The organism is Pedobacter sp. T50_32 (assembly GCF_057652195.1).
Map to the genome: position 1 here is coordinate 230,687 of NZ_JBYFBY010000004.1, position 57,671 is coordinate 288,357.

47 protein-coding genes (2 of these 47 running past the window's edge) are annotated in these 57,671 nt (G+C 37.3%); 32 read left to right on the forward strand and 15 right to left on the reverse strand.

All coding sequences use genetic code 11. The features are described 5' to 3' along the window. Positions 1 to 15: the 3' portion of a 16S rRNA (guanine(527)-N(7))-methyltransferase RsmG gene (gene rsmG / locus AC23ME_RS14625; protein ID WP_487728518.1), read on the forward strand. 615 nt of this gene lie to the left of the window's left edge; the window shows 15 of its 630 coding nt (coding positions 616–630); its start codon lies beyond the left edge, outside the window; it ends in the stop codon at positions 13 to 15. A gap of 9 nt (positions 16 to 24) precedes the next feature. Here rsmG and AC23ME_RS14630 read toward each other — a convergent pair whose 3' ends face one another. Then, a complete protein-coding gene (locus AC23ME_RS14630; protein ID WP_487728519.1) occupies positions 25 to 2,013 on the reverse strand; it encodes a M56 family metallopeptidase in 1,989 nt (662 codons plus the stop codon). Continuing rightward, positions 2,013 to 2,381, reverse strand: a complete 369-nt coding sequence (locus AC23ME_RS14635; protein WP_487728520.1) for a BlaI/MecI/CopY family transcriptional regulator — start codon at positions 2,379 to 2,381, stop codon at positions 2,013 to 2,015. The genes AC23ME_RS14630 and AC23ME_RS14635 overlap by 1 nt, the downstream gene beginning before the upstream one ends. Positions 2,382 to 2,488: 107 nt before the next feature. On the opposite strand from AC23ME_RS14635, the gene dprA reads away from it, so the two are divergent. Together dprA and AC23ME_RS14645 are read left to right on the forward strand one after the other, a co-directional pair. After that, positions 2,489 to 3,583, forward strand: a complete 1,095-nt coding sequence (dprA, locus tag AC23ME_RS14640; RefSeq protein ID WP_487728521.1) for a DNA-processing protein DprA — start codon at positions 2,489 to 2,491, stop codon at positions 3,581 to 3,583. Between the two features lie 216 nt (positions 3,584 to 3,799). Continuing rightward, positions 3,800 to 5,161, forward strand: coding sequence for a pyridoxal-phosphate dependent enzyme (locus tag AC23ME_RS14645; RefSeq protein ID WP_487728522.1), 1,362 nt, complete (start codon positions 3,800 to 3,802; stop codon positions 5,159 to 5,161). 49 nt (positions 5,162 to 5,210) lie between these two features. Here the strand turns inward: AC23ME_RS14645 and AC23ME_RS14650 are convergent, their stop codons facing one another. Continuing rightward, entirely contained in the window at positions 5,211 to 5,918 is a 708-nt protein-coding gene (locus AC23ME_RS14650; RefSeq protein ID WP_487728523.1) for a hypothetical protein, read from the reverse strand. A 178-nt stretch (positions 5,919 to 6,096) separates the two neighbouring features. Between AC23ME_RS14650 and AC23ME_RS14655 the strand changes: the two genes are divergently transcribed. The 6 genes from AC23ME_RS14655 (at position 6,097) to AC23ME_RS14680 (ending at position 13,615) form a co-directional block, all read left to right on the forward strand. Continuing rightward, entirely contained in the window at positions 6,097 to 7,725 is a 1,629-nt protein-coding gene (locus AC23ME_RS14655; protein WP_487728524.1) for an acyl-CoA carboxylase subunit beta, read from the forward strand. Between the two features lie 4 nt (positions 7,726 to 7,729). Beyond that, on the forward strand, positions 7,730 to 8,341 hold the full coding sequence (locus tag AC23ME_RS14660) for a toxin-antitoxin system YwqK family antitoxin (RefSeq protein WP_487728525.1): 612 nt from the start codon (positions 7,730 to 7,732) through the stop codon (positions 8,339 to 8,341). A gap of 1 nt (position 8,342) precedes the next feature. Continuing rightward, positions 8,343 to 9,536, forward strand: a complete 1,194-nt coding sequence (locus AC23ME_RS14665) for a dipeptidase (RefSeq protein ID WP_487728526.1) — start codon at positions 8,343 to 8,345, stop codon at positions 9,534 to 9,536. Positions 9,537 to 9,751: 215 nt separating this feature from the next. Next, a complete protein-coding gene (gene trxB / locus AC23ME_RS14670) occupies positions 9,752 to 10,708 on the forward strand; it encodes a thioredoxin-disulfide reductase (RefSeq protein ID WP_487728527.1) in 957 nt (318 codons plus the stop codon). 173 nt (positions 10,709 to 10,881) lie between these two features. Next, a complete protein-coding gene (locus AC23ME_RS14675) occupies positions 10,882 to 12,798 on the forward strand; it encodes a beta-N-acetylhexosaminidase (protein WP_487728528.1) in 1,917 nt (638 codons plus the stop codon). A gap of 211 nt (positions 12,799 to 13,009) precedes the next feature. Continuing rightward, positions 13,010 to 13,615 (forward strand): hypothetical protein, encoded by a 606-nt coding sequence (locus AC23ME_RS14680; protein WP_487728529.1) that lies wholly within the window; start codon positions 13,010 to 13,012, stop codon positions 13,613 to 13,615. Positions 13,616 to 13,647: 32 nt separating this feature from the next. On the opposite strand, the gene AC23ME_RS14685 is transcribed toward AC23ME_RS14680, so the two are convergent. From AC23ME_RS14685 to AC23ME_RS14700, 4 genes are read right to left on the reverse strand one after another with little or no spacing between them, the layout of a single operon-like run. After that, the gene (locus AC23ME_RS14685; protein ID WP_487728530.1) at positions 13,648 to 14,031 is read right to left on the reverse strand and encodes a hypothetical protein; all 384 of its coding nucleotides are present in this window, start codon (positions 14,029 to 14,031) and stop codon (positions 13,648 to 13,650) included. Positions 14,032 to 14,089: 58 nt separating this feature from the next. Beyond that, positions 14,090 to 14,626 (reverse strand): DUF922 domain-containing protein, encoded by a 537-nt coding sequence (locus tag AC23ME_RS14690; RefSeq protein WP_487728531.1) that lies wholly within the window; start codon positions 14,624 to 14,626, stop codon positions 14,090 to 14,092. Positions 14,627 to 14,660: 34 nt separating this feature from the next. Then, the gene (locus AC23ME_RS14695) at positions 14,661 to 15,260 is read right to left on the reverse strand and encodes a hypothetical protein (protein ID WP_487728532.1); all 600 of its coding nucleotides are present in this window, start codon (positions 15,258 to 15,260) and stop codon (positions 14,661 to 14,663) included. Then, positions 15,247 to 15,744: an RNA polymerase sigma factor gene (locus tag AC23ME_RS14700; RefSeq protein ID WP_308848192.1), complete on the reverse strand. Its 498-nt coding sequence runs from the start codon at positions 15,742 to 15,744 to the stop codon at positions 15,247 to 15,249. Before AC23ME_RS14700 ends, AC23ME_RS14695 begins: the two co-directional genes overlap by 14 nt. 224 nt (positions 15,745 to 15,968) lie before the next feature. On the opposite strand from AC23ME_RS14700, the gene AC23ME_RS14705 reads away from it, so the two are divergent. The 21 genes from AC23ME_RS14705 to AC23ME_RS14805 all read left to right on the forward strand — a co-directional run bounded on the left by AC23ME_RS14705 (position 15,969) and on the right by AC23ME_RS14805 (position 46,052). Then, positions 15,969 to 17,390: a dicarboxylate/amino acid:cation symporter gene (locus tag AC23ME_RS14705; protein WP_487728533.1), complete on the forward strand. Its 1,422-nt coding sequence runs from the start codon at positions 15,969 to 15,971 to the stop codon at positions 17,388 to 17,390. A gap of 6 nt (positions 17,391 to 17,396) precedes the next feature. Continuing rightward, complete coding sequence (locus tag AC23ME_RS14710; protein ID WP_487728534.1) at positions 17,397 to 17,900, forward strand: hypothetical protein; 504 nt, start codon at positions 17,397 to 17,399, stop codon at positions 17,898 to 17,900. Then, on the forward strand, positions 17,900 to 18,403 hold the full coding sequence (locus tag AC23ME_RS14715) for a hypothetical protein (protein ID WP_487728535.1): 504 nt from the start codon (positions 17,900 to 17,902) through the stop codon (positions 18,401 to 18,403). The genes AC23ME_RS14710 and AC23ME_RS14715 overlap by 1 nt, the downstream gene beginning before the upstream one ends. A gap of 420 nt (positions 18,404 to 18,823) precedes the next feature. Next, positions 18,824 to 19,702 (forward strand): heparin lyase I family protein, encoded by an 879-nt coding sequence (locus tag AC23ME_RS14720; RefSeq protein WP_487728536.1) that lies wholly within the window; start codon positions 18,824 to 18,826, stop codon positions 19,700 to 19,702. A 16-nt stretch (positions 19,703 to 19,718) separates the two neighbouring features. Continuing rightward, positions 19,719 to 20,546 carry a hypothetical protein gene (locus AC23ME_RS14725; protein WP_487728537.1) on the forward strand — a complete coding sequence of 276 codons (828 nt, stop codon included), beginning with the start codon at positions 19,719 to 19,721 and terminating at the stop codon, positions 20,544 to 20,546. Positions 20,547 to 20,611: 65 nt separating this feature from the next. Then, positions 20,612 to 23,275, forward strand: a complete 2,664-nt coding sequence (locus AC23ME_RS14730; protein ID WP_487728538.1) for a beta strand repeat-containing protein — start codon at positions 20,612 to 20,614, stop codon at positions 23,273 to 23,275. A 33-nt stretch (positions 23,276 to 23,308) separates the two neighbouring features. Beyond that, complete coding sequence (locus AC23ME_RS14735) at positions 23,309 to 25,258, forward strand: sialate O-acetylesterase (RefSeq protein WP_487728539.1); 1,950 nt, start codon at positions 23,309 to 23,311, stop codon at positions 25,256 to 25,258. Positions 25,259 to 25,351: 93 nt separating this feature from the next. Further along, positions 25,352 to 26,095: a FadR/GntR family transcriptional regulator gene (locus AC23ME_RS14740; protein ID WP_487728540.1), complete on the forward strand. Its 744-nt coding sequence runs from the start codon at positions 25,352 to 25,354 to the stop codon at positions 26,093 to 26,095. 53 nt (positions 26,096 to 26,148) lie between these two features. Beyond that, complete coding sequence (locus tag AC23ME_RS14745) at positions 26,149 to 28,281, forward strand: heparinase II/III domain-containing protein (protein ID WP_487728541.1); 2,133 nt, start codon at positions 26,149 to 26,151, stop codon at positions 28,279 to 28,281. Positions 28,282 to 28,336: 55 nt separating this feature from the next. Next, a complete protein-coding gene (locus AC23ME_RS14750) occupies positions 28,337 to 28,672 on the forward strand; it encodes a cupin domain-containing protein (protein ID WP_487728542.1) in 336 nt (111 codons plus the stop codon). Positions 28,673 to 28,816: 144 nt separating this feature from the next. Then, complete coding sequence (locus AC23ME_RS14755) at positions 28,817 to 29,686, forward strand: alpha/beta hydrolase fold domain-containing protein (RefSeq protein ID WP_487728543.1); 870 nt, start codon at positions 28,817 to 28,819, stop codon at positions 29,684 to 29,686. Between the two features lie 14 nt (positions 29,687 to 29,700). Beyond that, the gene (locus AC23ME_RS14760) at positions 29,701 to 30,723 is read left to right on the forward strand and encodes a right-handed parallel beta-helix repeat-containing protein (RefSeq protein WP_487728544.1); all 1,023 of its coding nucleotides are present in this window, start codon (positions 29,701 to 29,703) and stop codon (positions 30,721 to 30,723) included. Continuing rightward, on the forward strand, positions 30,720 to 32,000 hold the full coding sequence (locus AC23ME_RS14765) for an MFS transporter (RefSeq protein ID WP_487728545.1): 1,281 nt from the start codon (positions 30,720 to 30,722) through the stop codon (positions 31,998 to 32,000). The genes AC23ME_RS14760 and AC23ME_RS14765 overlap by 4 nt, the downstream gene beginning before the upstream one ends. Positions 32,001 to 32,204: 204 nt before the next feature. After that, on the forward strand, positions 32,205 to 32,957 hold the full coding sequence (locus AC23ME_RS14770; protein ID WP_487728546.1) for an SDR family NAD(P)-dependent oxidoreductase: 753 nt from the start codon (positions 32,205 to 32,207) through the stop codon (positions 32,955 to 32,957). Positions 32,958 to 33,367: 410 nt separating this feature from the next. Further along, positions 33,368 to 36,574 (forward strand): SusC/RagA family TonB-linked outer membrane protein, encoded by a 3,207-nt coding sequence (locus AC23ME_RS14775; protein WP_487728547.1) that lies wholly within the window; start codon positions 33,368 to 33,370, stop codon positions 36,572 to 36,574. Positions 36,575 to 36,586: 12 nt separating this feature from the next. Beyond that, positions 36,587 to 38,197, forward strand: coding sequence for a RagB/SusD family nutrient uptake outer membrane protein (locus tag AC23ME_RS14780; protein WP_487728548.1), 1,611 nt, complete (start codon positions 36,587 to 36,589; stop codon positions 38,195 to 38,197). Positions 38,198 to 38,209: 12 nt separating this feature from the next. Beyond that, a complete protein-coding gene (locus AC23ME_RS14785) occupies positions 38,210 to 39,781 on the forward strand; it encodes a hypothetical protein (RefSeq protein WP_487728549.1) in 1,572 nt (523 codons plus the stop codon). A gap of 234 nt (positions 39,782 to 40,015) precedes the next feature. Next, positions 40,016 to 42,343, forward strand: a complete 2,328-nt coding sequence (locus AC23ME_RS14790; protein ID WP_487728550.1) for a chondroitinase-B domain-containing protein — start codon at positions 40,016 to 40,018, stop codon at positions 42,341 to 42,343. 91 nt (positions 42,344 to 42,434) lie between these two features. Next, positions 42,435 to 43,808 carry a polysaccharide lyase 6 family protein gene (locus AC23ME_RS14795; RefSeq protein ID WP_487728551.1) on the forward strand — a complete coding sequence of 458 codons (1,374 nt, stop codon included), beginning with the start codon at positions 42,435 to 42,437 and terminating at the stop codon, positions 43,806 to 43,808. Positions 43,809 to 44,181: 373 nt separating this feature from the next. Continuing rightward, positions 44,182 to 44,547, forward strand: coding sequence for a BlaI/MecI/CopY family transcriptional regulator (locus AC23ME_RS14800; protein WP_097131181.1), 366 nt, complete (start codon positions 44,182 to 44,184; stop codon positions 44,545 to 44,547). A gap of 2 nt (positions 44,548 to 44,549) precedes the next feature. Then, on the forward strand, positions 44,550 to 46,052 hold the full coding sequence (locus AC23ME_RS14805) for a M56 family metallopeptidase (RefSeq protein ID WP_487728552.1): 1,503 nt from the start codon (positions 44,550 to 44,552) through the stop codon (positions 46,050 to 46,052). A gap of 14 nt (positions 46,053 to 46,066) precedes the next feature. On the opposite strand, the gene nudK is transcribed toward AC23ME_RS14805, so the two are convergent. The 4 genes from nudK to AC23ME_RS14825 form a co-directional block, all read right to left on the reverse strand. Then, on the reverse strand, positions 46,067 to 46,645 hold the full coding sequence (gene nudK / locus AC23ME_RS14810) for a GDP-mannose pyrophosphatase NudK (RefSeq protein WP_487728553.1): 579 nt from the start codon (positions 46,643 to 46,645) through the stop codon (positions 46,067 to 46,069). Between the two features lie 129 nt (positions 46,646 to 46,774). Next, entirely contained in the window at positions 46,775 to 49,420 is a 2,646-nt protein-coding gene (locus AC23ME_RS14815) for a carboxypeptidase-like regulatory domain-containing protein (RefSeq protein WP_487728554.1), read from the reverse strand. A 96-nt stretch (positions 49,421 to 49,516) separates the two neighbouring features. After that, complete coding sequence (locus AC23ME_RS14820) at positions 49,517 to 50,461, reverse strand: GLPGLI family protein (protein ID WP_487728555.1); 945 nt, start codon at positions 50,459 to 50,461, stop codon at positions 49,517 to 49,519. Positions 50,462 to 50,540: 79 nt separating this feature from the next. Continuing rightward, positions 50,541 to 51,443 (reverse strand): GLPGLI family protein, encoded by a 903-nt coding sequence (locus AC23ME_RS14825; RefSeq protein WP_487728556.1) that lies wholly within the window; start codon positions 51,441 to 51,443, stop codon positions 50,541 to 50,543. Positions 51,444 to 51,979: 536 nt separating this feature from the next. Between AC23ME_RS14825 and rplU the strand changes: the two genes are divergently transcribed. Continuing rightward, on the forward strand, positions 51,980 to 52,291 hold the full coding sequence (rplU, locus tag AC23ME_RS14830) for a 50S ribosomal protein L21 (RefSeq protein WP_308848217.1): 312 nt from the start codon (positions 51,980 to 51,982) through the stop codon (positions 52,289 to 52,291). 58 nt (positions 52,292 to 52,349) lie between these two features. Further along, positions 52,350 to 52,781, forward strand: a complete 432-nt coding sequence (rpmA, locus tag AC23ME_RS14835; RefSeq protein ID WP_487728557.1) for a 50S ribosomal protein L27 — start codon at positions 52,350 to 52,352, stop codon at positions 52,779 to 52,781. Positions 52,782 to 52,935: 154 nt separating this feature from the next. Here rpmA and AC23ME_RS14840 read toward each other — a convergent pair whose 3' ends face one another. The 4 genes in view from AC23ME_RS14840 to rnr are tightly spaced (at most 60 nt apart) and all read right to left on the reverse strand, a layout consistent with a single transcriptional unit that may run on beyond the window. After that, positions 52,936 to 53,898 carry a polyprenyl synthetase family protein gene (locus AC23ME_RS14840; RefSeq protein ID WP_487728558.1) on the reverse strand — a complete coding sequence of 321 codons (963 nt, stop codon included), beginning with the start codon at positions 53,896 to 53,898 and terminating at the stop codon, positions 52,936 to 52,938. 6 nt (positions 53,899 to 53,904) lie between these two features. Next, positions 53,905 to 55,047: a carboxypeptidase-like regulatory domain-containing protein gene (locus AC23ME_RS14845; protein WP_487728559.1), complete on the reverse strand. Its 1,143-nt coding sequence runs from the start codon at positions 55,045 to 55,047 to the stop codon at positions 53,905 to 53,907. Between the two features lie 18 nt (positions 55,048 to 55,065). Continuing rightward, entirely contained in the window at positions 55,066 to 56,241 is a 1,176-nt protein-coding gene (locus tag AC23ME_RS14850; protein WP_487728560.1) for a carboxypeptidase-like regulatory domain-containing protein, read from the reverse strand. A 60-nt stretch (positions 56,242 to 56,301) separates the two neighbouring features. Beyond that, a protein-coding gene (gene rnr / locus AC23ME_RS14855; protein ID WP_487728561.1) for a ribonuclease R crosses the window boundary here: on the reverse strand, positions 56,302 to 57,671 show its 3' portion. The gene runs 766 nt beyond the window's last position; only the last 1,370 of its 2,136 coding nucleotides appear in the window; its start codon lies beyond the right edge, outside the window — the gene reads right to left on this strand; it ends in the stop codon at positions 56,302 to 56,304.

The window sequence follows — 57,671 nt, forward strand, 5'->3', positions numbered from 1 at the left end:
TACGTGCCGCAATAGTTAGTTAAATTAACACTTATCGTCTTTGTTTTCTTCTACTTTTGGTTTGTAAAGTGTCCAAGCCTTGCTAAAAACGTTGTCTGTTTTTTCCAATGTAGGCTTCGCTGTGGTGGCTTCGGGTTTATCTTTAATACCGTTCACCTTTTTTATCGCTCCCGTTTTGTTTTGCGTTGATGTAGGAGCTAATCTAAGAGTTCTAGTTTTTTTTGTGGGTGCTATTTTTAACTCTTCTACTTTGTCGAGTTTAATATCCAATCTAGACCTGTTTCCTTCCTTTATTTCTACGCCCTCAAAATGTTTTGTTGGAACAATTTCAATTTCTTGAGGCTTTTTCTCTTTACTAAGAGATAATTCAGCTATTTCGATTTCTTCAGCTAGTTTCGCTTTATCGGTTTTATTTACTTTTTCGTCGGGTTTAACAATTGGCGGAGCTAATTTAACCTGGTCTTTCTTAATTATTGGTGGGTTTGGAGATAAATTTGGTAAACCATTACGTTTAGCGTCCTTCTTTACAATTGGAGGTGGAAACGTAAAAACCGCTTTTTCACCATAAATTTCTATAGCCCCATTTTTTCCTTCTTCACTACCGTACTTTTTTATAGCATCTTTACGATTTAGAAAAATAATTTTATCAGCTTCTGCAGTGCCATGATATTTATTTTTATCAGCAATGATTTTCCCGTTTACAACAATTAAGCGCTCCTCTAGGGAAATATAATTGCCGTCTTTATCATGTTTATATTTAGGGTAATAGGTGGTTGGAAATTTAATCTGGTCTTTCTTAACTTTTGGTGGACTTGCGGGTGCGGCTACCGGCATCATTGGCGGTGGAGGAGTACCCACAAGATTTTTACCAGTGATTACTACCGCTCCATCTTTTCCAATTTTACTACCATATTTTTTAGTCGCTTCAGTACTATTGAGATATTTAATTTCATCAGCTTCTGCAACACCGTAGTATTTATTTTTGTCTGCTACTACTTTTCCATTAACGATAATTGCTCGCTTCTCTAATGAAATGAAGTTGTTTTTTTCGTCGTACCTATGCTCTGGATAATACACAGGTTTTTCTTGTTTGTTTTTAGGTACTTTTTGCTGTGCGAGTTTTTGTTTGCCAATTTCTAAATAACCGTAACTCTTACTAAAACCAAGTGTAGATGCACAAAGCAAACCTACTCCAAGCGGAACTGCCAGCAAATATTTGAGCCTAGCCCAATTTGCTGTTTTTTCTTTGTTTAACATGTTAATTCTACTTTTTAATATTGATTGATTGAATAATTGATTGACAAGTGAGGATGAATAGGCAGCCATCGAGTTTTCGATTAAAAACATCGCATATTCATGTTTAGAGATATTTGCGGTAGTGGTTTTCTCGTCGGCGATATATTCATGCAAAAGCGTTAAATCTTTTTTCATCAAATAAACCACCGGATTAAACCAACAGCAGATTTTTAAGAGTTCCAACAATATAATATCCCAGCTGTGTTTCTGTTTAATATGGATGATTTCGTGCTTCAAAACAGCCTTATTTTTCGCCATTTCTGGGTGTATAAATAAAATGTTGAAGAACGAAAAAGCGGTATGTTCAGCGCTTAGCTCAACTAAAGTGTAATTGTTCAGTTTTCTTTTGTTGCTGCGTAAATAAATCTTAACAATTTTCGAAATCGAAATGAGGAATTTCAAGCTTAAAAATAAAGCTAGCGCCAAATAGCCGTAAAGAATATAGTCTTGGGTAGTTAAAGCTGGTGTTTTTGCAACCGTTACAATTTCTAAAGGTTCCAATGGGATTTCGTAAGATGTCAAGTCTTCCTCTAGCGGTATTGGCGCTTTCAAAAAACCTAATTGCATTAAAGGTATTGTAAATGCCGCTGCAACACTCAATATCAAAAAATATCGATTACTATTATAAAAAGTACTGCGTTGCAACAACAACTTGTACATTACGTAGAAGGCGGCCAAATACAGGTTCGCTTCCAAAAGATAATAGAGCCAATTCATCACTTTTTATTTTTAAGTTGTTCTGCAATTGCAATAATTTCATCTAACTGAGCCATATCCATCTTCTTTTCGTTCACAAGAAATGATACCAGGCTTTCGTAGCTATTTTCGAAATAGTTGTTCATCACCTTGTCAAAAGCAAAATGCTTGTATTGTTCTTCGCTAATAATAGGGAAGTAAATGTGCGTATTACCAATAGCTTTGTGGTCCAAAAAGCCTTTTCCTTCTAAAACCCTAATCACGGTAGAAACGGTATTGTAAGCTGGCTTTGGCGGTTCCATTTTGTCAATCACGTCTTTCACAATCGCTTCTTTCAATTCCCAAAGTATCAGCATTACCTGCTCTTCTGCTTTTGTTAATTCTCTCATAATGAATTATATTGTTGTTACATAAAGTTAAAACTATAAAGCTAGTTTACAAACTATTTTTATAGTTTTAATTATAAATATCTGTTTTTCAGATTTTTAATTTACCTATGAGCCTGAAACATCAAATTGCCTTAACCCTCATTAATGGGGTAGGAACTTTAATTGCCAAAAAATTACTGCATCATTTCGGTAGTGCCGAGCGGGTGTTTAGTGCCAACCTTAAAGAATTGCTACAACTTGATGGAATAGGGAAGAAAACTGCCGAAGCTATTTTAAATACTGATGCGGTAGTCTTAGCAGAGCAGGAATTACAATTTATCGAGAAGCATCAAATACAAGTGTTGTTTCACGACGATGAAAACTATCCGAAGCGGCTAAAAAACTGTTACGATGCTCCGCTGCTGCTCTATTATAAAGGAACGATAAACCTAAACCAGCAGCGAGTAATCAGCATTGTTGGTACAAGAAACGCCACTGCCTACGGTAAAATGCTCTGCAAACAGCTTACTGAAGTTTTAAAACCTTACAACGTGCTTGTTGTGAGTGGACTTGCGCATGGCATAGACGCAGCAGCTCATAAGGAATGTGTATTGGCCGATGTGCCTACTATTGGTGTTTTAGGGCATGGCTTGGATAGGATTTATCCAGCCGCTCATCGTGAACTGGCGGCCAAGATGCTCAAAAATGGAGGTTTGCTCACTGAATTTCTTCCAGGTTCAAATCCAGACCGAGAGAATTTTCCTAAGCGCAACCGTATTATTGCTGGAATGTCTGATGTGACAATTGTAGTCGAAGCTTCTATTAAAGGCGGCGCACTCATTACCGCCGAAATTGCCAATTCTTACAACAGAGATGTGTACGCTTTTCCCGGAAGAGTGAACGATGAATTTTCTGAGGGCTGCAATTTTCTCATCAAAACAAATAGGGCAGGTTTAATCAATCATCCGCAAGATTTAATCTATTATTTAGGTTGGAATGATGAGAAATCGGCGAAGAAACAGCCTGTGCAAGTACAGCTTCCATTAGATTTAAACAAAGATGAAAGAACAGTTTGCGAAACGATTTTGTCTTCTCCTCTAGCTATCGATGACCTTTTTGTAGCCACAAACATTGCTCAAAGTAAATTGGCAATTATCCTCTTAACTTTAGAAATGAAGGGGATTATTGTGGCTTTGCCGGGCAAATTGTACAAGTTGGCGTAATAGCCACAAATGCACAGATTTTTACTATATATTTAATAATTAAGAATTTCTAAAATATCTGTGGCAAATAAATACACTATGCCAAATTTATAGCATATTTAGTATATCATTTTTGTAGTTTATGAAACTAAATTTTGTTAGATGTCTTTTTCTGAAATTTAATTCCAAATAAATATTAATCACAAAATACTTGTTGCTGTTCGCTATTTTTGTAACATGTGGTATAACAATATATTAGAAACCATCGGTAATACGCCTTTGGTAAAATTGAACAACATTGTAAAAGATATTCCGGCAACAGTTTTGGCTAAAATAGAAACGACCAATCCAGGTAACTCTATTAAAGACCGTATGGCTATCAAAATGATAGAAGATGCCGAAAAAAGTGGCAAATTAAAACCAGGTGGTACTATTATCGAAGGAACATCGGGCAATACCGGTATGGGTTTGGCCATGGCTGCTATCATCAAAGGTTACAAATGTATTTTCACCACAACCGATAAACAATCTAAGGAGAAAGTAGATGCTTTACGTGCTTTTGGTGCCGAGGTAATTGTTTGTCCAACCAACGTAGAACCAGAAGACCCACGTTCATACTATTCAGTTTCTTCACGTTTAGAGCGTGAAGTGCCAAATTCTTGGAAACCTAATCAGTACGATAATTTAGCGAACTCTCAAGCACACTACGAGCAAACTGGTCCCGAAATTTGGGAACAAACCGAAGGCAAGATTACGCATTTAGTTGTTGGCGTAGGTACAGGTGGTACTATTTCTGGTACAGGCAAATATTTGAAAGAGAAAAATCCGAACATTAAAGTTTGGGGTATAGATACATACGGTTCTGTTTTCAAGAAATATAAGGAAACAGGAATTTTCGATAAAAACGAGATTTATCCATACATCACCGAAGGTATTGGTGAAGATTTCTTGCCTGCAAACGTAAATTTCGATGTAATTGATTTATTTGAGAAGGTAACCGATAAAGATGCTGCATTAATGACCAGGGAAATTTGCCGCCAAGAAGGAATTTTTGTGGGTAACTCTGCAGGTTCTGCGGTTGCAGGTTTAAAACAGTTGAAAGATAAACTAAAGCCAGAAGATGTAGTTGTCATTATCTTCCACGACCACGGAAGTCGTTACATGGGTAAAATGTACAATGAAGATTGGTTGCGTGAACGTGGTTTTTTAAAAGATGAAAAATTAACTGCCCGTTCCATTATTGGTAAGAAAGAAAATGCAGAAATCGTAACTATCGATTGCGAGAAAACCGTTTCTGAAGCTTTTAACACCATGAGTACGTTGAATATCTCTCAAATTCCGGTTACTCAAAAAGGAATGTTGGTAGGTAAATTAGAAGAAAGCGATATTTTGAGTGCTTTGTTAGAAAATCCTAGCGTGAAATCTGCCAAAGTAGAAACCATTATGGGTGCAACTTTCCCTTTTGTAGATTTAAATACTTCTATAGATAGATTATCATCCCTAATTAATAAGGATAATAGTGCTGTTTTAGTGGAATTAGAAGATGGCAAGTTTGATATTATCACCCAGTATGATATCATTAATGCGATAAAGGGGTAAATTGCAAATAGACTTACGAAGTTTTCGAAACTTCGTAAGTTTTTAATTTCTACAAGTAATTATCCTTAGTAACCTCCCAAGTCCAAGGTTTTTTAAAATCGTTTAAAGTACGTGGCTGGCTAAAAACCAAAATATCTTCATCGGTGCTGTTGATGATGTTGCGGTTAAATATACTGCCCACTACCGTTTTAATAGTTCTATCTATGAAATCGTACTGTTTATCTACCATTTCACCACTGTCTTTGTGATAGTAAACGTTATTGGCGGTAACCAAATTCCATTTTTTTTGTTGGTATGCAAATTCATAATTTAACTTCCAACGCCACTCATTACCACCTTCAAAAGAAAGCGCCAATTTATTGCTATCAATACGTATTCCTTTTAACGGATCACCCATTTTACCACCTTCCTCAGATCGTAAAACAAACTCATTATTTTGTGCCGCCAAACGATATTTATTACCTGCTTTAAAGTAAATAGCTAAAATTCTAGGTTTCTGTGTTTCTCGAATTAGCTCTATTTCATAGTTTCCATAGGCTCTATCTTCGTTGACGGCTGTATGGTATTCCAATATGATTGCAAGGTCTTGCACTTTATCATTATTCAAATCTCCCAAGGCAGTATCGATAATCTTCCAGTTTTTTAGCGTAAGGTCGGTGAGTTTATCGCCCTGCGCCACCAGCTTAGGAAAATTGAATTTTTGCGCAAAACTAAAGTTCGCTATCGAAAGTAACAGAAAAAATATCAGCCATCTCATGCCATAACAACGCTTAAAATACTATTTTAGCATAATTGCACTCAACGCAAATAATATGTCATTCTGAATTTATTTCAGAATCTGTTTTTTAGTTGTTTCTAATAAGCCGACCCTGAAATAAATTTAGGGTGACGATGATAAAAATGAAGTGCTAAAGACCAAAATATAATCAACCTATATGGATTTGACATTTAATAAAAACGAAGATTATAATAAACAGCAAGTTTACGATCTGAAGATGAAACTGAAGAAAGTATACTTGGGTGGTGGCGATAAAAGTGCGGCCAAGCAAAAAGAAAAGGGTAAACTGCTAGCAAGAGAAAGAGTTGCTTATTTGCTAGATAAAGATAGACCAATAATTGAAGTTGGCGCTTTTGCTGCCGAAGGAATGTATGAGGCGGAAGGTGGTTGTCCAAGTGCAGGTGTGGTGGTTAAAATTGGCTACGTTTCGGGAAGACAATGTGTAGTAGTAGCTAACGATGCTACGGTAAAAGCTGGTGCTTGGTTTCCAATGACAGCGAAGAAAAACCTGAGAGCGCAAGAAATTGCCATGGAAAATCGTTTGCCAATCATTTATTTGGTAGATAGTGCTGGCGTTTATCTACCAATGCAAGATGAAATTTTCCCCGACAAAGAACACTTCGGACGTATTTTTAGAAATAATGCGATTATGTCATCGGAAGGAATTGTACAGATTTCTGCAATTATGGGTTCTTGCGTTGCTGGCGGTGCCTATTTGCCAATTATGAGTGACGAAGCAATGATTGTAGATGGGATTGGTTCGGTATTTTTAGCGGGTTCTTATCTGGTAAAATCGGCTATAGGAGAAGATATTGATAACGAAACTTTGGGTGGCGCAACAACGCACTGCGAAATTTCTGGCGTTACCGATTACAAACATCCTAATGATCAGGCTTGCTTAGACAGTATCCGAAACATTATGAGCATGCTAGGAGCACCGCAAAATGCAGGTTTTGACAGGATTAAATCGGCTTTGCCAAAACTAAACGAAGAAGATATTTACGGAATTTTGCCCGATAACCGCGAAAAACCTTTCGATATGAAGGAGATTATTTTGAGGTTGGTAGATAATTCTGAATTTGAAGAATATAAAGAATTGTATGGTCAGAGTTTAATTTGCGGATTGGCTCGTATCGATGGTTGGGCGGTTGGAATTGTGGCAAACCAACGCAAAGTAGTAAAATCGAAAAAAGGGGAAATGCAGTTTGGTGGTGTAATCTATTCCGACAGTGCCGATAAAGCCAGCCGTTTTATTATGAACTGCAACCAAAAGAAAATCCCTTTGGTGTTTTTACAAGATGTAACTGGTTTTATGGTAGGCAGCAGGTCAGAGCAAGGCGGAATTATCAAGGATGGTGCTAAGATGGTAAATGCAGTTTCCAACTCGGTAGTTCCTAAATTTACGATTGTGGTAGGCAATTCTTACGGTGCTGGCAACTACGCCATGTGCGGCAAGGCTTACGACCCGAGGTTGATTTACGCTTGGCCAAGTGCTAAAATTGCGGTAATGGGTGGTGCGCAAGCCGCAAAAGTATTGTTACAAATACAAGAGAGTGCACTTAAAGGTAAAGGCGAAACGTTAGCAGAAAATAAACGCGATGAACTGCTGAAAGAAGTTACTGATAAATACAATGGGCAAACTACGCCGTATTATGCGGCATCGCGTTTATGGGTCGACGGTGTGATTGATCCTTTGGAAACGAGGAAAGTGATTTCTATGGGGATTGAAGCTGCCAATCAATCGCCTATTCAAAAACCTTTTAATGTTGGAATTATTCAAACCTAATGATATGCAGAAATTTAATATACTAATATTCTTGTTTTTCTTTACTGTTGTCAATGTTTTTGCACAGGCAAAGCCGATTTATTTTAGTGGCAATAGGGTAACTACAGATAAAGATAGAGCTACTTCGTACGGTGTTTATGGCAAACTAAGTGGTGAAGATTTGTGGGTGTTGAAGAGATACGACTTAGATGACAACCTGATGTTTTCGGGCGCATATAAAGATGAACAATTGACAACGCCTCACGGTAAGTTCATTTTTTATAGTAGTATCTATGATTATAACTATCTGAATTTTACCAATTTTAAAAATCCAACAACAGACAGGTACATTACGCAAAAAGGTGAATATATAGATGGTTTGGAAGAAGGCAAGTGGGTAGATTATTTTCCCGATGGTGTGATTATGGGTTATCGCGAATATAAAAATGGAAAGTTAGATGGCGAAACTGCACTTTTTAACCATAAAGGGAGGCGATTATTTTTAGGCCAATACAAAGCTGGATTAAAAACTGGCACTTGGTACGATTTGAAGAAAAAGGTAAAGGATGTTTTTGAGAATGATAAATTAATAAGTACTACGAAATTAAAAAGATCAGAAATTTCACAGATCGAATAATATGAACACATCGTTTTCAGTAAGTCAAAAACTTAAGACCAAAGCACTGCTACTATCAGCTTTTATCGTCTGTTTCGCAAGTGCAAGTTTTGCGCAAAAATTAGCTAAAATACATCAAAAAGCTATAATGATTGATACTCATGGTGATATCTTGTACAATCAAATTCAATCAGGGATAGATATTGGCCAACTGCAAAGCACGGGTAACTTTGATTTGGTTAGAGCCAAACAAGGAGGACTTGATGCGCAAGTTTTTTCAATTTGGTGCGATGAAAAAGGTGGTTTCGATTTAGCTAACCGTCAAATAGATTCCTTATATGCTTTAATTAAAAGATATCCCGAAAAAATCTCTTTGGTGAACAACGCACAACAATTAGAAGCTGTGGTTAAGCAACAAAAATTAGCTGCTTTAATTGGGGTAGAAGGTGGACACATGATAGAAAATGATCTTGGTAAGCTGGAAGCTCTAGCCAAGAAAGGGATGATCTATCTTACGCTAACTTGGAATAACAGCACACCTTGGGCAAGTTCTGCAGCGCAAGAAACCAAAGGTGAAATTGCTATGCCGGGTTTAAATGATTTTGGAAAATCGGTGGTGAAAAGACTAAATGAGTTGGGTGTTATGGTCGATTTATCTCACGTTGGCGAACAAACTTTTTTTGATGCGATTAACTTATCTACAAAACCGGTTCTAGTATCACACAGTTGTGTTTATGGCATTAATCCGGTACCAAGAAATTTAAAAGATGAGCAAATTAAGGCTGTTGGTAAAAATGGTGGAGTAATTTCTATCAATTTCTACAGTGGTTTTTTAGATCCTACTTATTCTGCAAAGCAACAAAACTTCCTCATCAAACATAAACCAGAACTGAAAACGCTGAGCGATAAATACGGCAGGTCCAAAGCTATAGATACGTTAATTTCGATGTACAAAGATGAGGCAGATGCTAATAGACCTAGAGTTGAAAGGGTAATCGATCATATCGACTATGTGGTTAAGTTAATAGGCGTAGATCATGTCGGCATTGGTGCCGATTTTGATGGAGCCGAGTCGTTCCCACAGGGTATGGATAGCGTAGCTGATTTTCCTAAAATAACCGAAGCACTTGTAAAGCGAGGTTACAGTGAAACTGATATCCAAAAGATTTTAGGTGGTAATTTTATACGGGTATTGAAAGCGAATAAGGGAGACTAAATTGGTTAACTGTTTAAATCGGTTAACCGGTTAATTGTTCGATTGGTTGTTTTACTAAAATGTTCAATACTCAACTTTGTAGTAAAAACGATTAACCGATTTAAACAATTCATCAGTTAACCATCGACTTCCAATTATCTCCACAATTTCATCTTTCTCCACAACTATTGCGCTTTAGCGCTTAAAACTTAAATTTGCATCACAAATTACAAACAATGTCGCAACAAGAAGAACTAGAGCACGTAGAGTGTCTTATTATAGGATCAGGTCCAGCAGGGTATACTGCAGCTATTTACGCAGCCAGAGCCGATTTAAAACCAGTAATGTACACTGGTATGGAAATGGGTGGTCAGCTAACCCAAACTACAGATGTAGATAACTTTCCAGGTTATCCAAACGGCGTTATGGGACCAGAAATGATGGAAGATTTTAAAAATCAGGCAGAGCGTTTTGGTACTCAAATTCGTTTCGGTTATGTAAGCTCTGTAGATTTCTCTTCATTGCCTCACAAAGTTACTGTAGATGAAAGTAAAACCATTTTGGCAGATACAGTAATTATCGCTACTGGTGCTAAAGCCAAGTGGTTGGGTTTACCAAGCGAGCAGCAATACAATGGTTTCGGTGTATCTGCTTGTGCAGTTTGCGATGGTTTTTTCTTTAAAGGGCAAACCGTAGCAATTGTAGGTGCGGGAGATACAGCTGCTGAAGAAGCTACCTATTTAGCCAAGCTTTGTAAAAAAGTTTATATGTTGGTGCGTAGAGACGAGTTCCGTGCTTCGAAAGCGATGGTACACCGTGTACTAAACACAGAAAATATTGAAGTGCTTTACGATACACAGACTACAGAAATCATCGGTAACGGTAAAAATGTTACTGGTGTGAACGTATTTAACCATAAAACAGAAGAAGCAAAAACTTTAGATATAGAAGGGTTTTTCGTTGCAATCGGTCACAAACCAAATACCGATATCTTTAAAGGATGGTTAGATATGGATGATACTGGTTATCTGCAAACCATTCCAGGTACTTCGAAAACAAATATAGAAGGTGTATTTGCTTGTGGCGATGTTCAAGATAGCATCTACAGACAAGCTGTTACTGCAGCTGGTTCTGGCTGTATGGCTGCACTTGATGCCGAAAGATACTTAGCCGCAAAAGCTGATACAAAATAGACTTTTTCAATAATTGATATTTTGAAACCTTTCTAATTTAGTTTAGAAAGGTTTTTTTATGTTTTGAATTATTTTCTTTTAACTAAAGGTTTAAATTTTTATCTTGTAATCCGTTAGGTGATATTACACCTTTAGCTCTTATAAAATCCAAACCATAAATTAAACCAAAAAGAATGAAAAAGTTATTTCTAACAGCTGTTGCAGCATTTTTACTATCAAGTTCTAATGCGCAGACTGATGTTAATTTGGGTATCATACCTGCTCCAGTATCTATTCAAAAAGGAAGTGGAACTTTCGTTTTTGATAAAACAGTAGTAATCCTAAGTACCAATGCTAAAAATGCCAAAATTGCAGAGACGTTGAAGTCTTTTGCTACCACTAAAGGATTAAATCTACGTGCAGTGCAAACACTTGCTGCTGGACAAAAGGCGATAGAAATCACCAGTGTTGGGGCAGATCAGCTGCCTAGCGAAGGCTATCAAATTAAAGTAAGTGCCAATAAAATTAAGTTGATAGGAAAAGATGCAGGCTTGTTTTACGCATTGCAGTCGTTAATGCAGTTAACTCCAGATAAATCTACAGATGGTAAAATTCATATTCCAAACGTCGAAATTAGCGATTATCCACGTTTCAGCTACCGTGGTTTGCACTTAGATGTAGGTCGTCATTTCTTCCCAATGTCATTCCTTAAAAAATACATTGATGTAATGGCAGCCTATAAGTTGAATAACTTCCACTGGCATTTAACAGAAGATCAAGGTTGGAGATTAGAAATCAAGAAATATCCGAAACTTACAGAGGTAGGCGCTAGCAGAAATGGAACCATTATTGGTAATTTCCCTGGAAGTGGTGGCACCGATAACGAGGTTTACAAAGGTTATTACACGCAGGCAGAAGCGAAGGAAATTGTAGCTTATGCTGCGGCAAGGTATATCAACGTTATTCCAGAAATCGAATTGCCTGGTCATGGTTCTGCAGCAATTGCGGCGTATCCAGAGTTAAGCTGCTTTCCTGATAGAGATACGCCAATTGGTGCAAATGCGCCTTGGTCTGGTTCTAGAACAGGTAAGCAAGTGCAGCAAACTTGGGGTGTTTTTGATGATATTTTTGTGCCATCAGAAAATACTTTCAAGTTTTTAGAGAATGTATTGGATGAAGTGATTGCTATTTTTCCTTCAAAATATATCCACATTGGTGGTGATGAAGCTCCTAAGAAATATTGGAAAGAATCGGAGTTTTGCCAGCAGTTAATTAAGGAAAAGGGTTTGAAAGATGAGCATGAGCTACAAAGCTATTTCATCCAAAGGATAGAAAAATACTTAAATGGCAAAGGGCGCTCTATTATAGGATGGGATGAGATTTTAGAAGGTGGTTTAGCGCCAAATGCTACTGTAATGAGTTGGAGAGGAGAGAAAGGCGGAATTGAAGCGGCGCAACAAAACCACGATGTGCTGATGACGCCTAGTACCAATGGTTTGTACTTCGACCATAAACAATCTGTTGCAGAAGATGAGCCTTTAACGATTGGTAGAAAAGGAAAGGGGTTTGCGCATTACAGCAAAGTTTATAATTATGATCCAGTTCCTGCCGTATTAACCGAAGATCAAAAGAAATACATCAAAGGTGTGCAGGCAAATCTGTGGACAGAATACATCGAAACGCCAGCGAAAGCCGAATATATGTTGTTTCCAAGGGTATATGCTTTGGCAGAAATTGCTTGGACCCCTCTAAACAGAAAAGACATTAAGAACTTCAGTGAAGAACGTTTATCGCTACACTTAGCTAAGTTAGACAAAACCAATACTAATTATTGGGTGCCCCCAGCAGTTGGTCAGCCAGATAAAGCTGTTACTGGTGAAAACCACGTGGTAGAGTTGAAATCTCCAATAGCAGGTGCGAAAATCTACTACACATTAGATGGTTACCGTCCATCAGAGAACGCGGCTGAGTATAACGCTCCTTTAAAAATTAATGTGCCACAAGGACAACAAAAGGTATTGAAAACAATTGTAATTACGCCTAGTGGTAAAAGAAGTATAGTTGCCGAAACAGTATTCAGTAATGGTGCTGCAGAAGTGAAAGTTAAGTAACTTATAAACGTCATTTCGACCGAACGCAGTGAGACGAGAAATCTTTAAGCTAAAAATTTAAAGATCTCTCGACTACGCTCTAAATGACTCTCGACCAGAATTATTACCAAGATTAATCTTTGTATTCTTAGAGCCTTTGTGGTTAATAACGATATTTTATGTTGCAAAAAATCCGTAAAACACATAAATTGGCTTTTTAATTTCACAACAAATGGTTTTGAAAGATTTAATAAAATCTGCATTCGCAATTGTAGCGGTATCTATAATGATGGTAGCTTGTACTAACAATGATAAACCTGCCGCCGTAGAACAAAAAGTGGTAGAAACAAAAGCTCCAAATCCTTTTCCGTTTTATAAGAGTATCGAGATAAAACCTGGTTACTATTTTGAAGTAGTAAGTTGGGGAAAGGGTGTAGATAGCGTAGGCGGTTTTTTAATTTTGATGTCTGATTCTACCAAACAAAACTATAAATCAATCTCTGTTGAAAGACAGGGTGTCATTACTGATGCTTGGAACATGGATTTGGATAATGACGGAAATCCAGAAATTTACGTGCAAACTTTAGTGCGTAAAAATGTGGCCGATGTTAATGTGTACGAATTTAATAGTGACTTCAATAAGATTAGTTTTCCAGGAATTAGCAGCCAAAAAGGATATCAGGGAGACGACAAATTTTTTGTTAAACACGGGGAACTGTTCAGGTCAGTTCCAATTGTTCAAACTGATAGTGGCAAAACTACTACTTTAGTGAAAACCTTGAAATATCGTTTGTCTGGCAACAGCTTTTCTTCTTCTGAAGTTAAGCCAGGCGACTAATTATTTTCCTCGTTAAAGTGGCAGGGAACGAATTATTTAATTCTTACGAAATTTATAATAGTATTCTTATCTAGTGCATCGAGATAAAAGTTTCCGATTTTCATATTTTTACGATTAGCATCCATACTAAAATAATATTCGTTTCTATTCGTGCTACTAGATAGTGTCCATCTCAGAGAAATGCTAGTACCCTTAATTTCATAATCATAGGGGCCGGAATGTATTTTAGGTAACTTGTAGCCATTTATAATTTCTGTGCCTCGTTTTAGTTCCATCCATCCTGTAGGGTTGTCAAACTTAATTGTATCAGCTCGTTGTGATGCTTCAACCCAAATTTCATAATTCAACTTTTCTTCTTCCTTTTTCTTACATCCCCACAAAGCAATTAGTAATATAAATAATAATGTTGATTTCATCGTATTTAGTTGTTTGATTACTAAAGGTATATATTTTTTTGATATACGTGAAGAGAACTTAAAACTTCGCTAACTCTTGCTCAAAAAATGCATCCCATTTACTTTGTGCATCTAAGTCAGAGCCGTGTTTGGTTTCTACATCATAACGCTCTTGCATATCGTTATAAAATTTAGATACGTCTTTAGCGGTTTTGTCTACCAAGCGTTTGTAGTTTTGTATGGTGTAGCCTTGGTTTTTTAGAATTTGCTCGCCATTTTTCAATAGAAGAAAGTTGATGTACACATGCCCCTGTTCATGATTTAACAAGATTCTGCTTACATTCCTGTTTCTGATTTTATCTCGCTTTACCCAAGATCTATTCGCATCAACACCACCTAAAAAGTTAAAATCGATTTGTAAGTTATTACCCCTAATGGTAGAGCGGTAGCCGTACTGCCAAATGGTACTGGTAACAGCGGCATAATTGGAATTAGGATCTGGGTTGGCTCTAAAGTGGGTATCCCAATCTAATCTCTCTGGAGAAATACGCTCATGTGGTGTAAAAGCCAGTGCAATTACACAAATAAAAACTAAGGCTATGTTCTTTAACGGCATCATTTAACGTTACAAGAACGAAAGTTATGCCAAATTATTCTGTGTCTTTAAATTGATTGCTAATTCGTTCAAATTTCTCAATCAACAACGCAATTCTTTCCTTATCTCTTTTGATAACAGCCTTTCTCAAAAGCGTAGAACAGAAGATTACCCAACCAAAACTTAAGAATAAGATTAAACCCTGTAGCCAAAGCTCAAAATTTGGTAATATCTCGAAAAAGTAAAGCCCCATTCCTAGAGACAATGCAACGGCGTAGAACCAGTATAATCTGTTGTAAAGTTGATGTCTTTGTAACTGATAAATCTTCAAGTTTTGGAGAAATACATTAGGATTTTCGGTAAAATCGTTTTTGGCAATCACCCTGTGGTTAAAGTATAATATCACCGTGTATACAGTAACAGCCAAAATAATAATACTAATACCTACGTGGGTTGTTATCGAAGTGAAATCATACAATAACCAAACCGCTGCTACAGCTATGATTGAAAGAGACATGCCAAGAATGTTCAGTAACGACTTAGTGCGAATGTTATTGACGTCCTTTTTCGCCTGCTTAAGCATATCATCAGCAGATATTTTTACATCAACCGTATGCTTAGCCCATAATGCTTCTATGTGATTAAATTCTTGCATGTTGATTGTATATTTCAGTAAGTTTCTGTTTAATGCGATGTATTTTTACTCTCAAGTTACCCTCACTAATCCCCGAAATTTCAGCAATTTCATTGTAAGGCAATTCATCCAATACCATGGTGATAATTAGACGATCGTTCTCTTCCAATTGCGATATAGATTTGTACAGAAGAGCCACCTGCTCGTTCTTTTCGGAATATTCCTCTATCTTATTCTCAATAATATTGTCGGTAAGCTCGTCTTTGGCCTGTCTTTTTTCAGAACGTAAATAAGTTAAACAAGTATTTACAGCAATTCTGTAGATCCAGGTAGATATCAACGATTTGTTTCTGAATTTATCTAGATTTTGCCAAACCTTTAAAAACGTCTCCTGCAAAAGATCGTTCGCCGAGTCTGCATCACCCGTGTATCCGTAACACAAGTGAAATATCTTCTTTGAGTTTTTATCGAAAATTTCTTTAAAAAGCTGATCTTTTCGGTCCATTTAGCGTTTTTGTATGTCTATTAGAATGAGGTAACATTAAATTGTTACAACATAAACGGTCGCTAAAATAATAAATGTTTGTGTGCTAAGCGCAATTATTTATTTTTGTCGGTCTAGCTACATCAGAAATAAGTTTGATGCAGTATTATAAAGCAAAAACCAAAATAACCAAATAGAATAGTGTGTCTTTTGTAAAATAGATACAGACAACAAACAAAAACTAAATGAAGAAATCTAAAATAGGTCTAATCACCTTAATTTTTATCACTGTTGCAATAGCGCTTACTTTATTAAAGGAATTTAATATCGTAGATATCCCAGAACAAATTATGATGTGGTCACGTTGGGGAGTGGCTGTAGTAATGGTAGTTTATGCCATTATAAAAAGAAACCTCACCACCTGGATATTAGTTTGTATGCTTTTGGGAGTTTTTGTAGGGGTAGATTTTCCAAATTTTGCCGCCGCATTACAACCGCTAAGTAAGGGCTTCATTAAATTGGTTAAAACTATTGTAGGTCCAATCCTTTTCGGAACTTTAGTTTACGGTATTGCCGGTCACTCAGATTTAAAGCAAGTAGGTCGTATGGCTTGGAAATCAATGTTATACTTCTTTTGTGCAACTTCTTGTGCTATTTTCATCGGTTTGGCGGTTATCAATATCACACACGCAGGCGTTGGTGTAGATATCAAAAGTATGCCTCACGAGGAGCTGCCTACAGTTAAAACTGCCGATGCAGCTTTAGAGCATTTGCCAGACCATGTACATGGTGTATACAAATTTACGCACTTCTTCTACGAACTTTTTCCAGAGAACATCGTAAAATCGATGTATGAAAACAAAGTACTTCAAATTGTAGTGTTTTCTGTGATTTTCGGTATCGGATTGGCAATGGTAGAAGAGAAAAAGCGAAAGCCGATGGTAGAATTTGCTGAAAGTCTGTCAGAAGTGATGTTCAAATTCACCAATCTCATCATGTATTTTGCACCAATTGGCGTAGGTGCAGCTATGGCTTACACTGTTGGGCACTTGGGCGTAGATATCTTGAAAAACTTATTCATGCTCTTGGGTTCGTTATATATTGCACTAATCGTTTTCGTGCTCTTGATTTTTGTGCCAATAATGATTTTCCTTAAAATCCCAATTAAGAAATTCATCCAGGCCGTAAAAGAACCAGTTTCCATCGCCTTTGCAACCACAAGTTCTGATGCTGCTTTGCCAAAAGCAATGAGCAATATGGAGCGATTTGGCGTTCCACGTAAAATTGTTTCTTTCGTAATACCAACAGGTTACAGTTTTAATTTAGATGGTACTTCGTTGTATTTGTCATTAGCTTCTATCTTTGTGGCGCAAGCTGCCGGCATGGATTTAAGTGTTGGCCAGCAATTGGCAATTGCATTTACCTTAATGATTACCTCTAAAGGAGTTGCAGCTGTACCAAGAGCATCGTTAATTGTACTTATCGCAACGGCCGAGCAATTCGGTTTACCAGTGTTTATCATTGCTGCAATTTTAGGTATAGACGAGCTAATGGATATGGCTAGAACTTCGGTAAATGTAATAGGTAACTGTTTAGCAACGGTGGTTATTGCCAAGTGGGAAGGGGAGTTTGACGAGCAAGCTCCAGAGAAATTTATAGCCGATTAATACATTATGAGTTCCAGAGCTAAGAAGATTTTTTTAATATTAAGTGTGGTAGTTCCTTTTGTGATCTACGGTGCCATTTATTATGCACCAATGATTAGGAATGCACCATTTCAAGAAAAATATTTTGTATCCTTAGAGTACAGCTGGGGAACTGGTGAAAAATTAGAAAACAGCTATAATTCGGCTACTGGCGAGTTTAAATATCTCGATAAAAAAGACTCGCTCATCAACAGCAATATTAAACTTAGTGTAAGAGATATCAAATACTTAGATAGCATAGCCGATGTGCAGGGCTTTTGGAACTTGCCAAGTATTGTAGCCAACAATCAAGACGATCTTAAAGATCCTCGTAAACTACGTTATGTTATCAAGTTCAATTACAAAAAAAAATCCAAGGAAGTAACTTATCTGCCTAGTTTTAGTGGCAATGAGAGAATGAAAGGTGCGGCAAGTAAAATGCAAAAGGAAATAGAATTAACGCTGATAGATAAGGAGAACGAAGCAAAATAATGAATGCTAAGCAGAAAATGATTTTAAAGCTTGCTGCGGTAGCATTTATTGTTGTTGTGGGCGGTTACTACATCATGAAAGTGCGCAGTGGAGGCGAAAAAGCGGCATCTTTTGTAAGTTTAACCTACAAATGGGGCATGGGCGATACTTTGCAAAACAGCTACAATTCTAAAACTGGCGACTATCAGTTTTTAGATAAAAGCGATCAATTGGTGAAGGTTAATTTCAAGCTCAGAACCAATAACATCATTTTCTTGCACAGCAAAATTAATCAAGGAGATTTACTGCAAGTTCCAGATACAATTGCCAATCCGCAAGCTAATTTAAAAGATCCAAAAGTGTTGCGTTACGAATTTCAGTTTGTTTACGACGACACCACCAAAAATATCGTCTACCTCACCAATTATGATAAAGATCCAATCATAGCAGATAAGGCTAGCGCACTGCAAAAAGTAGTTCAACAAATCATAACCGAAGCCGAAGACCGCTTTGTAAGTAAATAATTTAATTTTTTTTGAAAAGCAGTTTCCCTGCTGCTATCTCCCGAAAGTCCCGCTTTTTCGCTATAATCTTTTTGTTTCATCCCTATCTGCTCACTGTCATGCTGAGTTTATCGAAGCATCTATGCAGTCCCGTCAACCACAACAAAAAGTATTTCCGCTTCAATCGGGTTTAATAATCAAAGTCTGTTTTTTCAAACTTACATTCCCAAGAAAAACGCTTCTTGCTCCTTCGCTAAATTAACGCTGGCAATAATCTACGTTAGTTAATTTATACTTAAAATGCTGCCGTAAAGCCAATTCAGCTGCCTCTGTAACATTCCCAACTACCTTATTGTTAAAATTCTCAGAAAAATTTGGTTCGTAATATTATTTGTATAAATTTGGTCAACCAAATATTGGTCAACCAAATTTATCCTTTGTATGAATAAGCAAAATCTGCTTTATATCGTATGCATCTGTTTTTTAGGATGTGCTTGCAGCAAACAAAAATCTACACCTGTAGAAAAGGAAGTAATTGCTGGCAACGGTAGTCAGACGAATAATACCGACGGCACCACCTTAAGCGCTAATGGTACTACAGATACTTATCAGTTGATCAACAGTTTGTTTGGCGGTACGGGCGATGTTATTGAAGCTCCAGATTGTAGCCACGCATCTTTTGGCAAGCACATCACCCAAGTTTACGACAACGATTTGAAACGTCAGGTTTTTGCTTTCCATATTCATCTCACACCTGATAATGATAAATGTGAAAATTCGGATAGACAACGTAACGAGATCAAGACTTATGATAAATCTCCAGAAAGTTTAAAGGCCAGCAAAGACGAAAAAGTACTCTACAAATGGAAGTTTAAGCTCGATGCAAACTTTAAACCATCAAGTGATTTTACCCACATTCATCAGTTAAAGCCAATAGATGGTGATAATCAATTACCGATCATTACGCTTACACCGAGATACAGGGCAAGCGGAGATGTCATGCAAGTAATTCATACGGGAGAAACCGACGCTACTTCGCAAAAGTATATTGTGCAAATCCCTCTGGCCGATTTTAAAGGAAATTGGGTAGAGGTAATAGAAAGAGCTACTTTTTCTTTTGATGGTAAGTACGAAATCCAAATCAATAGAATTAGCGATGGCAAGCTGCTCGTAAAGCAAGCCTTCACCAATATAGAAATGTGGCGTAAAAACTCTACCAGTTGTCGTCCAAAATGGGGCATTTATAGAAGAACCCTACAACCAGACATGTTGCGTGACGAAACCGTTTGGTTCAACGATTTTAATATTACCGAATACTAAACTTAACCTTTAAAATATGATCAGGAAATTTTTTGTACCATGCACTCTCGCAATTCTTTTTTCGGCTAATACAGTTCTTGCACAGCAAGCTGCACCAGTAATTAATTATGATTTTGGAGATAAAGAAGCTTCGTTCAATCCAAATCCAGGGGCGTCGTCAACTTCTTTTTTGCCAAAAATTACCACTGTTAAAGGCGTTAAAGTAAGGGTGCGCACAGCATCTGATGGTACAGGTGCTTTCAACTTAGTGAAAAGTGGCGCTGCTTTTATTAAAGGTACAGGTTTAGAAGTAGTAGCAGGAACAACTACCAGCAAGTTTTCTATGTACAATCTAGCGCTTGAGACAGTATCGAAAACCCGTTTCAACATCAAAATAGATGCAGCCAATGCTGGCCAGTGGGTTTTTGCTAACGGTACATCAGAAAATTCCGATGACTTGTTTCAAGGCAACGGCGGTATCAAAGAAACCTCAACAGAAATTTTTGCTGGGTTAAGATGGAATTTATCGGCAGCAGAGCAAATCAATTTTTACACTCGCAATGGTGCTAAATGGGCTTCTGTAAAAGGAGTTTCATTTCTTAAAAACACCGATTATTTAATTGAAGTGTACAGCAACAACAGCGCAGAAGCTAAAAAATATGCTAAAGAGGGCGATCAGAGCATAACTGCCGGAACCTACCACGTTTGGGTAAATGGTAAGCGTGTAGCTGGCGAATTTGTATCTGGCGGATTGGAAGCAGGCAAAAATCTAAGTGGTTTCATCATTTACGGTGTAACTCCAAAAGGTAACGATACCATGGCAAAAGCTTGGTTAGACAATCTAGAAATCAATCCAGACCTATAAAATAAAAAAACTAATGGGAGAGTTTACAAAGCTCTCCCCAACCTATAACCTAATATTTAATCCGTATGAAAAGAATTTTACTATTAATGATTTTTAGCTGCTTTGCGGCAGTTGGTTTTGCTCAAAATACCTATTATTGGGTTGGTGGAAGTACATCGGGCTCTTTGGGGGGGACGAATTGGAGTTTAACTCCTGGCGGAACCGCAGTATCTAGAAATAATACAGGCGATATCCTTATTTTCGATAATGTAACGGTTGCTTTTTCTATTGGCAGCGTAACTATCGGTAAACTGCAATTGCAAAATGGTGCCGATGTAAGTTTTGTCCGTAACTCTAATTCAGGAACAAGTACTTTAACCTTAAATAATGGATCTGGTGTGGGGTTACAGGTGAGTGGTAATAGCAAGTTGAGAGTTATTGACGGTACGGGAGGAAATTTCGTAGTAGCTTTAGCTGGTGGTAGCACCGGTAGCGTAGATAATAGTGAGGTGTTTGTACAAGGCGCAGCTTGGTCATCAACTAATAACGGCACACAACGAATTGCAGTACCTGCAGGTAGTACGTTAACCTTTTCTAATTCGAGTAAGTGTTATGTAAATGTTATAAATCAATATCCATTCAGTAATACAGCAAATTCAGGATCTAAATCTGTCATATTTAATTCAGGTACTTCTCTCATTTATCAAGGAGGAAGAAGTCCGTTTGGTGACACGGGATCTGGTTATGTTGCTGATTTGAAGTCTGGTAGTAATTTTATCCTTGAAGCTGCTAATGCATCTAACGGCTTTTTTAGTGAAAAAAACTTCGGTAATGTAACGGTTAGAAATAATGCTACAATTACGCTAAACGAGAATTTTATAGGCATAGAGAACTTAAACATAGAAAATGCATCAACCTTTTTGTTAAATGCCTCTGGACCATCGCCTGTTTCTGGTAATATTGTTAATAATGGCATTTTGGGTACTTCTGGTTCTGGATCATCTAATTTAATGATGTTGGGAGTGAATCCTCAAAGTATTTCAGGAGGAGGCACTTTTAATTTAGGCGCATTATCCATCGCATCAGATGCTAATGTATCCTTAAAATCCTCAGTAAATTTAGGGGGTAGCTTAATTTCTTACATTTATGGAAAGCTAGACTTAGAGGGTAATCAAATTGTTGGAAATGGTATTGCAACAAACACGGGAAGGGTGCAGTTTAGATCTCCGGTAAATACATCTACAACTGCTGCAACTATTGTCAATGGTAGTAATGTAATTACTTTCGACGAAGTTAGCGATTACAATGCATTAACTGTTGCTCCAGGAATGTTAATTACAGGTGGTCAAATTCCAGCAAATACCTATGCTATTGGTACGTCAAGTTCGGGATCAATTACTTTATCGAAACCTGCAACTGGAGATGGTAATGCAATAGCTGTAATAGGAAATACTCCAGTGTTAAGTGTTGCAAATTCTGCTGGTATAGATGGAGGTTTCAACATAAATTCAAACGGATCGTTAACTATATCTACTGGTACCCATGTAATATTTAACGCTGCTACTACTGCTCCATTTTCTACCATTTCTGGTAATATACTAGGCGATGTAACTTTTAACGCAGCAGCTACCACTAATAAAAATATCACGATTAACGGGAAACTAACATTAACTAACGGTAAATTAACCGTAATTGAAGCTGATGTAGTAACTGTAGAACCAACAGGAGCTTTTAACGGAACGTTTAATAGCACATCTTATATCGCTACCCAAGCAAACGCCACAACTGGCGCTGTTGGCACATTAAAAGTAAATGGCTTAACTACTTCAACTTTAATCCCAGTAGGTACTGCAACACACTATACCCCGGTAACTTTAGCGGCAACAGCAGCTTCATCTTTTGATATCAATGTGTTCGAAGGTGCAACTGCTGATGCAACTCCAAACGGAACTGCCTTAACAGCTGCTCAAAAAGCCAGAATGGTAGATGCAGTTTGGAACATCAACCGTACTGCTGGTACTGGAAATGTAGATGTAACCTTAGGCTGGGACAATACTTTAGAAGGTGCTGATTTCGCAAGTTTCACCAACGCACAAATTGGCATTGCTGGTTATAGCGGTACAGCTTACAATACATTCGCAGGTGTTGGAAATGCAGCAGCAAATACAGCTACTTTAAGCACAAGCACACTCTCTCCATTTATAGTGGGAGAGGTTAACACTACTTTGCCATTAACATTAATCAGTTTTACTGCTAAAGAAAGCTTAAACAGCGTGAAATTAGATTGGAGAACTACAGACGAAGTTAATTTGAAGCATTATTTACTTCAGCATAAAGTAGGAGATAATTTCGTAGCAATCCAAACTGTACCGGCCAACAATAAAGTTGGAATTTTTAACTACAGTTATACGCACCTAAATCCATTGGCTGGTGTAAATTACTATCGTTTAGTTGGTGTAGATTTAGATGGCACAACTCACGAAAGTGAAATTAAAGTGGTAAACGTAGCAGTAAATAAAATAGCTGTTTATCCAAATCCAGTAAGTCAAAAAAGCATCAACGTTACTGGAGTGGTTAAAGGCGATGTAATTAAATTATTTAACATTCAAGGGCAAGTAATTGCTTCTAAAACAGCAAGCGGTAATCAAGTTTTAGAGATCGATGTTCAAAATATTCAAGCAGGAACTTATATCTTGTCAATTGAAAACGCTGGGAAAATTACAAGCACTAAAAAGGTAATTAAAATATAGTACATGCTTTAACTTAGGGTTAACTGAAATAAAATGAACAAACACTCAAAAGTATTATTAGCACTAGGTTTATTTTTAGCCATCTCGGCTGATGTTGTCGCTAAGGTGAAACTTCCGCAAATTTTTGGAAGCAATATGGTGTTGCAACGGGACAAGCCTATCACTTTGTGGGGATGGGCAAACCCTGGAGAAAAAGTAAATGCCAATTTTAAAGGTGCCAATTACAATACCCAAGCCAATGAGCAAGGAAAATGGCAACTAGAAATGAAAGCAGCATCAGCAGGTGGCCCATACACTTTAACGGTTAACGAGCTAAACTTAGAGAATATACTTTTGGGTGATGTTTTTCTTTGCAGCGGGCAAAGTAACATGGCTTTCTTATTGATGAAGGCAGATAGCGGAGAGAAAGATATCGAGAATTCAAACAATCTGAACATTAGGGTTTTTAATGTAAATAGAGATATCGAATTTCAGCCATTGGATGATTTAACGAAAAAAACGCCTTGGCAGGTTTCTGGCCCAAAAACGATAAGCAAATTTTCGGCAGTGGCTTATTACATGGGACGAAAATTGCAAAAAGAGCTCAATGTACCTATCGGTTTAATTAATAGCTCTTATGGTGGTACAGTGATAGAAGGTTTTATGAGTGCGCCATCTTTAGATACCATTCAGAGGTTAAAACCAGTACTTAATCAAATTGGTGATAAAAACCAGAAACAATACATTTCGGCAAAAGTAGCGGAGTTAGAAAAAATACATGGTAAGTTAAATCAATACGCTAATAATGAGGTGCTTTGGGATACCGTTAGTCCAACTATTCCGGCTTATTCAAAAGCTTGGGCAACCATGAAATTACCAACCTTGTGGGAAAAAGCAGGTTTGCCTAACGTTGATGGTGTAATCTGGTTTTACAAGGAATTGAATTTAAGCAGTGCTGATATCCAAAAAGATGGGTTTTTAAGCTTGGGCAGAATTGCAGACCAAAGCGTAGTTTTCTTTAATGATGTGAAGTTAGGCTCATCACCCGATAGCCGTGATTTAATTAGAGAGTTTAATATTTCAAAAGATCTACTCAAAGTAGGATTGAATAAAATTATTGTTCGTGTAGCTAACAAAGGTAGAAATGGCGGTATTTGGGGCCCGCAAAGCAAAATGCTTTTCAAATCGGGCAATAACAATAAAATAGCTATTGACGGCGATTGGGCTTACAAAATACAAGAAATAAATATTGCCGTTCACCCCAATGATGTTTCTTCTTCAGTTTATAACGCAATGATTAGCCCGCTAAAAAGCATGCAATACAAAGCGGTCATTTGGTATCAGGGCGAAAGCAATGCCAATTGGGCAGATGAATATGAGGGGTTATTGAAAAACTTAATCAAAGATTGGAGAAAGAATTTTAACCAACCACAATTGCCTTTTGTGATTGTACAATTGCCAAATTATAAGAAAGTGCCAACTGCGCCAGAAGTAAATGCAACTTGGGCGCTGTTAAGAGAAGGGCAGGAGAAAGCTGCACGCCAAGCTAATGTAGGTTTGGTGAATATTATTGATTTAGGTTTGGCACACGATATTCATCCAACGGATAAATTTCCAGTTGGCGAACGTGTAGCGGCTAAAGTATCGCAATTGGTTTACGGACAAAAAGTAACTGCCGATGGACCTGTTTTCAGATCAATGAAAGTTCAGGGAGGTAAAGCCATCATCTCATTTGATTATGCAGAAGCTTTAGTAGTTAATAAAAATGCACCACGTTCTAATTTTATCATCGCTGGAAAAGATAAAAAATTTGTTTGGGCACAAGCTAAAGTAGTAGGAAATACCGTACAAGTTTGGAGCGATGAGGTAAAAGAACCAATAGCTGTACGCTATGCTTGGGCTGATAATCCGGGTGATAATTATTTGTCGAACGCTGCAAGTCTGCCAATGCGACCGTTTAGAACAGATAATTGGAAGATTGATTTAGAGGTAATTCCTAGATAATTTCATTTAAATTCGAAATAAATTTTAAATACCCAATTGAATGTTTATTTTTGGTAAACCAATTAATTGGTCGACCAAATAGAAAGCCAAAAGATGAAGTCATTAATAGAAAATATTACCGCCATACAAGTTGAGTCGCCAGTTGACAAAATTATAGGACAATTAAAGCAATTGATTGTATCAGGTCAGTTAAAGCCTGGAGACAGATTGCCAGCAGAAAGAGTGCTTTCTGAAAGATTTGGTTTAGGAAGAAGCTATATCCGCGAAGCGATTTTAAAATTGGAGTTTTATGGTTTGTTGAAAACAAATCCACAAAGTGGAACGTACGTGGCAGGCTTAAGCATCAACGTAATCGACAATATCATTTCAGATATCATTAAGTTTAATAAGGATGATTTTAATGCTTTGATCGAAGCACGATATCATTTAGAGTTAAATGCCGTTAAATTGGCTGCAGAACGTAGAACTGGTGAGGATTTGGAAAGCATCAAATCTGCAATGGAAGATTATGAGAAAAAGGCAAGTATGGGCGGAGATGCGGTAGAGGAGGATATGGTTTTTCATATCAAAGTAGCAAAGGCAACTAAAAACTCAGTAATAGAGTCAATGATTTTGATCTTAGTTCCAGACTTGATTAAGAACATTGTACAGAATAAAATATGTGGAGATAACAGAGCTAAAACTGCAATAGAAGAACATAGGATGATTTATGCCGCTATCGAAGCGCAAGATATGTCTAAAGCTGAAGAGGCAATGGCAAGTCACCTTGATGAGATATGGCAAATTAGTAAAGCAGGTTTTGCAGCACAAAATATAATCAACGAAGCAGAAGTATAATTCGAGAAAATAGGGCAACCCTAGCTTAATCAATTAAATATAATTTACAGCGTATGAACTACTTAAAAAAAGTGGTATTAGTAACTTTTTGTGCCTTTTTTAGCGTGTCGTTAATGGCTCAAACACATCCAAGCCTAATGCTTACCAAAGCAAATGTAGCGGCTGTGCGTAAAGGAGTGGCTACTTACCCGCTTTTGCGTCAATCTTATCAAACTGTTAAAAATGCAGCCGATAAAGCTTTGGCGGCACCTATAGTAGTGCCTATACCTAAAGATGGTGGCGGCGGTTATACGCACGAACAACACAAGAAAAACTACAGTAACATGCTCAATGCTGCTACTGCTTATCAAATATCTGGAGAAAAGAAATATGCAGATTACGTGAAAAACGTACTGTTAAATTATGCTTCGCAATATGAAAAATGGCCTTTGCATCCAAAAAGAAAAAGTGAGGATGATGGAGGTCGTATTTTTTGGCAAAGCTTAAACGACTTTGTATGGCAAATTTATACCATACAGGCTTATGATTTGGTTTATGACGGTTTGCCTGCAACTGACAGGAAGACCATTGAAGAAAAATTGTTCGTGCCTATCTTAAAGTTTTTTACTGAAGATAGGTACGACGTCTTCAACAAAATTCACAATCATGGTACTTGGAATTTGGCCGCAGTAGGGATTACTGGCTACGTGTTGAACAAAAAGGAATATGTAGAAACGGCAATTAACGGTTCTAAGAAAGACGGAAAAACGGGTTATTTGGCACAGATCAACCAATTGTTTTCGCCAGACGGTTACTATATGGAAGGTCCTTATTACCAACGTTATGCTTTGTTGCCATTCGTTTTATTCGCAAAGGCAATTAACAATTACGAGCCATCACGCAAAATTTTCGAATATCGTGATCAACTGCTTTCAAAGGCAATCCAGACTTCATTGCAAACGTCTTATACTGATAAAACTTTCTTCCCAATTAATGATGCCATTAAAGATAAAACCTACGAGTCTATTGAGTTGGTTTACGGTGTGAATTTGGCTTACGCCGATATTAAACCAGAGGTAGATTTATTGGATATCGCTAGGCAGCAAAACCGTGTAATTGTTTCTGACGCAGGTTTAAAAGTAGCTGCAGATTTAGCTGCAGGTAAGGCTGTGCCATTCAAATATCAAACCTTGTTTATTAAGGATGGCGCAAAAGGCGAGGACGGTGGTTTGGGTATTCTACGCAGCGGACCAAACACAGACCAACAAGCAGTATTAATGAAAGCTGCTTCACAAGGTATGGGACATGGTCACTTCGATAGATTGGGTTTGTTGTTTTACGATAATACTACAGAGATTTTCCCTGATTATGGTGCTGCAAGGTTTTTAAATATCGATACAAAAAATGGCGGTGGTTACTTGCCAGAGAACAATACTTTTGCAAAACAGACAGTAGCTCACAACGCATTAGTAGTAGATCAAACCTCACATTTTAACGCTAAAGTTGGTCCGGCAGACAAAACTAGTCCAACGTTATTGCACTTTTCTAACCAACCGAATTTAAAAGTGGTTAGTGCCAAAGAGGCTAAAGCTTACGCTGATGTAACTATGATTAGAACATCTGCTCTGGTAAAAGTTGATGGCTTAGAAAAACCATTGTTAATTGATGTTGTACAAGCGCAATCTGCAAAAAGTCATCAATACGATTTACCTTTCTGGTACAAAGGTCAGTTGGTAAATACTTCATTTCCTGTTGCCGCAAAAACTGATGGTTTAACTGCTTTGGGAACGAAAAATGGTTATCAGCACCTTTGGTTAAATGCAAGTAATAAACTAGACGATAAAGCTGGAATGGTAGGTTTATTGAACAAAAACCGTTTTTATACCACTCATTTCGTGTCAGATAATCCTTTAGAAGTGAAGTTGATATCCATTGGCGCTAATGACCCAGAGATGAATTTAGTAGACGGAAAAGCATTCATGTTGAGCGGTAATGGTCAAAATCAAACTTTTGCCAGTATTACAGAAACTCATGGTGGTACAGACCCAATCAACGAAACGGTATCATCGGCATTGCCATCAATTAGCGAGTTAAAAATCGTGAAGTCTGATGCACAACAAACAGTACTGAGTTTCAAATTGAATGACAAAATCTACACTTATCAAATTAACTATACAGACAAACAGAATTATATTTCTTTTAAATAGGCACAGATATCAGTTAACCGATTTAAACAAATAGACAATTAAACAACATTAAGATATGCAAAGCGAATTATTTCAAATAGAAACAGAAACAACTTGGGAAGATTTAGGTAACGGCGTACAGCGTAAAATCTACGGACACGATGATAAAATCATGTTGGTAAAAGCAAAGTTCGAAGCTGGAGCTGTTGGTCAATTACACGAGCACTACCATGTACAAGTAACTTATGTAGAAAGTGGTGTTTTCGAAATGACGATTGGTGATGAGAAAAGGATTATCAGAAAAGGTGATGGTTACTATGTGCCACCTCACGCTGTACACGGTTGCGTATGTGTAGAGCCAGGTGTTTTAATTGATGTTTTCGCTCCTCATAGAGAAGATTTTATTAAGTAGTATAGTTTAATAGCTGGAAGTATTGCTTCGCAAAGCTGGCAATGACGAAAATAGGAACGTCATTGCGAACTGAAGGGCTAGGATTAGCGGGGCGTGAAGCAATCTATCATTTAGGGAATTGAACTATAATTAAAGTAATCAAACATGAAAAAATTAATCATCAGCTGCTTCTTAATAGCGGCAGTGAGTTTTACTCAAGCACAGGAAACTGCAGAGGTTAAAAAAGTTGCTTATCCAACTGGATTTTCTGAGCAATTAAACGTGGTTTACACTAAAGTTGGCGATTGGGAAGGCAAAATGGATTTGTACTTAGCACCAAAAGAAAAAGGACCATCTCCAATAGTAATTAACATTCATGGTGGTGGTTTCAATAAAGGGAACAAAGAGTCGCAAACTGGCTTTAACAGTTTCTTTAAAAATGGCTATTCGGTTGCAAATATCGCTTATCGTTTAGTGCAAGTTGCCCCAGCACCTGCTGCGGTAGAAGATACGCGTTGTGCTTTAATTTATCTGATCAAAAATGCGAAGTCATTAAACATCGATCCAAATAGAATAGTAATTATGGGTGGTTCTGCTGGCGGTCACTTGGCTTTGATGGGTGGTTTATTAGGTAACGACAACAAGTTTGATGGCAATTGCTCAGGTGTGAAAGATATAAAAGTCGCTGCTATCATTGATAAATATGGTATTACACACATTGGTGGATGGGCAAGTCGCTCGGCTACTTGGTGGTTAGGTGATAAAGCTAAGGACCAAAAATTTATCGAGTCGGTTTCTCCGTTATTTCAAGTGAAAAAAACTAGTCCACCGGTATTTATTGTGCATGGCGATGCTGATCCAGTGGTTGCTTACCAACAATCGGTAGACTTGAAGAAAAAATTAGATGAATTCGGGATCAAAAACGAATTTATGACGATAGAAGGTGGCGAGCATGGTAAATTTCCTAAAGAGAAAAACTCTGAATTGAACGCGGCTATCATCAATTTCTTAAAAGAATTAGGCATTCATAAATAGGCTACACGCTTTAAATGAAAAAGATCTTCAATATATATTTGGTTATGGCTGCTATTGCGATCTCAACTTTTGGGATGGGATATGCAATACAGCCTTTTTTAACAACATCAAAACCAATTATTGTAGCGAATAGTACTCAGCTAAAAAAGGCCTTAGCTACGGCTAAACCTGGAGATTCTATAATTTTAAAAGACGGGGTTTACGAAGGAAAATTTATTATTGAAGCAACTGCAAGTGGTACAAAAAAAGAATCTATTGTGCTTATAGGAAGTAGAAATGCCATTTTAGATGCTGGAAGTACAGAAACAGGTTATGTGCTATCACTAAAAGCAAATTATTGGAAACTGAAAGGTTTTACAGTGCAAAACGGCTTGAAAGGTATTGTGGCCGATGGTGCTAGTTATAATATCATCGACGGTATTTTCGTCACTCAATTGGGTGAAGAAGGAATTCATTTCAGAACTTTCAGCAAACATAACATCGTTAAAAACTCTGAAGTAACGCACACAGGTAAAAAACGGCCAGGTTACGGCGAGGCGATTTACATCGGCTCTGCCTACAGCAATTGGGCTAAATACACTAACGGCGAACCAGACAAATGCGATTCTAACCAAGTGCTAAATAATAAACTAGGTCCTTTCGTAACTGCCGAATGTATTGATGTAAAAGAAGGTACAATTGGTGGGATTATTAGAGGAAACACTTTTGAAGCGCAGGGAATTAGTGGAGAGAATAGTGCAGACAGCTGGATGGACATCAAAGGAAATCATTACCTGATTGAAAATAACACAGGGAACAATACACAGCCATCAGTTCTAAAAGACGGTTACCAAGTGAACTGTGCTTATGAAGGATGGGGATCTTATAACAAGTTTAAAAACAACATCAGCAATGTAAATGCTGACGGCTACGGGATAAATATCAAACTGAAAAGTAGTAAGGGAGAAGCAGTTGGAAATGACGTTTATGCTGATAATAAAGTAGTAAATGCTGCAAAAGGCATTACAAATATCGAACTGAAAAAAAATAAAATATGAAAGTAAAAGGCTTAAGGTGGTGGATCATTGCCCTTATTGGACTTGCAACTGTAATCAATTATATAGATAGAAGTGCTATTAACATTCTTTGGCCTTATATCTACACAGAATTTGGTATTGCCGAAGCAGATAATAAAAGTGCTTTAGCGTTAATTACCACTTTCTTCATGATCGCTTATGCTTTAGGGCAAACTTTTACCGGTAAACTGATGGATGCCATAGGTACTCGTTTGGGGATGACGATATCGATTATTGGTTGGAGTATTTCTATTGCTCTGCATGCGTTTGCAAAGTCATTGCTTTCTTTCAATATTTTCAGGTTTATGTTGGGTTTCAGCGAAGCTGGAAACTGGCCGGGAGCTACCAAAAGTAATGCAGAATGGTTTCCTGCTAAAGAAAGAGGAATTGCACAAGGTATTTTCGGAGCTGGAGCATCCTTAGGTTCGGTAGTTTCTGCACCTATTATAGCGGCACTTTATCTTATTTTCGGTTGGAAAATGACCTTTGTGCTAATTGCAGTTCTGGGTTTCATCTGGATTATTCCGTGGTTATACATCAATAAAGCTACACCAGATAAGCACCCGTGGATTACAGAAGAAGAACGTAACCATATTTTGGGTAAACAAGATACAGCTGCTGTAGAAGAAGTAAAGGAAGAAGCTCCGGCATTAACTTGGAGAGAGCTTTTAAAAATCAGAAATACTTGGGGTATCATCACTGGCAGGTTCTTTATCGACCCAGTTTGGTGGTTATTCGTAACCTGGTTGCCAACTTTCCTGAAAGAACAATTTATGTTCGATATCAAGCAAATTGGTGCTTTTACCTGGGTACCTTATCTATTTGCAGCTATCGGAAGTTTAGTTGGCGGGTATCATGCTTCGGTTCAAATCAGAAAAGGAGTTGCTGCAACAAAAGCTCGTAAAAATGCCATTGCTGTAGGTAGTGTAATCATGTTAACAGCTTTGGTTGCTATCGTTTATCAGCTAGATAGCTTAAAAGAAACGCCAATGTTTGCTATGGTTTTAATTGGTTGTACTTTATTTGGTTTCCAATACCTAGTCGGCAATATCCAAACACTTCCAAGCGATTATTTTAATGGTAAAAACGTAGGGACCGTAGCCGGAATGGGCGGTACAGCAGCAGTTGCTGGTACTTTATTAACTACTTGGGCAGTTCCTGTAATTACACAAACGAGTTATGTGTCATTCTTTGTGTTGGCAGCCGTGTTGGTGCCAGTGTCATGGTTGTGCATTAAATATATTTCATCAAAAAAATAAAATGAGTTTGGTGGGGACGCTAAGCTCTAAGCATAGAGAGATTTTACAGAGATGCTATTTGGTTAATGATTATTTCCATGTTGGCGAGGACGCCAACATAAGAAATCTCTAGTGTTGGCGTCCTCGCCAACACTTAAAACGGTGTATCCATCAAAGAATATTTTTTTTAAAGACTTACAAATAAAAAATTAAATACTATAGATTATGCGTTTAAAAAACAAAGTTGCGATAGTTTCTGGAGGTGCTAGAGACATAGGTAGGGCGGTTTCTTTACAATTGGCAAAAGAAGGAGCTAAAGTTGTGATCAACTACTTCGATAGCAAAGAACAAGCAGATGAAACCTTGAAGTTAATACAAGAGGCGGGAGGCGAAGGTATTGTTGTACAAGCTGATATGACTAAAGCAGTCGAAGTGGAAGCTTTAGTGGCAGAAGCGAGAAAGGCTTTTGGTGATGAAATTAATGTACTTGTTAACGTTGTAGGTGGTTTAGTGGCTCGCAAAACAACTGCAGAAATGGATGAAGATTTCTGGGATTTTGTAATGAACGTAAACTTGAAATCTGTTTTCTTGGGAGTTAAAGCAGTTTCTCCGTTTATGCCTTCGGGTTCTTCAATCGTTAACTTTTCATCATTAGCTGCTAGAGATGGTGGTGGTCCGGGTGCAAGTGCTTATGCAACATCTAAAGGTGCCGTAATGACTTACACCAGAGCATTGGCGAAAGAATTTGGACCAAAAGGCATTCGTGTGAACGCTTTGGCTCCAGGTATGATCTCTACTACCTTTCACGATACTTTTACAAAATCTGAAGTGAGAACTAATGTTGCAAATGCTACGGCACTGAAAAGAGAGGGTGATGCGAAAGAAGTTGCTGATGTGGTAGCTTACTTAGCTTCTGATGAGTCGAGTTTCCTAACTGGAAATAATATCGATATCAACGGTGGGTTAGCATTCTCTTAAGCAAAGGTACAATACGCTATTCAGTAATTAAGTTTTAGTTACCGCATAGCGGATTAATAACTCAAGAAAGGGGATGTTCAAAAAGGATTTCCTTAAAATACATCCCCTTTTACGATAAACCTGAGTGTTCGGAAGACCAATAAAACAATATCCTTTAAACAAAACCCAATTAACTAGTGAACAAATGAGCTAGTTAACCTATAAACCAAACTAACCAAAAAGAAACTCCATCCGTTTAGGCGAAATCAGCATTTAATCATCGTTAGAATTAATTTTTACAAATAGTTCTACTATTCTTTTTGATTACAAATAATAATGATATATTTGGTCTACCAATTTTTGGTCTACCAATTATTGAGTGTGATTTTCGAGATTGCACAACATTAACCAACATATAAACCTAATTTGCTATGACATTGAAAAGATGTATCAGCAACGCTACATTTTTATTGCTCTGTTTATTTGCTTTAGCTGCAAATGCACAAACGGTAAAAATAAAAGGTGTTGTCAAATCTGAGGATGGACAGGGGATACCTGGTGTTTCTGTAACTGTTAAGGATACCAATAAAGGTGTTTCTACCAACGAAAAAGGAGAATACGAAATCTCTGTTCAGAAAGGGAAAATTCTAGAATTTAAATCGCTAGGCTATAAAATACATTTACAAGGAGTGGCTAATGCTACTACTATTAATGTTACGTTGCAAGATGATGTAAGTTCGATGAACGAAGTTGTAGTAGTAGGTTATGGTACCCAAAAGAAATCTACCGTAAGCTCTGCTGTTAGTAAATTGGAGAACAAGAATTTAGACGAGATCCCAACTTCGAGGTTAGATAACGCATTAATTGGTAAAATAGCAGGTTTAACCGTTCAAAATAATACTTCAGAAGCCGGTGCTGATCCAACTTTACGTGTGCGTGGTGCAAGTTCGATCAATGCCAATGCAGAGCCGTTGGTTGTAGTAGACGGACACCCGATAGCAGATGGTTTGGCTTTCATCAATCCTTATGATGTAGAGTCTATTGAAGTGTTGAAAGATGCAGCTTCTTCTGCTATTTACGGTTCAAGGGGAGCTAATGGGGTAATCTTGGTAACTACCAAAAAAGGTATCGCAGATAAACCAAAATTCTCAGTAAAATCATTCTACGGACTTAAAGAAGCTTACGAGGTTTACCCAATTTTAACTACAACTCAATACACAGAATTACTTTTTGCAGAAGCTAAATTGAGGGAGAATGACCCAAGTGTACCAGCAAATGCAAAAAATATTATTAACGCCAACGAAAGAGCGGCTTACATTATTGAAAATCAAATTAGTGGGTCGCCAACAGATTGGCAACAAGAAACTTTACGAAATGCAGGCATTTATAACTTACAGTTAAATGTGGCTGGCGGTAAAAAAGATTTAAGATACTACGTTTCTGGAAACTTGCAGCAAGACCAGGGTGTGATGAAAGATAGTGAGAACAACAAGGGAAATATCCGTGTGAAATTGGATGTTAACCTTTCACCAAAATTGATGTTAAATGTTAATATCAACCCAACTTACACTAAAGTTCAACGTCCGGCGCAAAACTTTACCAACTATTACAGGTTTCCTTCTTTCTTGCCAGTTTTTCATTCGGCATTTACTTCGGCTTTCGTAAATCAAAATGCACAATGGGCAAATCTAAGATCGGGAGATTGGGCACAGGCACGTCATTTTACCAATCTTAATTATGCAGGTACCATGCCAGATGGCTCATTTTGGCAAAGTACTGGTGCAGTTTCTCCGTTTTCTTCAACTAACAACACACCTTTATCTCATGCAGAGCGAGAGGATAGATTTCAAGAAAGCTATCGTTTTCAATCAGGTACAGATTTAACATACAACCCTACTAAAAACCTATCTTTCAAAAGTTCTGTAGGTGCCTATTATTTGGCTAGAGAAGATAGAAATTTCATCAGAAGCGAAGCTCGTAAAGATGGAGATATCAACCAAGCAACCATTACTAGTGGTACTACGGTAGATATTTTGTGGGAAAACACCATGAACTACGCTAAAAGCTTCGGTAACCACAACTTTAAAGGTTTGTTAGGTTTCACTATGCAGAGCAATTCTGTTAAAGGCTCGCAGCAAATTGGTTATAATTTCCCATCAGATGACTTTTCTACTTTAAACCAAGCTGCTTATTTTGATCAAGCACCAGCTATCCCTGTAAACGTGAAAACAGGTTTAGTTTCATATTTAGGTCGTATCAATTACGATTACCAAGGTAAATATATTGCAACGGCAAGTTTACGTACAGATGAGAGCTCTATTTTTGGTCCGGGTAATAGAAGAGGATGGTTTCCAGCATTTTCTGCAGGTTGGAACATTGCATCAGAATCTTTCATGAAGGGTTCTAAAAAGTGGTTAGAAAGCTTGAAACTTAGAGCAAGTTATGGTGAGACTGGTAATAACCGCATTACACCATTCTCGTATTTAGATTTATTGTTCAGATCTAATTATGTATTTGGCGAAGGTACAGGTCAAGTTAGTCCAGGTCAATCACCAAATAACTTAGTAACTTTTGGTCCAAACATCACTTGGGAAACTACCAAATCAACTAACATTGGTTTAGACGTTGGCTTGTTCAGAAACAAAATACAGTTAAGTTTAGAGTACTATCGTGCTATCACGGATAATTTATTGTTGCAACAAGCACAACAAGCTATCGCAGGATCTGATTCTTTCTGGACCAACAATGGTAAAATCAAAAATCATGGTTTCGAGGTAGAGTTTACTTCAAGCAACATCAGCAATAAAAACTTTAATTGGACAACTTCACTTAACGTAGCTGCAAACAGAAACAAACTGTTAAAATTAGGTGGCGATGAGCCTTATTTGTTCAATTATGGTGAACGTAGCGAAATCTATGCCTCTATTGTTGGTCAGCCTTATGTACAATTCTTCGGTTACAAAACAGATGGTGTTTGGCTTTCACAAGCAGATGCAGATGCTGCCGTAGCTAGCGGACAAACATCCATCTTACAAAGTTATTACAGAGAAGGTGGTGTGAAGTTAAAAGACATCAACGGCGATAATAAAATTGATTTGAACGACCGTGTCATCATGGGAAATCCATTTCCAGATTTTACTTGGGGCATCACAAATACCATCAGATATAAAAAATTCGATTTAAATATCTTGATGCAAGGTTCGCAAGGTGGTCAGTTAATTAACGGCGATTTGTTTTACAACGAATCAAAGAGACAAAACGAACGCTATATCCAAAACAGGTGGGTTAGTCCAGCTAATCCTGGTGATGGTAAAACACCTTATTTCACCAATGGTATTGCTGCAGATTTACTGCTAACCGATTATGGAGTAGAGAGCGCAACATACGCCTATTTAAGAAATATTATAGTTGGTTATACTTTGCCCGCTAAGGCGCTTAAAAAGTTCAAAGTTTCGAGTTTAAGGCTGTATGCTTCGGTAGATAACGTGTTTTTCATTACTGGAAATTCTTACAGAGGTATTAATCCTGAAGCAAGGTTAACAAGTGCTTCTTACGCCTCACCAGTGGTGGCAGGTTATCAAAGAGGGGGCTTCCCGGTAAACCGTACTTACACTTTTGGTCTCGATTTTAACTTTTAATACCATCAAGTCATGAAACAAATACAAAGAATTTCAACTCGCTTCATCATTTTGGTATCATTAGCGACAGCGCTTGCATCATGTAAAAAACTAATAGATGTAGAGCCGGTATCTAACGAAGCTGCTAAAAATTTCTATAAAAATTATAGAGAGGTGAGTGTTGCCTTGTCGGGATGTTATAACGGCATGCAAGAGCCACTAATTAATGAATGGCAGTTTACAGAATTAAGGTCAGACAATGCCCGTCAGCGTTCGGTTAACAGTACTACCAACGTAAACATGGAGCTTAACGTGCTGAACTTGTACACGGCTGGTCCACAACATCAGCAGATTTACAACTATTGGTTGGCAACTTACAAGAACATCCGCAACGTTAATTATGTACTTAGAAGCTTAGGTGTAAGTTATCAAAACAATCAATTGGTGCTTGGTACGCCTACGGCGGATGTTACAGAGGCGCAGCGCGACGAGTTGGTAGGACAGGCATTGTTTATCAGGGCTTACCATTATTTTAATTTGGTGCGTTTGTTTGGTGGCGTGTTTATTGTAACCGAGCCCTTAGAAGCTTCGCAAGCCCGTAAAATTAACCGTTCATCGGTAAATGATACTTACAATTTAATTACGAAGGATTTAGAAGCAGCAGTGAATTTAGCGAGTGCGAAACCCTACAGTCAAATTACATCCACAGATTTAGGTAGGGCAAACTCATGGTCGGCTAAGGCGCTTTTGGCTAAGGTATATTTGACTTTGCCAGTTCCCCGTGCCGCAGATGCGCTTACTTTATTGAACGATGTAATTGCCAATAGTGGTTATGGTTTAGAAAGTAGTTTTCCTCGTGTGTTCGCTATCAATAACGAAATGAACAGAGAGATTTTATTCGCTGTGCGATACAAAGCTGGTTTAGTGGGCTTGGGTAATCCAATGGCAAATATGTTTGCCCCAGCAAGTAGTGGCGATGCAGTTATTAATGGCGATGGAAACGGATTTAACTATCCTACAACAAGTATTTATGGTGCTTTCGTTACCAACAACGCTAGTTTTTCTGATGCCCGTAGAAGCGTAACGGTATCGATTTATGCCAATAGTACAACACCTTACTACGTAAATAAATTTTTCTCGAAAGTAGTTGTAGCTGGTGATGCTGAAAATGATTTTACGGTGCTGCGTTTTGCAGACGTACTGTTAATGAAAGCCGAAGCACAAGGTTATGATGGTGCGGCTGGAAGTTCTGTGGGTTTGATTAATCAAATTAGAGAGCGTTCTGGTGCTGGAAATTATACTACTGGAAGTTTTACTTCTGCTTTCTACAGATATCCAGCAGCAGGTATTGGCGCAATAGAAAGTGCAGCAGATTTCCAAACCGCATTGTTAAAAGAACGTCGCCTAGAGTTAGCTTTTGAAAATCAACGTTTATTCGATTTGATGAGGTTTGGCCAAGCTGTGGCAACTATGCGAGCGCATTACGATGCCGAATATACTGCTTATTACGGCAGATTTAATCCGGTAATTCCGTTGCCAGTTTTACAAGCTAATGTAAACAATGATAAATTGTTGTTGCCTATACCACAAAGAGAAATTGATACCAATACAGAGATCACAATTCCACAAAATCCAGGATACTAAAAAACTAAACAGATGAAAAAAATCCTAAAACCATTATTGCTTTGCTGTTTGGCTATGGCGATAATAGCTGGTTGTAAGAAAAACGAATTTTCTGATGTTGGAGACGGAACCGTTGAAGCAAAGGAGTACACTTTTAACCGAGCTACCAAAATTTTTGATCTGGGTAGTGAACTTAAAAGTAACATTGCAGCAGCAGAAGGTGTAAAGTTCGTTTACTGTTATTTGCAACGTACCGATAAGCCAGATTCTTTAATTCATGTTACGGATAACAAAGGGGTAATTTCACCTACTTATGAGCTTGTTATCCCAATAACGGCTTTTCCGGTGACCAACATGAGTACGGTAAAAGGAGTGAAAGTGTTGGTTAAACAAGGCAACAACAGCTCTTTGGAAGGTTTCGTGCCTATCAAATATTTTGATCCAGCTTTGCCTCAATTTAGTGCTTTCCCAGCAAGTATCAATGCAGATTTAAATGGTAATCCTACGGCTATTGTAGGTACTATAAAGTCAGAATATGGTATTAAACAAGTTGATATTTTAGATGATTATCAAACTGAAAATACTTACGTTTTGGCAAATAGCATTACTGGAATTGCAAACGTAAAAGAATATGCGTTGAATTACGCTTACAACTATCGTAAGGCAGCCCAACACATCAAAGTAAGAGCAATTGATATCTACGATCAAGTTAATGAATTGATTATCAATATGCCAGTTGATGTGTCTATTTTCAAGCCAAGATTCGAGTTGTTCCCGAGCAGCATAGCTACAACAGCTACGTCGATTGCAGGTCAAATTACTTCGGTAACTGGTTTGAAAAAGGTAGACATCTATGACGACAGAAATGGAACTTACCAACTATTGGGAACAGTTGCTAATCTGAATGGTGTAAAAACCTATAATTACAACGGCGCTTACAGCTTCGCAATGCGAGCCGAGCACGTAAAAATTATAGCCGTTGATACCGAAGATTTGCAGTCTGAACTAATTATTCCAATTAATGCGACATATCTGAGTAAGTTGTACAGGGATGTAACCATGACAGCGCAAACTGCTGGAACAGCTACCATTTTCTTTGATTCTAATGGTACAACTGGAGGCAATTGCGAACTGAGTGCAAGTGAACTTACCATGGCATTTTTGTTCTATGGAACTGGTAATGGACCAACATTCTACGCACCAACCAATACCACTAACGTAGCATCTAACTTTAGATGTAACGGAGCTTCTTGGGTATTGTCAAGACCAGCAGCAGATATGAGAGCAACCAGATTTAGAGTGTTATTGTCTAGTGTAGCAGCAGAAAAACTAGTTTACGATGATTTTGCGAATGGTAACTTAGATGATTTAGCTTCGAGACTTAGTGGTTTAACTATTAGTAGTAGTGGGCCAAGGTTCGATGCTAATTCATCAAGTGCTAGTCTTTTCAATACCAATACAGGTTCAAACTTAATTGCAGTTAGAATTCCTGATGTTGGTAATGCAAACTCATCGAAATTTGCGATTATCCATGTTAAAGAGGTAACTGTTGGAACACCAGTAGGTAACTCAACTATTAAATTTGATATCTATATTCAGAAATAAAAGCTTTTTGGTTTATATGTAAATGATTTGTCGTTTCGGTCGGAATAAAAGAAGGATGTACTTGTTTTAATTTCTTCCTCCGATCGAGATGGCAGCATTTATGGGATATGTGAATAGTCAATAACCAAATACAATAATCAAAGTACAATAAGCCAGAAATCAGCGCTGATCTGCGTTTAAAAATCCGCGATCATCATTGGCAACTACTAAATAAATAACCAATCCCTTCCGTTTATGACGAAATTCCGTATCTCTTTTTTAGCTCTTTTCCTCACTACCTCTTTAGCTAGCGCAGCTGATATTTTGGTAAGTACGCCGCAAGAATTAAAATCGGCTGCCGCCAAAGCAAAACCTGGTGATGTAATTTTACTTAAAAATAAGGTTTGGACAGATGTGCAGCTGGTTGTTTCGGGCAAAGGAACCAAAGAAAAACCAATATGGATAAAGCCAGAAAGTGGCGATAAAGTAGAAATTTCAGGAAAATCGAACTTGAAAATTGGGGGCGAATATATTTACATCAAAGGTTTTCATTTCAAAAATGGATACAGCCCTAAAGATCATGTCATCAATTTCAGGGTAGATAACAATAATTTGGCGAACAATTGTCGTATTACGCAGTTTGCAGTGGAGCAATTTAGTCAGCCAGAACGTTTTAAAGGCGACTCTTGGGTGGCGCTTTGGGGTAAAAATAATAGGGTAGACCACTCAACATTCACGAATAAATTAAATGCTGGTCCAGTAATTATAGCTGAGCTTAATGACGAACGTAGTCAAGAAAATTATCACCGTATCGATTCGAACCATTTCAATGGTCGTCAGCGCTTCGGTTCCAATGGTGGAGAAACCATCCGTATAGGTGTTTCTAGATATTCGTTAACGGCCTCGAAAACTCAAATTGTACACAATCTTTTCGAGAGGTGCAGCGGAGAAGTAGAAATAGTTTCTATCAAATCTGGTGAAAATAACATCAGTTTTAATACTTTTTTAGAATGTGAAGGAAGTTTAGTGCTGAGGCATGGTTCTAAAAACGTAGTGCAAGGCAATCTATTTTTAGGTAACAACAAACCATTTACTGGTGGTGTAAGAGTTATCAATCCTGGCCATCAAGTATTTGATAATGTATTTAAAGATCTCAAGGGAACTGCTTTTCGTTCGCCATTGGCAGTAATGAACGGTGTGCCAAATTCACTGATTAATCGTTATTACCAAGTGGTTGATGCTAAGATTGAGCGTAATACTTTTATCAATTGCGAACCATCATTATTTGGCACAGGAAAAGATTCTGAACGTACCTTGTCGCCACAAAATGTGATCTTTGCTAAGAACTTATTGGTGCAACCTGTTAATGCACTTTATGTTGATGAAAACAAGGACGGAGGAATTAGCATCAAAGATAATGCTGTGCAATCTAACCTTCCATTGCAAGATGGTTTTGTAAATAAAAAAACATCGAACGTAGCTATTAACGGAATTTCATTTCCTTATTTAGCAGATTACGGTGCGCCTTTAAAGCAAATGAAATTTGTACAGAAGAAGGATGTTGGCGCATCTTGGTATAAGCAAGAAGTAAAGTCGGTGAATGCTCAGCCTAAAGTGGTCAAAATTGCTGCTAAAGAAAGTGTGAACATCCAACAGGTTATAGATCAATTAAGTGATGGAGATATTCTAGAACTTAACGATACAGGTTTTTACAGTGTTGAAGATGAAATTGTAGTGGGTAAATCTATCACTATTAGAGCTGCGGCTGACTTAAAAAGCAAACCAGTTTTTGTAAATGGAAGTAGCAAAACGCTACCCGCTTTCATCACCATTGATAACGGAGCTACCGTAAAAGTTAGCGGAATTGCATTTAAAGGTGCTAATGGTAGCGGTGGCGATGTGCGCTGCGGTATCCGCTCAACAGAATTGCCGATGAACAAACCTTACAAAGCTTTTATAGATGCTTGTGAGTTTTATGATTATAACGAAGGTTCTTTTGCGGGGTTCAAAGGAAGTAAGTCGACATTAGCTGATAGCTTGGTAATTACAAATTCGCTATTTAGAAACATTTCTGGAACTGGAATTAATTTGGCCGAAGAACGCGACGACAAAGGTATTTATGGCGCAGAATATACAGTGGTTAAAAATTGTGTTTTTACGAACATTTTGGGTAGTGCAATTAACGTGTATCGTGGCGGAAATGATGAAAGTACTTTAGGACCATTTGTGACGATAGAAAATTGCACTATTAACGAAGTAGATAATAGAGAACAAGGTGCGGCAATTCGCTTATTGGGAGCTCAATATGCAAGAGTTTTAAACAGCAATTTTGTTAACAGCGGGCAAGGAGGAAGGTCTATTGAGTTTAGAGAATTTCGCTGGGATAATGTATTGGTAGATTACTGTAATTTTTATCAATCTGGGAAAGTGGATACCTATTACGGTAAACTTATCGGAAAACATATTTTCGATATTAAACCAACGTTTAACGATATAAAGTCTTTTGATTTTAAGCTTCAATCTGGAAACGAATTATCCAAAAAAGGACCAGCTGGAAATAACATTGGTGCAAACATTAAATAAATTAATCTGAGAGTGAAAAGATCAAGGTTTTTAAATCACATAATGGATAATAAAATCTGGTAGCTTCATCACAAACGAATAGATATATATAATGATGAAAAAATATAACAGCTTCCTTTTGGGCTTTTTCTTGGTAAACTGCATTGCTTTTAGTTCTTGTGCTGCTTCAAACGTGGCTGAGGTTGTTGAAGAAAAAGAACAGCAAGCTAAACCGCAGGCTAAAGTTTATACCATCAGTTCTGGAGCCGAACTTAGTGCTTTAAATTTGCAACCCGGTGATAAAGTAGTGATGAAAGCTGGCGAATGGAAAAGCCAGCAGCTAAACTTTAAAGGTAAGGGTACTTCAGAAAATCCGATAACGCTAGTTGCCGAAACAAAGGGTAGTGTGGTGCTTTCTGGAAATTCAAATTTAAAAATTGATGGCGAGTGGTTGATGGTAGATGGATTATCGTTTAAGGATGGTTTTTCTTTAAAAGATGATGTGGTGATTTTCACGAAAACAACTTCAAATAGCCGTTTAACAAATACTAGCATCGAAAATTATAACCCAAGTGACAAGACTGTGGATTACAAATGGGTGTCGCTGTATGGAAGAAACAATCGAGTAGATCATTGCTCTATCTCAGGTAAAACGCATCAAGGTACAACTTTAGTGGTTTGGTTAGATGACAAACCAAATTACCACAAAATAGACCATAACTATTTTGGCCCACGACCAGATTTAGGTGTAAACGGTGGCGAAACTATTCGCATTGGAACAAGCACTTACTCAATGAATGATTCTTATACCGAAGTAGAGAATAATATCTTCGATAAATGCAACGGCGAAGTAGAGATTATCTCGATTAAATCTGGTTACAACAAAATCTCGAGCAATCTCTTTTACGAATGTGTAGGCACAGTAACTTTTAGACACGGTAATAATTCGGAGGTTAACAATAACTATTTCATTGGAAATAACCTACCCAATACTGGTGGAGTTAGGATTATTGGCGAGAACCAAAAAGTGCATGGGAATTATCTGTACAAAATAGCAGGAAGAACGCTACGTTCTGCAATTTCTGTAATGAATGCCTATGAAAATCCCGCTTTGAGTGATTATTGGCAGGTTAAAAATGCCGATATACAAGATAACATTATTGTAGATGCACGAGAAGCTTTTGTATTAGGAGCTGGCAAAGATAACGCTAGAACAGTAGCACCCGATGGCGTAAAAATTGCAAATAATTATGTCATCAATCCAACAGCTTTATTGGTAACTCAAGACGAACCAAAGAACTTGAGAATTGAAAATAACCAATTAGAAGGTGGTACTTTAATTTTAGGTTTTGTGAAATTAGGTAGCGACCTGCAAATGTCTGATGGTATTTGGCAAAAGAAAACTGCTATAAAAAAGCCTTTCTGGTTAACTACTGCAATTGGTCCAGATTGGAAAAAGGATAATCGTAGTTTTATTTTTAGGTAGGGTAATTGGAAGTTAACTAAGCACCCCGGTTTTAAACCACCCTCCTGCAAATCGGAGGGAATTACATCACACATTCTCCTCTTTTAAAGGGGTGCCTGAAGAGCGAGGTGTTTTTGCTTACAGCCATTTTATATTTTTACTGCAACTGCCGCTTAGCCCCGATAGTAGCGAAAATCTTTTTTGTCATGCTGAGCTCGTCGAAGCACAAAAAAATTGTAGCGAATAGCGGGACTTTCTCTCAATTTCTGCATAAGGACTGCGCTTCTAAAATAAGTCATTTACCTCCAAGCATTTATTAACAAAATTTAACGGCTAAGCTATTGCACTTTAATTAATTACTTTCGTATATTTACGATTATTTCGTAATTGATTGATGGAAAAGTTAACACAGCAAGAAGAAGAAGCAATGCTAGCCATTTGGCAGGTTGGTCCGGGTTTTATTAAGGAGTTTATGGATGCCATGCCAGAGCCAAAAGCGCCTTATACTACGGTTGCATCTACGGTGAAAAACCTTGAGCGTAAAGGTTTCTTAAAGGGCGAACGTTACGCCAATGCCATTAGATATAGTGCGAAAGTGAAAGAAGCAGACTACAAAAAGCGTTTCATGAACGGTTTTGTGAACGATTATTTCCAAAGTTCGTATAAGGAATTGGTAGCGTTTTTTGCGAAAGATAAAAAGATAAGTGCGGCAGAGTTAAAAGAGATAATTGACCTGATTGAGAAACCTGAAGATAAATAGATATGCCTGATCTTTTTATTATTCTGTTAAAGATAAACTTGGTGTTGCTGCTATTTGCTGCCACTTATTATCTGGTATTGCGCAGATTAACTTTTTACGTTTTAAATCGTTGTTTTTTGGTGTTTGGAATTGTTTTTTCTACAGTTTATCCATTCATCGATTTAACGGAATTTTTTCATAAGCAAGAAGTAGTTGCCTATCTGCCACAGCTTAATCAAAAGGCTTCGGAACTGGTGCCTACTGGTTTTTTCATTAACAACTGGCCAGTATTAAGCGCACTGTTTTATTTGGGCGTATTGTTTATGACCGTTAGATTGGCTATTCAGTTCATTTCTCTTTATAAAATCCATAAAAAATCTAATCCTAGTACCGTTGCCAATTACAAAGTAAGAACGCTTGATGAAAGTGTAAGTCCGTTTTCTTTTTGGCAAACTATTTACGTTAATCCGAGCTTGCATAACGAGAAAGAATTGGATACCATTTTAGCACATGAAATGGTGCACGTAAAGCAATGGCACTCTGTAGATATTATTTTGGCCGAGTTGAGCGTGGTTTTTTACTGGTTTAACCCTGGGGTTTGGTTAATGAAGAAAGCTGTAAAGGAAAACTTGGAATTCATTACCGACCAGAAGATATTGAGGAAGGGAATGGATCGGAAAGCTTATCAATATAGTTTGCTAGGCGTTGGACAACTGAATACTTCAGTTGCTATCGTTAATAATTTTAATCTTTCTGATTTAAAGAAACGTATAAAGATGATGAATGTAAAGCGTTCATCGAAGTTAACTTTAAGCAGATACGCTTTAGCTTTACCCGTTTTGTTGTTAACTACTTTAGCCTTTACCATTTCGAAGAAAGAGGTAAAAGCGCATTTGCCTCAGTTGGCTAAAATAATTCCACATTTAAATGTTGAGGAGGAAGAAAAACCAGAAGAGAAAGTGATTGTAGTTGCTCCCAAGAAGAAAAAGATAATTGAGAAAACGTTAGCAGAAAAACCTGTTAAAAAAGATACCCTTTATAAGATAAATCACATTGTAAGTACGCTTTTTTTAGATAGAGATAGTAATGCAAACGGTAGACCTAATTTAAACGAAATTAAGGAAATGATGGCTGCAGTTACAGAGAAGCTTGGGATACCTCGTAGTCAGAAACCTATTGTTAACGGAAAAATAAGCCAAATTTTCGTTTATAAAAAAGACAGCGCAATGGTTGGAGTAACCGGTGAAAGCCCTAAAATGTCTATTAAATTTAGATCGACTGGTAAATTTGAAGAAGCGGATTTGCCGCTTCCCAAAGGAGATAAGATGATAATTGTAAGAGGCTTTAAGAAAACTACAGACAGTGTCGCTATCGATGATGTTAAAATGATAGTGAATGGGAAGGTTTATCCTGCTAAGGAACTGAGCAACATTAATCCTAATGAAATTCATCATGTACAAGTAATAAAAGGTGAAGGTAAAAATTCACAAATACATGTAGAGCTTAAGCAAAAGGCTGAACTTTAAGTTCAGCCTTTTGCTTATAGTATATTTTTTAATCTCAAATGCTGAATCAGCATAATCGTTTTTGCATCTTTAATCTCACCGTTGGCAATCATATTCAAGGCATCTTCGAACGCTAGTTCTAGAACCTTAATGTGTTCCTCTTCGTGAGCTAAGCCGCCGCCTTCATTAACTTTCATAGATTTTTCATAAGCAGCAATAAAAAAATAAAGAATTTCGGTTACAGAGCCTGGTGACATATAGGCTTCGAAAACTTTATGTACATCGGTTACTTTATAACCAGTTTCTTCTTCCGTTTCTCGTTTAATACAGTCTTCTGGGTTGTCTTTGTCTAGTAGACCTGCGCAGGTTTCTATCAACATTCCCGAAGGGTTTCCATTAATATAAGTGGGTAAGCGAAATTGTTCGGTTAGGATAATAGTTTGCTGCTCTTGATTATATAGTAGAATAGTGGCGCCGTTTCCTCTGTCGTACGCCTCACGATCTTGAACTTGTTTGCTTCCGTCTGGCCTAGTAAACTCGTAAGTTATTTTTCGGAGCACGTACCAATTATCGCTTAAAATTTCGGTATTTAAAATATGGATATCGTTGATCATAATAAAGATTTATAGATAGACTCAGTTTTGATGAATTTGTAACGGAGCAAGTTGAAATATAGTACATAAAAAAGCGGAAATACCGATGAGGTAAATCCGCTTTATAAAATCTTTCCGTTTTTTGGATGCTTAGTAATTAAACGTTACTCTAAACATCGCAACCCTTCCCGGTATTTCGTACCTACCTACCGTTAATGCGTTGGCCGAAACGTTAATCGCTTCAAATCTTTTCAAATTTGCTAAATTGGTGATACCAAATTCTAGATCTGTTTTCAACTTTAGTACTTTATATCTGATATTAAAATCTGCAAACAAGTATTTCAAATCTGCCTGGCTAGACTGTTTAGTGAAAATGTGCTCTGCAGAAAGGTTTAAAAACACAGATTTTAGTACTGTTGCTGTCAATCCAGATTGTTGTCTTAACTGTTGGAAATTAGTGCCAATACCGGTGTTTGTAGCTTTATTCCTGTTGTCTGTAAAAGTACCCGTGTAAGAGAAATTCATAAACTTTGTCAATTTCGCTTCAATCCCAGCTTTATAGATGTAGGTATCTGCTTCAAAAGGTAGTAACTGATTGTTCTGCAACTGTTGGAATTGACTGTGTGAATAACTAAATCCTGCATTTACCGTACTTTTTAACGCAAATAGATACTTGCTTAAGCCCGAATTAACACCTAAGCTTTTCATCTGGTTTTCTAAAGGAAGTACAATGCGCTGTTGCGTGTTGTTGGTTAAAGTGTAAGCAGATATCGTATTTAAATCGGTAATGCTGTAAGTAACTCCTACATTACCAAAAATCATTTCTATCGCCTTGCGGAAATTAAAATTGCCAGAAAAAGAATGCGAAGAGCTTTCTGAAATAGGAGCATTGTTAGCGAAAAGAGAACGATAATTGCGCAATACTGTTCCGCTATAAACATCGTCAATGGTGCCAAGATTGTTTCTAAACATATACGCTGCACTCACGTAATTTTCTGGACTGGTTTGGTATTTAAAATTCACCGCTGGATTGATGAAGAAACGCTCCAAATTTTTATCTACGCTGTGGTTTGCATCGTCATAACTAATGTTGTTATAGCTCACAGGAATTCTAACGCCAGCTGTGATTTTATCGGAAGTATACTCGTAAATATTTTCTAAATAGACCCTCGAACGTAACCAATTTAAATCGTTCAATGTTCCTAGAGCAGCAAGTTCGCTGCTACCATTATTTTGCATTTTAGTTAAATCTGAATTTAAATTTTGATGTTGCAACAAAAAACCGGCCCTATAAGTCTGTACAAATTTACCTGATGGAAAAGCCATCGATGCAAAGTTGTTGGTATAAAGCGTTGGTAAATCTAAATATTGATTTAAACTGGCATAAGGTGTGCCATTGTTAAGGATTTCCTCATTTAAACCTGGTTTAATATCTAGGTGTTCCGGCTGCGTTGTTCTGCTAATAGAAGAAGACAAGTGAACCATATTTCCAGATTTCAGTTTCTTGCGATATCCCAAATCGTTAGACAAGGTAAACATATCTTGCCTTAGCGATTGGAAAGCACCTACACCATTGATAAATACATTAGAATTGGTACGAGTAGGATTATACTCAGCAACAAAAATATTATTAAAATAGTAACCATCTGTGTTTCCGTTTAAGGTAAACTGACCTCGTAATTTTTGCGGATTTAAAAAATTATCCTGATTTTCCTGGTAATTGATTGTTTGTCCGGCTAAGCGAGTTTCTGATGATTTAAAATAGACTTGCCTACGCTCATCGTACAAATAGGAAACATTTGCCCTTAATTGTAAGTCATTATTAAACTTGAAAAGGTTATTCAAATTGGCTTGTCCTGCTTTGTTGAATAATGATCGGCTTTGTGGTAAATTTGGTACGCCAGCGGCACCAGCGGAAAGCAAATTACCAGGTTTAGAATTATCGTTGCCAATAGGGTTGAATGCCATTAGGTCTAGTCCTGGATCTATACCGATGTTATTGCCCTTAAGATTGTTCAAAAACTTCACCTTTTTATTAAAGAGCATGGCATTCACATTGCCGTCAAACCGTTCTGGAGTTCCCAAACCAGCTTTAACTTCACCCATCACTTTCAGTTTTGCTTCGTCTTTAATCACAAGATTCAAAGCAACATCGTCGCTAGTGTTGTTTTTTTGCAGCATTTTAATGGGCTGATCTTTTTCTATCACCTGTACTTTATCTACCGCACCGTGTGGTATCGCTTTTGTGCCAATACCGTATTTGTCTTCTAGTAGGTTATCGCCATCAATGTACATGTTAGAAATGTTTTTTCCATTGTAGCTGATCTTCCCGTTTTCGGCAACTTCAATTCCGGGCATTTTTCTTAAAACATCGCCAATACTACGGTCTTGTTTATCAGAAAAATCTGAAGTTTTGTAGTTTAGTGTATCTCCACTTGAGCTTAGTCTAGGACGATTTTTAACCTCCACTGTTTTCAAGCTAATCTCGCTTTCGGCTAAAACGATATCACTGTTTTTGTTGAAATCTGTTAGACTAACACTTTTTTTCTCAAAACCTAAAATGCTGAAATCTAGCGTTAAGTCGTTCGAGGTTTCGTCAGTATTAATTACAAAATCACCCTTGTCGTTTGTTCTCGAGAAACCAAGCGTGCTTCCTTCTTTGTCTTTTAAACTAACCATGACAGAAGGAAGCGGCTTAGCTTTTGTATCTTTAACCTTACCTTTTATTTGTTTTTGGGCAAACGCGGCAATGCTACCTAAGCTCGTTATTAGGAGCATAAATAATAGCTTTTTCATCAAAATGTGTGTTAGATGAAAAGAGGTACTTAGCAATACGCTGTGATAACCTAGTATTGCTAAGTACCTTCTTTAAAATAGTTTGTTTGGTTTGGCTTATTTTTTTTCTGGAAGTTCGATAGGATTGTTAAATACAAACTTTTTCGCACCACCAGGGGCAGCTACAAAGCTGGTACTAGTTTTTACATTTGCACCCATGTTTCTTCCTGCCATTTGTGCGTTTATAAATCCTTGTGGGTCTTTATCCCTTGCTTCTTTTAACTTATCAACCTCTTTCTGCGACGTTTTAATCGCATCTGTAGGTAATTTAATTTCATTGCCTAAGTAAGTGTCTCCATCCATTCCTCTTAACTTAACTGTGCCTGTTGTGCCATTTGGTAGCGTAACAGTTTGGTCGGTCTCTTTAGGTCTATCTTCTTCGGTAACTTTATCAATACCAGCAAACTGGAATTTTACTTCGTTTTTCTCATCATGTGCTTCTATAATTAAGCCTGGTAAACCGTTCAGTTTCCACGGACCGCTTTGAAAAGCTAAATCTGGAGCAAACCAGGCAATCCAATTTCTGCCTTTAAAATAAGTGGTAGCTTTTTGACATTTTACGCCAGAGAAGCTAGCAGTGTCCTTACTGATTTTCCAATTAATTGAAGGAGCCTTTTCTTCGATTAGATAATTGCTAATCACACGTTCTTTAGTGAAGAATTTGTTCTCGTTAGCGAAATAGAAATAATCTACCTGTGTTACAGGTTTGGATGAAGTTCTGTTGATACTGATATTGCCAGGGGTACCTGCTTGGTTTCTAATTTGCTCCTCAAGAGATTTGCGAATTTCTGCGTCTCTATTAATTTTATCGTAGCTAGTAAATACCGAAGCGTTTTTGCCAATTACCAAAAGCATGTTCTCGGTATAGAAATCATTTCTTTGAGCAGTGTCTCGCATGTGCGAAAGTGTATATCTCACCCTAGCTAATGATTTGTCTGCATTTTGAGCAAAAGCCGCAGTGCTAATAGCTGCAGCAATTAATGTAAGTTTTAAAATCTTCATGTGTTATAATTAAGTTTTCGTAAAGCTACGAAATATTCGTAGACAAGAACGTGTTTTAACAAATTTTAACCAAAATCATTTATTTCAATTCTATCGGATTATTAAAGCTGATAGGAGGTGTAGAGTTTGTCCTATTGCCCATCGACTGTTTGGCAACGTTTAAAAGACCTTCCATTGGCGTGCCAGCCACTTGCGTTTTTGCGAAACCGTAAGGGTCTGCATTTCTGGCATCCTTTAATCGCTTAAATTCTTGCGCACTTACCTTTAGCGATTTTGCTGGAAGCCTAATTTCATTTCCCATTAGGTCGGTGTCCAAGTGTTTTTCATCCTCCGTTGCATGCTTTTTATCAGAAGGTTTAAAGTTTACAGTTTCAAACCCTGCAAATTGAAATAGAACCTCTTTCCTGTCATCGTAGGCATCGATAATTAGCCCCGGTAGGCCATTTAGTTTCCAAGGGCCGCTTGCAAAGGGCAGTTCTGGGGCAAACCAAGCAACCCAATTTCTGCCTTTAAACACTGTGGTTGCTTTTTGGCATTTTACTCCAGAGAAACTCATGGTGTCTCTTTCAATCTTCCAATCAATTTTAGGGATTTCTTCTTCTACTATGTAGTCCTGAATTAACTTTTCGGCAGTAATAAATTTATTTTCCCTATTAAAAATAAAGTACTCGGTTTCTATGGTACGTTGCCTTCTGTTAGATGTAATAGTGGCACCATTCAGTGTTCCGCCATTGTTTTTAATTTGCTCGGCTACATGCTTCTTAAAGTTAATGACCTGGTTAAGTCTAACATTGCTGGTGTAAAGCGATGCGTTTTTACCAATAATAAGTACCATTTCTTCTACCCAGGGCTTATCTCGTTTGGTAGTATCTACCACATGGGAAAAATTGTACTTCGCTTTAGCTATGGCCAATTCTGGCTCTTGTGCGAAAGTTGCCATAGCTAAACAAATGCCCAATAATGCTAAAATGTTCTTTTTCATTGTTTAATGTTTTCGTAAATCTACGAATATTTCGTAATAATGCAAATGATTTTTCTTTTTAGGGAAAACGAAATGCTGCAGCATGGGTAGCGCTAGTCCCGCTTTCGCTCATAGTCCTCGCTTCGCTTTGCTAACGCTCTCGCTCGCTGTGGGCTAATCCGCTCAATCGGGTTTAAAAAACTTAAACCTGTGCACAGCACTTGCATTTTAAACCCGATGGGAACGAGCACGAGTGAAACGAGTAAAGTGTACAGCGGGGCTACAGGTCGCCACGAAGGGGAGAAGAGGTTTTATAAAAAATAACCAATCAACAATAATCAATTATCAAAAGGTTAACCACTAATACCTAATGGAGAAATAACCCATCACCAATAACCAATTGCCAAATAGTTAGTTGCCGATGCCTAATGAACCAATGAACAGTTAACCAAAAACAGCCAGCGAAATATTTTTCATCGGCTATTGTGTTTGAAAATTAAATGTTCTATATTTGCACCTCGAATAAAAATAAATAGAAATAAAATAATTATTTAACAATGTACGCAATAGTAAATATAGCAGGGCAACAATTTAAAGTTGCAAAAGACCAGCACCTTTTTGTACACCGTTTACAAGGAGATGAAGGCGCTAGTATTGAATTTGACAATGTATTGTTGGTTGACAATGGTGGTAAAATTTCTGTAGGTGCGCCTGCAGTTAAAGGAGCTAAGGTTGCGGCTAAAATCGTGTCTCATTTAAAAGGTGATAAAGTAATCGTTTTCAAAAAGAAACGTAGAAAAGGTTACAAAAAGAAAAATGGTCACCGTCAGTCATTCACGAAAATCCAGATTGAGAGTATCACTCTGTAGTTAAATTATTTGCAAATTCAATGATTAGCTTTTTGCTAATTGTTTAAAAGATAAAAAAATGGCACATAAGAAGGGAGCCGGTAGTTCAAAAAACGGTCGCGAGTCGCATAGTAAACGTCTAGGTATTAAAATTTTTGGTGGTCAAGAGGCTATCGCTGGTAACATCATCGTTCGTCAGCGTGGTACAAAACACCACCCAGATAAAGGTGTTGGTATTGGTAAAGACCATACTTTATTTGCTTTGGTACCAGGTATCGTTACTTTTAAAAAGAAAAGAGATAACAAATCATACGTTTCTGTATTACCAGCTGTAGTAGAAGATGCTGCTCCTGTTAAAAAGGAAGCTGCTCCTAAAGCTGAAGCTAAGAAAACTGCTGCTCCTAAGAAAGCTGCAGCTCCAAAAGCAGAAGCTGCTGAGAGCGTTGAGAAAGCACCAGCTAAAAAAGCTGCTAAAGTTGAAGAAGCACCTGCTGCTGATTCTGCTGAATAATATTTGTAACTCGATTACATTTAAAAGCCCCGAGAATTTCTCGGGGCTTTTTTGGTTTTATGCTTTTTTGAGTTGTAGATTGTAAAACCGAATTAGCTGTAAAAAAAACTCCCCAATAGATTTTGGAGAGTTTTTGTCTTTGTAAGATGAAGAGCTAGCTTTCCCTTTCCATAATTTGCTTGGTTAGTTCTCTTAAGTAACTCTTTCTGTTCTCTGCCACTTCTAACGCATCTAACGCCTGATAAGCGTTGGTTAAATATTGTTCCATCTTAGCATTAGACAATTGCTTAATACCGTAACTGTTGTATAGTTCGGTAACTGCGCTTACTTTTTGCTCTGTACTTTTATGACTACCTAAAAGGATATCAGTTTCTTCTGAATTGATCAATTGTTTTGCAGTGAGGTGAAGGAAGGTCTTTTTGTTGGAGATAATGTCTCCTCCAACTTGTTTACCGAACTTTTCTGGGTCGCCGTAAACGTCTAGTATGTCGTCTTGTAATTGAAAAGCTACACCTAGGTTCTCTCCAAATTGATAAAGTAGCGCTGCATTTTTATCATCTGCACCACCAACAATAGCACCTAGTTTCATAGCGCCACCTAATAAAACAGCGGTTTTAAGCCTAATCATTTCAATGTATTCTTCAATACTTACGTCGTCTCTAGTTTCAAACTCCATGTCTAGTTGCTGACCTTCGCAAACCCCTTGGGCAGTTTGGTTAAAGGTATCTAGCACAGGTTTTAAAACGCTGATGTCGACTTTTGAAAGGTGCTTGTTAGATTCCACCATCATTACGTCGCCACTTAAAATAGCATTGTTAACACCCCATTTTTCGTGTACGGTTTGTTGGCCTCTACGTAATGGAGCATTATCCATAATGTCGTCATGAACCAGCGTGAAATTATGGAAAGTTTCAATAGCCAAGGCTACATCAAGCGCTTTGGTAACTTCATCGGTAAAAAGTTCGGTAGCCATTAAAACCATTACCGGTCTAATTCTTTTACCACCTAAACTCATGATGTATTTTATAGGCTCGTATAAATTTGCTGGGTTTGCCGGGTATGCTATTTTTGGTATAGCATTTTCAATCAATTTTTGTAATTCTGTAGGATTGTGCATTATAAATTATTTCTGTTTCCCAAAAGCTGACTTACTTTCGATTACCTTAGTAAAGTTTTCTTCTAAAGGTGTTTGTCTCATAATAGGATTGTTTTTCCAAAAATCAAGATCGTAAGGCTTAGTTTGTTTAATTGCCTTGCTTTTTTCATTGTATTTTTGATCTTTTAGTGTCTCGTTAAGCTCATAAAATAGAAAAAGTGTATTGCTTTCGACTTTATTTTTTCCTTTGCTATTTCTTAAATCTATAGACATCTTAGTTGCTATACTTTGTATTAAAGGAACTGTTGAATTAAAATGAGCAAATATAATTGTAATGGTTCGCTGCATAGGGAACATTTCTAAATTTTCATTAGATTCTGACGGAATGTAAAGATTTTGAAAGCCTATATCCACGCGATAAATTTTATGGTTATTCATACCAACATAATATATACTGTTAGTATACGGACCGTTTGATTTTCCGACATATTTACAGAAAATTACTGCGATTCTTTGCTCTTCATGCGCAATGTATTGTTGAGTAGTTATTTCATAATCTTTGAGCTGTGCCGGAGACATGATTTCCTTATTTAGGATTGGCGCAAATTCATAATTAGAACTAATTTGTATATTTTTTGTAGACACTTCGAAATTAGCGTATCTATTCTGCTTTGCTATCCATCCTACAACCTCTTTAGGATTCATCTTAACATCTAGGAAAACTTCGGATAGATAATAGGGCTCGTTATTAATTGAATGAGTAATTCTGGAAAATGCGTTTCCGTAAAACATTTCGTTTTCACGTAATTTGAATTCATTTAAAGCAGCCGTTAATAAACTTCGTCCTGTAAGTTGCTCTATATTTAAAACTTCTAACTGTAGTTGCGCTGGTATTAACTCGATAATAATGTCTTCGCTGTTTTTTATGGTTTGCTCAAATGTTTTATAGGTTACGTGGCTAAACCTAAGTTTTGCAGGGAGGGTGGTTAAATTTAGCTCAAATTCACCAAAATCATTACTAGCGATCATCTTGTTGCTGCCAATAAGCCCAATTGACACAAAGGGGACAGGTTTTTTTGTATTAGCGTCGATGATTTTTCCGTTAAGCTTTTGTGCATAACTTAGGGGAATACTAAAAAATGATACAATGAAAATGACGAAGTAGCGCATATCTATAAATTAATATTTTTATGGATCTATCATAGTGCCAAATGCCGATTTGCTTTCCATCATTTTAATGAAAGTATCTTCTAAAGCAGTTTGCTTTACAATGGGATTGTCTTTCCAAAAATCTGGTTGGTAGGCAATCGATTCTACAATGGCTTTGTCTTGGACCTTTCTATTTAATTCGGTGAATTTTTGAGTTTTTAAATTCTTATCCAATTGAAATACGGTTAGCAGAGAGCTAATAACAGGGGTTAGGGCTCTGCCTCTAATATTTAAATTGAGATATAACTTTGAAGAGATGCTTTCTAAAACTGGGATATCAGTTTTAGCACCGTTGAATGTTGCTATTGTGGTGCCTGCAGGTGGCATTTTAGAAGTAACATTAATAGTCATGGGTAAATTGAAAATACTGTTCTCCAATCTGTAAACCTTTGTATCTTCTACACCAATGTAATATGTAGAGTTGATATAAAAATGTTTCTTGCTGCCCTTATATTTACAAGAAACAACTGCAATATCCTGATCTTTTTGTTCGATATATTTTTCAATTGTAATTTCGAAATCTTTGAGGTTTTTTAAGGTCACAAACTTTCCTGATTTTCGATCTTCGAATAGATAGCCAGCTAGTGCAAAAGTGAGGTAAGATTGATTGCTCATAGAGAAGGAAACGCCTTCGTTAAGTTCGGCAAATCTACTCTGTTTAGCCAGCCAGCCTTTAACTTTTGATACATTAAATTCAAGATCATAAAATAGCTCGTAAATCTGGCTTGGTTTGCCATTAATAGAGGTCAATTGTCTGTAAAAAGCATTGCCATAGAAACTTTCCTTTTGAAATTGAGTAGCTTTTTCTAGTGCTGCTTTCACCAATCTTTGTCCACGATAAGGATCGACTACTACTGTTTTAAGATTAATAGCAGCAGGTTTTAGTTTAACGAATAAATTATTGGCAGAGTTTATTTCGTTTTCTAGCAACAAATAGCTGACGTGACTATACCTTAATTTAGCAGGTAGATTAACACCTTTAACTATAAACTCACCTACATCATTAGTAACAGTACTAATGTTTGTACCTACAATGCCAATAGAGACAAACGGAATTGCTTCTCCCGTAGTTTCATCTACAATTTTACCTTGTATGGTTTGAGCCTGTGCAGCTACACCAATCATCAGTAAAAGAAATAAAAAGTAGTGGCGCATATAAATTGTTGTATTGCTGTATTGTTATAAGGTTAGAAACTGCCAATCGGATGCTGTTTTTTAATCCTGAATTAGTGAGAAATCTATCTGACGTTTAGATAAATCAACCTTTTTAACTTTAATCTGAACTTCATCTCCGAGTTGGTATTTACGTTTTTTACGCTGCCCAATAATACAGTAATTCTTTTCATCTAGCACATAAAAGTCATCACTAATATCACGTAGACGTATCATCCCTTCGCACTTATTCTCTTCAATTTCTACATACATTCCCCATTCGGTAACGCCAGAAATAATGCCGGTGTAAATAGATCCAATGTTGTCTTCTAAATACTCGGCTTGCTTATACTTCACCGAAGCTCTTTCTGCATCTGCAGCACGTTTTTCCATTGCAGATGAGTGCACACTTGCTGCTTCATATTCTTCTGCATTGGCCGATTTGCCACCATCAAGGTAAAGCGCTAGTAGGCGATGCACCATTACATCGGGGTAACGGCGAATAGGAGAGGTGAAATGAGTATAGTAGTCGAATGCTAAGCCATAATGGCTTGTTTTCTTCGTAGTATAAATTGCTTTTGCCATTGAACGAATGGCCAAAGATGTAAGGATATTTTGCTCTTTCTTACCTTCTACGTCATTCATTAAAAAATTTAAGGATTTTGCAATGTCCTTGTCTGATTTGGTATTGATTTTATAACCAAAACGTGAAGCGAAAGTGGCGAAACTGGTCAGGTTTTCCATATTAGGCGAATCGTGCGAACGATAAACAAAGGTGTATTTCTGCTTGCCTTTCCCTTTTTTTGCAATGAATTCGGCTACTTTTTTATTTGCCAAAAGCATGAAATCTTCAATAAGTTTATGCGCATCTTTACGTTCTTTCACGTAAACTCCAATAGGCTTACCGAAATCATCTAGTTTGAATTTAACTTCGGTACTTTCGAAACTGATAGCACCATTTTTAAATTTAGCATCTCTCAATATGTAAGCCAGTTCATTCAGTTTCAGTATTTCTTCTACATAATCACCAGTTTTGGTTTCTATCACCTCTTGTGCTTCTTCATAAGTAAAACGTCTATCAGAATGGATCACTGTTCTTCCAAACCATTGCTCTATGATGTTAGCTTCGTCATCCATTTCAAATACAGCTGCAAAACACAGCTTATCTTCATGCGGACGAAGTGAACAAACACCGTTACTTAACCGCTCTGGTAACATTGGGATCACTCTGTCTACCAAATACACCGAAGTAGCTCTATGTTCTGCTTCTTTGTCTAAACTGCTGTTTGGCGTTACATAATGTGAAACATCGGCAATATGGACACCAATTTCGTAATTGCCGTTATCCAGTTTTTTGAAGGAAATGGCATCATCAAAATCTTTCGCGTCAATTGGGTCTATAGTGAAAGTAATGGTATCTCTAAAATCTCTAC

Coding starts and splice junctions, on each gene's coding strand:
- AC23ME_RS14720 (WP_487728536.1), top strand. CDS start 18,824: ATGAATAAGCAAAATCTGCTTTATATCGTATGCATCTGTTTTTTAGGA.
- AC23ME_RS14725 (WP_487728537.1), top strand. CDS start 19,719: ATGATCAGGAAATTTTTTGTACCATGCACTCTCGCAATTCTTTTTTCG.
- dprA (WP_487728521.1), top strand. CDS start 2,489: ATGAGCCTGAAACATCAAATTGCCTTAACCCTCATTAATGGGGTAGGA.
- AC23ME_RS14650 (WP_487728523.1), bottom strand. CDS start 5,918: ATGAGATGGCTGATATTTTTTCTGTTACTTTCGATAGCGAACTTTAGT.
- AC23ME_RS14790 (WP_487728550.1), top strand. CDS start 40,016: ATGACGAAATTCCGTATCTCTTTTTTAGCTCTTTTCCTCACTACCTCT.
- AC23ME_RS14775 (WP_487728547.1), top strand. CDS start 33,368: ATGACATTGAAAAGATGTATCAGCAACGCTACATTTTTATTGCTCTGT.
- AC23ME_RS14630 (WP_487728519.1), bottom strand. CDS start 2,013: ATGAATTGGCTCTATTATCTTTTGGAAGCGAACCTGTATTTGGCCGCC.
- AC23ME_RS14750 (WP_487728542.1), top strand. CDS start 28,337: ATGCAAAGCGAATTATTTCAAATAGAAACAGAAACAACTTGGGAAGAT.
- AC23ME_RS14765 (WP_487728545.1), top strand. CDS start 30,720: ATGAAAGTAAAAGGCTTAAGGTGGTGGATCATTGCCCTTATTGGACTT.
- AC23ME_RS14825 (WP_487728556.1), bottom strand. CDS start 51,443: ATGAAAAAGAACATTTTAGCATTATTGGGCATTTGTTTAGCTATGGCA.
- AC23ME_RS14785 (WP_487728549.1), top strand. CDS start 38,210: ATGAAAAAAATCCTAAAACCATTATTGCTTTGCTGTTTGGCTATGGCG.
- AC23ME_RS14840 (WP_487728558.1), bottom strand. CDS start 53,898: ATGCACAATCCTACAGAATTACAAAAATTGATTGAAAATGCTATACCA.
- AC23ME_RS14685 (WP_487728530.1), bottom strand. CDS start 14,031: ATGAAATCAACATTATTATTTATATTACTAATTGCTTTGTGGGGATGT.
- AC23ME_RS14645 (WP_487728522.1), top strand. CDS start 3,800: ATGTGGTATAACAATATATTAGAAACCATCGGTAATACGCCTTTGGTA.
- AC23ME_RS14680 (WP_487728529.1), top strand. CDS start 13,010: ATGGTTTTGAAAGATTTAATAAAATCTGCATTCGCAATTGTAGCGGTA.
- nudK (WP_487728553.1), bottom strand. CDS start 46,645: ATGATCAACGATATCCATATTTTAAATACCGAAATTTTAAGCGATAAT.
- AC23ME_RS14635 (WP_487728520.1), bottom strand. CDS start 2,381: ATGAGAGAATTAACAAAAGCAGAAGAGCAGGTAATGCTGATACTTTGG.
- AC23ME_RS14730 (WP_487728538.1), top strand. CDS start 20,612: ATGAAAAGAATTTTACTATTAATGATTTTTAGCTGCTTTGCGGCAGTT.
- AC23ME_RS14710 (WP_487728534.1), top strand. CDS start 17,397: ATGAGTTCCAGAGCTAAGAAGATTTTTTTAATATTAAGTGTGGTAGTT.
- AC23ME_RS14815 (WP_487728554.1), bottom strand. CDS start 49,420: ATGAAAAAGCTATTATTTATGCTCCTAATAACGAGCTTAGGTAGCATT.
- AC23ME_RS14690 (WP_487728531.1), bottom strand. CDS start 14,626: ATGCCGTTAAAGAACATAGCCTTAGTTTTTATTTGTGTAATTGCACTG.
- AC23ME_RS14805 (WP_487728552.1), top strand. CDS start 44,550: ATGCCTGATCTTTTTATTATTCTGTTAAAGATAAACTTGGTGTTGCTG.
- AC23ME_RS14655 (WP_487728524.1), top strand. CDS start 6,097: ATGGATTTGACATTTAATAAAAACGAAGATTATAATAAACAGCAAGTT.
- rpmA (WP_487728557.1), top strand. CDS start 52,350: ATGGCACATAAGAAGGGAGCCGGTAGTTCAAAAAACGGTCGCGAGTCG.
- AC23ME_RS14820 (WP_487728555.1), bottom strand. CDS start 50,461: ATGAAGATTTTAAAACTTACATTAATTGCTGCAGCTATTAGCACTGCG.
- AC23ME_RS14800 (WP_097131181.1), top strand. CDS start 44,182: ATGGAAAAGTTAACACAGCAAGAAGAAGAAGCAATGCTAGCCATTTGG.
- AC23ME_RS14735 (WP_487728539.1), top strand. CDS start 23,309: ATGAACAAACACTCAAAAGTATTATTAGCACTAGGTTTATTTTTAGCC.
- AC23ME_RS14675 (WP_487728528.1), top strand. CDS start 10,882: ATGAAAAAGTTATTTCTAACAGCTGTTGCAGCATTTTTACTATCAAGT.
- trxB (WP_487728527.1), top strand. CDS start 9,752: ATGTCGCAACAAGAAGAACTAGAGCACGTAGAGTGTCTTATTATAGGA.
- AC23ME_RS14795 (WP_487728551.1), top strand. CDS start 42,435: ATGATGAAAAAATATAACAGCTTCCTTTTGGGCTTTTTCTTGGTAAAC.
- AC23ME_RS14755 (WP_487728543.1), top strand. CDS start 28,817: ATGAAAAAATTAATCATCAGCTGCTTCTTAATAGCGGCAGTGAGTTTT.
- AC23ME_RS14665 (WP_487728526.1), top strand. CDS start 8,343: ATGAACACATCGTTTTCAGTAAGTCAAAAACTTAAGACCAAAGCACTG.
- AC23ME_RS14715 (WP_487728535.1), top strand. CDS start 17,900: ATGAATGCTAAGCAGAAAATGATTTTAAAGCTTGCTGCGGTAGCATTT.
- AC23ME_RS14695 (WP_487728532.1), bottom strand. CDS start 15,260: ATGCAAGAATTTAATCACATAGAAGCATTATGGGCTAAGCATACGGTT.
- AC23ME_RS14760 (WP_487728544.1), top strand. CDS start 29,701: ATGAAAAAGATCTTCAATATATATTTGGTTATGGCTGCTATTGCGATC.
- AC23ME_RS14740 (WP_487728540.1), top strand. CDS start 25,352: ATGAAGTCATTAATAGAAAATATTACCGCCATACAAGTTGAGTCGCCA.
- AC23ME_RS14770 (WP_487728546.1), top strand. CDS start 32,205: ATGCGTTTAAAAAACAAAGTTGCGATAGTTTCTGGAGGTGCTAGAGAC.
- AC23ME_RS14660 (WP_487728525.1), top strand. CDS start 7,730: ATGCAGAAATTTAATATACTAATATTCTTGTTTTTCTTTACTGTTGTC.
- AC23ME_RS14745 (WP_487728541.1), top strand. CDS start 26,149: ATGAACTACTTAAAAAAAGTGGTATTAGTAACTTTTTGTGCCTTTTTT.
- AC23ME_RS14700 (WP_308848192.1), bottom strand. CDS start 15,744: ATGGACCGAAAAGATCAGCTTTTTAAAGAAATTTTCGATAAAAACTCA.
- AC23ME_RS14705 (WP_487728533.1), top strand. CDS start 15,969: ATGAAGAAATCTAAAATAGGTCTAATCACCTTAATTTTTATCACTGTT.
- AC23ME_RS14780 (WP_487728548.1), top strand. CDS start 36,587: ATGAAACAAATACAAAGAATTTCAACTCGCTTCATCATTTTGGTATCA.
- rplU (WP_308848217.1), top strand. CDS start 51,980: ATGTACGCAATAGTAAATATAGCAGGGCAACAATTTAAAGTTGCAAAA.
- AC23ME_RS14845 (WP_487728559.1), bottom strand. CDS start 55,047: ATGCGCTACTTCGTCATTTTCATTGTATCATTTTTTAGTATTCCCCTA.
- AC23ME_RS14850 (WP_487728560.1), bottom strand. CDS start 56,241: ATGCGCCACTACTTTTTATTTCTTTTACTGATGATTGGTGTAGCTGCA.